This is a genomic window from Cohnella caldifontis (assembly GCF_029360585.1).
Taxonomy (GTDB): Bacteria; Bacillota; Bacilli; order Paenibacillales; family Paenibacillaceae; genus Cohnella; species Cohnella caldifontis.
The window spans coordinates 1-56,040 of the sequence record NZ_JAQZSJ010000001.1; the positions used below are offsets into that span (position 1 = coordinate 1).

Genomic DNA, 56,040 nt, shown 5'->3' on the forward strand with positions numbered 1-56,040 from the left:
ATAGAAGAGAAATTTTTCGTGTTAGCTTATATGCAACGCCAGTGATTTTACTTACACAACTCCCTCATATCCGCATCGATTGGGTGGAGTTATGTTAATTTCTTACACAACTCCCTCGTGCCCACATCGATCGGACGGAGTGAAGTAACTTCCTCCCCCTTCCTCAGGGAGGTTGCGCCGAATCGACGCGCAAATAGTGAATTTCTCCTTCTGCAGAGCGAACCGAGCTTAATCCGGCACGTAGATCATTTTCTTCGTCATGCCGCCGTCGACGACCAAATCGATGCCGGTCACGAAATCGTTGGCCGGATCGGTCAGGTAGAAGCATGCCCGCGCGATGTCCTCCGGCGTCCCCACCCGGCCCGCCGGATGCTGGGCGTGATCCTCTGCGCGCAGGCGGCCGTAGTCCCCCGTCTCGATCCAACCGGGACTGATCGAATTGACGCGGATGCCGAATTCGCCAAGGGAAAGGGCAAGGGCGTGCGTCAACGAAGCGATGCCTCCCTTGGAAGCGGCGTACGCTTCCGAATTCGGCTCCGACATGAGATGGCGGGTCGAGGCGATGTTCACGATCGCGCCCTTCGCGCCGTTGCGTTTCATCCGCAGAGCGGCTTCCTTCGAGCAGAGGAACGTCCCGCGCAAATTCGTTTCCAGCACGCCGTCCCATTCTTCCACGGTCAGTTCGAACGGCGATTTCCATACGCCGTAGCCCGCGTTGTTCACCAATCGATCGATTCGGCCGAACGCAGCCTCCGCCTCTTCGAACAAAGCAACGATGTCATCCGGCTTCCTCAAATCCGCCGCACGGAATCGAACGCTGCCGCCGCTCCCGGCGATTTCTTCGGCCAAGGCCGCGCCTTCCGCCGCCCGGACGTCGGTCGCGAAGACGTTCGCTCCCTTCTCCGCATAGGCGCGGCAGAGTTGCCGGCCGATGCCGCCCGCGGCGCCGGTGATGACCACGGTCAACCCCTGGAACATCCCGTCCTCATCCTTCCGTTTCGAGCTTGGCCAGCCTTCTTTCCAGCATGCCGATCCAGCTGCCGGCCAGCACTTCCCGCAACTCCAGCAATCTCCTGATCCCTTCGACGTCTTGTTTGTCCCGGTGCATGACCCGGTTCGCCTCGTCTATGGATATCCGATCCTCGTGCGCCCGAATCAGCTTCAGCCTGTCGCCGGTCCGCACGGTCCCTTCTTCCAGCACGCGCAGGTAGAAGCCGGTTTTCCCGCTTTTCGCGGCCAGCTCGGGCAAGGTGTCGAGCCCCCATTTCATGGCCAGCTTCCAGCACGGGATACGCGGCTGGCTGATTTGCACGGCGGCCGTTCCGACCCGGAATACGTCCCCGATATGGACTTCCTCTTCCATCAAGCCGTCCACCGAGAAGTTTTCCCCGAACGCCCCGTATCCCAATGGACGGCCCAATACCCGCTCCCAATGCGGATAATGAACGAGACTGTATACGCACACCGCCTTATCCGGACCGCCGTGGTTGACAAGGTCGGCCACTTCATCGCCGGATACGCCGGACGGACGAACGACAACGGCATCCGCCACGGGATTTTTGAAGATTCCGGAGACGGCTTCCCTTCCCCGGTAATCGGAGTTCCGGACGCGGCCCGCGTTAACCGAAACCAGGGAAAATTCCTTCACGATCTCTCCGTCCATTTGCTAATCTCTCCCTTTCTCCCGCTCGAATAACCGCAAGCCGCTAACGCAAGCCTAATGATACACTCAGTCGAAAGGAGAGCTCCGACCTGACATGACTTCATCCAAACGACGCCGCGAAAACGCATGGAAAAGCCGCAAGGAGGCCCAAAATCCCCACGGCAAAATCCCGTCCCTGCACGGGCTGGCGAACGACGCCGATCCCGAGGGCAAACCCGATCCGACCAAACTGTGACAAAGGCCTCCACGCCATCCGCTCGAATCCGGACGTGCCTAGTCCCGTTGCCGCCTGCCTGATCCCCGTCAACAAGGCCGTTTATGCCAGGCGGTTTTTCTCAGCCGCGGTCAACCTGCGGCCCTGCACTTGCACGATCAGACGTCCGTCTTTCAGGCCCCAGATTTCGTCGGCGAACTTCTCGGCGAGCTCGATCCGGTGCAGCGCGGCGACGACGATCGTACCTCTCTCTTCGCACAGCTTTTTAAGCGTCGCCATCAGCGCTTCCGACGAGTGGGGATCGAGGCCGGAAACGGGCTCGTCCGCCAGCAGAATGCGGGCCCCATGTACCAGCGCTCGGGCGATGGCCACTCTCTGGCGCTCTCCGCCGCTCATCTTCTCGACTTGCCGATGGGCATGGTCCATCAGTCCGACTTTTTCCAGCATGTCCATGCCGCCCATGTAATCGTCGCTTCTCACCATGCCGGTGATCCGGCGCCATAGCGGAGTCTGCTCGGCATTGCCGATCAGCACGTTTTTGAGAGCCGATTTCTTTTCCAATAGGGCAGGCTTTTGCTCCAAAAAGGCGATTTGGCGGCGGAACTTCAGCTTGGCCGCCCATCCGGCCTTGAGAATATCGTTGCCGTCCGCGACGTATTGTCCGGACGTCCAACGGTCGCGCAGCGCGAGACAGCGCAGCAAGGCTGACTTCCCGCTCCCGCTCGCCCCCGCCACGGCGATGAACGTGCCGGGATCCAGCCTCAGGTCGATTCCGTCCAGAATCGTTTTTCCTTCGGGAAGCTTGCGGGTCAAACCGCGAATGATGATCATCGAGTCGACAAACCCCTTCGAAAAACAGGATAAATCTAGTTTATTTCATTCGGAAACGGCTTTCCATACGAACAAATGTTTGCTATAATGGAAACGGGAACATTCGTTCCCCACAATCGAATAAGGTGGGATGATGGATGGCGAACTGCGAGAATTTCCGATACGTGGAGCCTTCAAGGGGAACCAGGCCGTCGAAAGATCTGACCTTCAAATTTTACACCGACGGCAAACTCGAGATTATCGACAACGATACGGGCAACCGAATGAACCCCCGCGAACTGAGCGGGGGCTGCTACGACTTCTATGTGCGCCAGCGGATGGCTTTGATCAAGCGGGATCTGCATGCGAAAATCGCCAAATACGCGTAACGTCCGCCGCCCCGGCATTACGGCAGGTTTTTGTTGATCCGATTCAAGCTGGCCGGCCGGCGGGCCATTTTTTCCAGGCCGGGCGTGCGAACGTTCTCTTTGAAACGGGATTCGTTCTGCTGGTCGTCCGCCTTGGTGCTTTTGTTGTGCGGCATTGCGTATCACCTCCGTCCCTTCCGACCCGGGAGGGCTTTATTTGTATAGTTTTCCTTTCCGCCGACATTTACAAACCCGTCCGTCAAAGGGATAATAGAAGAATCATTCCAGAAACCGGGAGCACCTTCGCTTATGAAGCAAACTTTACTGTTCGATTTGGACGACACGCTGATCCACTGCAACAAATATTTCAACTTGATCCTGGAGCAATTCGCCGATTTGATGGAGGAATGGTTCGGTCCCCTCGGCGTCTCGCGGAAAGAAATCCTAAGCAAGCACACCGAAATCGATATCGCCGGCGTGAAGGTGCTGGGCTTCAAAAGCGAGCATTTTCCCCAGTCGTTCGTGGACACGTACCGGCACTTCCGCCACCTCACCGGACGAAAGAGGTTCCATTCGGAAGAAGATCGGCTTTGGAAGCTGGGCATGAGCGTTTACGACTTCGAAGTAGAGCCTTATCCCCATATGGAGGAAACGCTGGAGTCCCTCTCCCGCGAAGGCCACGAGCTTCATCTCTACACCGGAGGGGAACCGAGAATCCAGCAAAATAAAATCGATCGAATGAGGCTGCAGCGTTTTTTCGGGGAACGCATCTACATCCGTCAGCATAAAAACGCGCAAGCGCTGGAGCAAATCGTGTTGTCCCGCGCATTTGACCGCAGCCGGACGTGGATGATCGGCAACTCCTTGCGGACGGACGTCATGCCGGCGCTGCAATGCGGTCTGCATTCCGTTTACCTGGAGCAGGAGAACGAATGGAAGTTCAATATGGTGGAGATCGAACATCCGCCGCAAGGCGCCTTCCTGAAGTTAAAATCGCTGACCGAGGTCCCGGGCGCCATTCGCCGCTTTTTGCATCTCATGCCTTCAGCGGCCGAAGGTCACATGAAACCGTCCTAACGCGTTTGCGGGGACGGTTTTTTCGATGGAACGAACCATTGCCGCTAGCTTCCCTCGCCTTCCTTCCGCTTAGATTCGCGAATGAGCGTTTCCGAAACCGGGCACCGTAGGGATGATCGTATCCGACATTTTGCCTGCGGGAGGGCTCTTCATGAAGAAACTCAAATCCCTGTGGATTCCGCTTCTCATCGCGATCTTGCCGATGCTCGCCTTAACCGCTTGCGGCGGCGGCAACAATGCCGGCAGTCCCGCACCCGGGACAGGGGGTTCACCGGCAGCCGGAGGCTCCCCTGCCGCCAGCGGATCGCCGGCTGCCGGAGGCGGAGCGCCTCGCAATATCGTCGTCACGGCGACGAACTTCGCCTTCGATCCGGCGGATATTCAGCTTCACGTCGGAGACACCGTACAAATCACCTTTCAGAACAAAGACGGCGTCCACGGCCTCGCGATCCCCGATTTCGGCGTCGACCTGCGGGGCGGACAGACGGCCAAATTCACCGCCGACAAATCCGGCCGTTTCGATTTCTACTGCGCCGTGCAATGCGGGACGGGCCACGACAACATGACCGGAACCATTAACGTCGCTCCCTGAACGAATCGTGCCTAACGGACAAAACCTCCCGCATAGGATGGAAACTGAAGGCTCGCTGACGGGAGGTGAAGCCGATGTGGATGAAGCCCGATTTCGAAGTCATCGAGGTTTGCGCCGAAGTCACCGCCTATGCCTACCAGAAGTAACCGCAACGTGCCGGAGCCATCCGGCATTTGCTTTTTGGGAGGGATGACATGCGGATCCGATTGCTGGGTTCGGCAGCGGGCGGCGGCCTGCCTCAATGGAACTGCGCTTGTCCGAACTGCGCCGGCGCAAGAGCCGGCCAGCCCGTCATTGCCCGCAGGATGAACGATTCTTTGGCCGTCAGCGCGGACGGTTCCTCCTGGTATCTCATCAACGCCTCCCCCGACGTCTGCGCTCAGCTGGAGGCCTATCCCGCGTTCCATCCCTCCGCCCTCGAAGGAAAACGCGGCTCTCCGATCCGGGGGGTGCTGCTGACCGACGCGGAGCTGGACCATACGATCGGTCTCCTGCAGCTTCGTCAAGGTGCGGAGCTGGAGGTTTACGCCGCTTCTCCCGTTATGGAAGCCCTATCGGGCCTCTTCCCGATCCAACGCATCGTGGAACCGTATGCCTGCTTCGAGTGGCTGGAGATACGGCCCGGGGACTGGTTTCCACTATTTGGGGGCAGAATAAAGGTATGCCCGTTCCGCCTGGGCGGCAAACCGCCCCGATATGCCGCCTCGATCTCCGGCAGCGCCGAAGCGTCCGCTTGGGTGGTCGGCTACCGCCTGGAAGACACGACAACCGGCGGCGCGGCCGTTTATGCGCCCGGCCTGGAGCGATGGACACCGGAGCTGGAAGAGATGCTGCGCGGAGCGGATTGCCTGCTGCTCGACGGGACGTTCTGGCGTTCGGACGAACTGCGGTGCCTGGGGATCGGCGGTTTGACCGCCGCCGAGATGGGACACGTTCCACTCACTGGACCGGACGGCGGCACGCTTTCCCGCCTTGCCGGCATTTCCGCCGCACGTAAAGCGCTCGTCCATCTCAACAACACCAACCCGATTTTGCGGGAAGATGCGGAAGAACGGCTTCAGGCGTTGCGGCTGGGCATCGAAATCGGGTATGACGGATGGGAAGCGGAGGTTTGATTTTGAGCGGTCATTTGTGGTCAAACGACGAATTCATCGCCAATCTGCGGGAGGTCGGGAAGCGGCGGTATCACGACAAGCATCCCTACCATATCCGCATGCACGAAGGCAAGCTGAGCCCCGTACAGCTGCGGGCTTGGGTAGCCAACCGGTTTTATTATCAGAAAAACATTCCCGTCAAAGACGCCTTGATCTTGGCGAAGCTCCCTTCGCGGGAAGATCGGCGGGAATGGATCCAGCGGATCATCGACCATGACGGCAGGGAAGGCGCCGAAGGCGGAATCGAAGCCTGGATTCGCTTGGGAGAGGCGGCCGGCATTCCGCGCGAAGAAATGTTGGATGAGCGCCGCGTCCTCCCCGCGGTGCGGTTCGCCGTGGATGCCTACGTCAATTTCTGCCGCCTCAAGCCGTGGCCGGAAGCGGTGGCTTCTTCGCTGACCGAGTTGTTCGCTCCGGATCTCGTGTCCAGACGGATCGCCGTTTTCGAGCAGCTGTATCCCTGGATTCGGCCCGAAGGGCTGGAATACTTCCGCAACCGGCTGCACCAGGCGCCGCGGGACGCCGATCACGGGCTGTTGCTTGTACTGCGGGAATGCCGCCACCGGGAAGACCAGGAAGCGGCGGTCGCCGCGCTGGCTTTCAAATGCGAAGTGCTATGGGCGCTGCTGGACGCGCTTCAATTGGCTTATCCGGACGAGGAGGCGATGCGATGAAGCAGCCGGCCTTGTCGGACCGGCCGAAGCTGCGCCGCCCGGCCCGCCTGAAATACGACCCGGCGCGGGAGACGGAGCTGCTCCTGCTTCCGGAACGCGTCGTTCGCCTCAACCCCTCGGCCGGAGCGATCCTCCGGCTTTGCGACGGGGAACGCTCCGTCGCCGCCATCATCGAACGATTGGAACGGAATTATCCCGGAAGCGATTTGAAGGGAGACGTGCTCGAGTTTCTCGCGACGGCGGCCGACAAAGGATGGTTGGAGCCATGGACATCGGTTACCCTTACGCCCTGACGGCTGAGCTCACGCATCGGTGCCCCCTCCGATGCGTTTATTGTTCGAACCCGCTGGAACTGGAACGCCGGGAAGCCGAACTGACGACCGACGAATGGTTGGACGTCTTGGACCAGGCCGGCCGGCTCGGCGTCGCGCAAGTCCACTTCACCGGAGGCGAACCGCTCGCGAGAGCCGATCTGGAACCGCTTATCCGCAAAGCCCGGGAGGCGGGGCTGTTCGTCAACCTGATCACGAGCGGCGTCGGGCTGACGGCCAAACGCGCACAGCAGCTGGCCGATGCCGGCGTGGACAGCGTCCAACTCAGCGTGCAAGCCTCCGTGCCCGAGCTTTCCGACTTCATTGCCGGCACCCGCGCCTTCGAGCGCAAACGGCAGGCTGCGGTCTGGATTCGGGAAGCGGGCATTCCCCTGCACATGAACGCCGTGCTGCACCGGCTCAACCTGCAGTTGGTCGAGGAACTCGCCGAAATGTGCGCTTCCTGGGGAGCGGAGCGCCTGGAACTCGCCAACGCCCAGTATTACGGCTGGGCGCTGCGGAACCGTTCCCTCCTGCTCCCGTCCCGGGAAGAACTCCGCGAGGCGGAGGAAGCGTTACGCCGGGCCAAGGAACGGTTCGGCCATCGGATGGAACTGATCTGGGTCATCCCGGACTATCACGAGGAATATCCGAAGCCCTGCATGGGCGGCTGGGGACGATGGTCGATGACCGTGTCTCCCGACGGGCGCGTGTTGCCTTGCACCGCGGCATCCGAGATCCGCACGCTGCAATTCGAAAACGTCAAGCGGCGGGATTTGGCTTGGATTTGGCGGGAGTCCCCTTCCTTTAACGCGTTTCGGGGCTCGGACTGGATGCCGGAGCCGTGCCGAAGCTGCGAGCGCAAAGAGCTGGATTTCGGCGGCTGCCGTTGCCAGGCCTACCTGCTCGCCGGAGACGCCGGACAGACCGATCCCGTCTGCCATCGTTCCCCCCATCACCGTCTCGTCGCCGAAACGGTCTCCGGCGCGCCTAAACAGGCAGCGGGCGGCTTTACCTGGAGGACAACGGGTGAAAATCTTTGACGCGCATTGCGACGTCCTGAGCAAGCTGCTGGAGAATCCCGGCCTCGACTTCATCCGGCAGACGGAAGGACTGGACGTTACGCTGGAAAGAATGCGGGAAGCCGAGATTGGCGTCCAAACGTTCGCGATTTATTTGCCCGAGCGATACCCCGAGGAATTCCGTTATGTATTGGAAAGCGTGGATGTATTCCGCAGACGGGTTCTGACTCATCCAGCGCTGCTGGAAATCCGCTCGAATCAGGACTTGCGGACCGCCGAAGCGGAAGGCCGAATCGGCGCCATTTTGTCCCTGGAAGGCGTAGGCGCCCTTCAAGGCAACCCGGCGTATATGCGGATTTTGTTCGACTTGGGCGTAAGGTGCGTCGGCTTCACCTGGAATTACGCGAATTGGGCAGCCGACGGCGTCCTGGAGCCCCGGAAAAGCGGATTTACCGTCAAAGGGCTCGACCTGATCCGGGAGTGCAATGAGCTGGGCCTGTTGCTGGACGTCTCCCATCTCTCGGAGAAGGGCTTCTGGGAGCTTGCCGAGCGGGCCGCCAAGCCGGTTCATGCCTCCCACGCGAATGCCGCGGCCGTAAGTCCGCGGCAACGTAACCTGAACGATGAGCAGATGAAAGCCATCATCCAGACGGGCGGCGTGATCGGCCTCGCTTTCGTGCCGCCTTTCCTCCATCCGGATGGGACGGCTTCCATCGAAGACCTCCTGCCCCACCTCGACCATATCTGTTCGCTCGGCGGGAGCCGGCACGTCGGGTTCGGGTCGGACTTCGACGGCATTAAGGAGAAAGTGAGCGGCCTGGAGCACGCCGGACATTATCCAAGAGTCATCGAAACGCTGCTCAAGTTCTATTCCGAGGAAGACGTCCGGCACTTCGCCTACGGCAATTGGTCCCGGTATTTTCATTCCCATCTTCCCGAAGCTTAAAACGAAAACCGCCTTCCAATGCGGAGGCGGTTTTTTCGCGTAAAGCCGACCCGTGCGTTCCTACTGCTGGCCGGTCATCGCACCCGGCATGATGCCGGCCGGATCGCGGGGACCTGCCTTCAGGATGGCCGAAGGCAGCGGATCGCCCGCCTTGAGCGGCTCTTTCCGATCGAAAAAGCGGGTCAGGACGGTTTCGAAAAATCCCGGTTGCTTTTCCCACGCTTGCTTGGCCACCGTTACGACGAAACGGCCTTGATCGTCCGGAACCGTGACCGTGTATGCCGTACCGGGCGGCACTTGCAGCCCTGCGATCACGCCCGTGTACATCGCCCCTTGGGAGGTCTTGCTGACCAGGTCGGGCGGCTGGTCGCGGATGACCGTCCCGCTGCGTGGCAGCCGGATGCGGATATCGACGCTCGTGTCCTCCGGGATGACGTACACGCGGTTTTCCGGCAGGGTGTATCGGGTTTTGCCGATCGTTACGCTAAGGTTGGTCTCCTCGTTCTCCGGCCAATAATACAGTTCGTAATCGCCGTTCTCGTCGGTCGGCGTGGATTTGGCGAAGCCTTCGCCCCGGTCCCGGTCCAGCCAGACGACAGCGCCGCGTACAGGATGACCGTCGGCGTCGGTCACCCGGCCCCCGACCCGGTATTTGTCGAGTTTGAAAAAGGATACGGTTTCCCCGGGCCGGCTCAGCATTCGCGCATGCACTTTGACTTGTCCGGCTTTCGCGGGATCCGCCTCCACGTTCTCGATTTCGATCGGAAAATAGACGCGGATCGACGCCGACGCCGCCATGATCTTCCGGGACGTCTCGGAACCGACCGGGCGGCCTTCGATTTTCGCCTCGTCGGTCGACACGACCCGAACCGGCGTGTCGGTCAAGAGGCTCCGATCGACCGACAACCGGAACGTCCCGTCCGGTTCGGTCCGGATCGTCTTCCTCCCCTTCCCGGCCGACACGACCGCGTTCTCCACCGGCCGGTCGCCCAGCAGCACCCGGCCTTGCACGTCTTGGACGTTGGACCCGTCGGCTTTCCACGTGCGGAGCGGGAACTCCGATTGGGAAAGCTCGATCTTCGCGGCAACATCCGCCTTGCGATCCTTCTCGACGGAAGCAAGCGCAGAACGGAACCCGGGGTTCCGTTCTGCGCAGCCGACGATCGCCAGCGACAATACGAGACTTAAAGCGGCGATTCCTGCCTTATTCATCCCGACTCACTCCGGTTCGTTTATTGCGCCGTGTGCGCGCTGCCCGTATCGGCTTGGCCTCCCGCCCCTTGCGTTTTGTCGCCTCCGAGGCCGAACACGTGCACCATCGGTTTCGGACCGCCGGACGTGAAGGCGACATAAGGCTTGTCGTCCACGGTAAACACCGCCGGCGCGGCTTGGATATTGTTCCCGGACGTCTGGAACGTCCAGAGCACTTTGCCCGTCTTGACGTCGAGCGCATTGATCTTTCCGTCAAGCTCGCCGTAGAACGCCAGTCCCGAGTCCGTCGTCGTGATGCCGCCGCGCATCGGGTCTTTCGTTTTCACTTGGTACGCCTGTTTGCCCGTGTTCACGTCGATCGCCGTGATCGTACCGTACACGGGGAGGTTGCCCGGAGCTTGACCCGACGAGGTGCCGAAAGCCGCGGCGCCCGGCGCGTCCGGCGTCGCCGCCTCCGCTTCCGACTTCGCCGCCGTCGTCAAGTTGGGCTCCTCGATGCCGGGGATGAGCACGTAGTTCGTGTTCGGGTCATACGATTCCGGCGCGTAGTTCTCGCCGCCGAGTACGCCCGGATAGGAGACCACGCCCTTGGTCGTCGGCTTCGGGTGGTCCACTTTGGAGAAAGCGACGCCGTCCCATACCACGTCGCCCGTCTTGGCGTCCCAAGCCCACCATTGGCCGGACTTGCCGCCTTGCACGACCAGCTTTTGCGGCTTGCCTTTCACTGTCGCCTTGATGATCATCGGAGACGCCGCGGCGTCGTAGTCCCACAGGTCGTGGCTGATTTCCTGTTTCGCCCAGACCAGCTTCCCGGTCATGGCGTTGAGGGCGACGACGGAGTCGGTATGCGGGTTGTCGCCCGGCCGGTTCGCGCCATAGAAGTCCGGCGCGGGATTGCCGACGCTGCAATACATAATGTCCGTTTCTTCGTCGATCGCGACCGGGTTCCAGACCGTGCCGCCGCCTCCGAAGCTGCTCTTCGCGAGCCAATCCTGTCCTTTCGGGGGCACGGTCCAGAACGGGGATTCCCAGGCCGGGGTCAAATCGCTGGCCTTGAATGCCGCCACGAAACCGCGGACGCCGTTGTCGCCGCCGCTGCTGCCGATGTAGACATTGCCCTTGTAATACTGGGGCGCCGTCGTCTCGTAGTAGCCGTTCTCCAGCGTGACGCCGTCGATGGAGTCGGAAAGCTTGACCATTTTCACCAATTGTCCGGTCTTCTGATCGAGCGCGACGAGCTGGTTATCCACGGTCAGCATGAACACTTTGCCTTCTCCCACCGCTACGCCGCGGTTGGCGATTACGCCGGCTTTGGAGAACGTGGCCGCTTGGTCCGCCGACGGCTTCCAGTGCCACAATTGCTTCCCGGTGATGGAATCGAAAGCGAACACCTGGTTGCCTGCGGTCGTGATGTACAGCACGCCGTCGATCATGACCGGATAACACTGGTTGCCGTTTTTGACGTCCGGGTCCAGCGTCTTCAGTTCGGCCGACCAAATCGTGCCAAGATCTTTGACGTTGTCGGCGGTAATCTGTTTGAACGGGACATGGCGGTTGTTCCCCAAATCGTAGCCGTACGAGCCCCAGTTCTGGAACGAGGCGCCCGTCACCGTTCCTCCGGGAGAAGCGGTCGGCGACGCGGTCGGCGACGCGGTCGGGGAGGCGGTGGGCGAAGCCGTTGGGGAGGCCGTGCCGTTGTTGTTGTTCCTGGCGCAGCCGCTCAAGGCCAAGCTTGCGGCCAGCACCGCGCCTAATGTGACGGTTGTTTTATTCACGTTGGATACCCCCTGGGCAGTTTTGCAGCGGATTCAAAGAATTGTCGCTGTATAGGGTAACCAATCTTTCCGCAATTCAGTCGAAATGGCTGAGGGGGATCGCCGGAAATGAAAAAAACCGCGAATCCCGGAGGATTCACGGTTCGGAGGCAGCAGGCGCGGGGGACGATCGGGACAGGCTGCTCAGTTTTTCGAATATTTTCCGTACGCCGTCCGCCCAATTCGGATCTTCGGCGTACGTTCCGTTCAGCCAAGCGAACGGCTCCTCCCCTTCCGGCCGGGCGCTGCCTCTGTTCGATACCGTCCGGGCGGCGATCTCCGCGGAATGGCGGATGTCCGTGTTGAACTCTTCCCAGCTGTGGAACACGTTAAACGGATTGTTCGCGATCTTCTTGGCGTTCTTGTTCGACTTCGGAACGAAGCCTTGCTCCTGTCCCGTGATGGCGAACAATAACAGCGGATGAACGTCGAAAACCCGCGCGTTCTCCACGATCGCCCCGAAATAAGGTTCTTCCGCAAGCAAAGAATCCCGGGTGTCGAGATACGCTTTGACCGCCTCCGCGTCGATGTCCCGGTAACGAAGGAAAAGCGGCATCCCGACGTCCGGGATTGGCGACTCTATCCGCGCGTCCGCCGAAGGCGCGGGAAGCGCCGCCTCTTCGCGGGCGGGCTGACCGAGCCATACGCCGGCGAGAATGCCTCCCGCCAGCATCGCCGAAGCGAGCAGCCAGGCGAGTTTCGGAATGCGGACCCGGATCGGCAGCCGCTCTGCAGAGCCTCCAGGCAGCGCTTCCAAATTCGCGTTTACGGAGGACGCTGCCGTCCCGTACGCATCCGGAGCGTTCCGCCGGGGGAACAGTCGAGCCGCGACGCCTTCGGGGTTCCACGCCCCCGGCGCCTTCTCGTTCATCCACCGCAGGACGGGATCCAGGATCATCGCTTCCGAAGCCGGATCGGGAAGCTCGATTTCCGCGCAGACGTCCAGCACGTCCTCCGGCTTGATTTCCCGCCGCTGGAGCACTAGGCATTTCCGGATCAGCTCGTCCGTGATCCGGTCTTTGAACTCGGCCGGCAGCTCGGGCATCCTGCGCTGCACGGTGCGGCGGATGGCATCCGCCACGATGTCGGCGCGTTTGGCCTCCGGCAGCGGAGCGTATTTCGTATGTACGTAGCGGCGGATGACATGGACATCCGCCGGAGACAACAGCGCGGCGTTCTCCATCAGCTGCTCCCCCGTTTTCGCCGATCGGCGAACCGAATCAACCGCTTATTCGTTTGCCGCTTGCCGAATCAGGGCTTGTACCGGCTCGGTCGCGATATAAGCCTCGATTTGCCTTTTTTCTTCCGCCGTTAACTGATACTCGCAATCGCACCCTTCGTCTTGCGGCGCGATCTGCATCGGAAATCCCGCGTGCGTGCAGACGACCAGGATCGAGAAATCGATCAGGTCGGTCGGAAGCGGCGTCTCCTCCGCGGTCTTCACCCGAAGCTCCACGTCCACCCATTGGCGGTCGCGTTTCTCCGCGCTTGGGCGAAACCCCGTAAACGAAAGCTCATTCCAAGTCTCGTCTCCATAGCGTATCATCCATCGGTCTCCTTACGAACGGGAGGCGTTACGGAAAACGGGCGGTTCCGCCGATCGCGCGAAACCGCCCAGGTGCGGCCTTAAGGCAGCATCGTGCTTCCCATCAAATATTTGTCTACCTCGCGGGCGGCTTCGCGTCCTTCGTTGATGGCCCAGACGACCAAGCTCTGTCCGCGTCTCATGTCGCCTGCGGCGAACACTTTGTCCACGTTCGTCTTGTATTGGCCATAGCGGGCTTTTACGTTCGAACGGCGGTCCGTCTCCAGGGACAATTGGTCGATCAGCGTCCGCTCCGGACCTTCGAAGCCGACGGCGATCAAGACGATATCGGCCGGCCATACTTTCTCCGTGCCGGGAATCTCTTCGTAGATCTTGCGGCCTTGTTCGTCCACGTAACGGCGGATTTGCACCGTGTGCAGCTCCTTCACGTTGCCGTTCTCGTCGCCGACGAATTTCTTCGTGAGGACGGAGAACGCGCGCGGGTCTTCGCCGTACAGGGCTTTGGCTTCTTCATGCGCATAATCCAGCGTATAAACGTTCGGAAATTCCGGCCACGGGTTGTTCACCGGATCGCGCCGATCCGGCGCCTTGGCGTGCGTACCGAATTGCGTGACCGACTCGCAGCCGTGGCGCAGCGCGGTCGCGACGCAGTCCGTGCCGGTATCTCCGCCGCCGATGACGATGACGTTCTTGCCCTTAGCGGACAAGTAAGTGCCCTCTTGGAGCCCATTGTCCAGATAGCTCTTGATCGTGCTGTTCAGGAAGTCCATCGCCGGGTAAATGCCGTTCAAGTCCGCGCCTTCCACGTTTCCGACGGTACGGGCTTTCGTGGCGCCGCCGCACAAAACGACCGCGTCGAACTCTTCCATCAGCTTCCGGGCCGGGACGTCTTTGCCGATTTCGGTATTCGTGACGAACTTCACGCCTTCGGCTTCCAGCAGATCGACGCGCCGCTGCACGACGTGCTTTTCCAGCTTCATCGTCGGAATGCCGTAGGTAAGCAAGCCGCCGATTCGGTCGGCCCTTTCATAAACCGTAACGGTGTGTCCGGCTTTGTTCAACTGGGCAGCGGCGGCGAGTCCGGCCGGACCGGAACCGACGACGGCCACTTTTTTGCCCGTGCGGGATTTCGGAGGCTGGGGAACGACCCAGCCTTCCTCGAAAGCGCGGTCGATGATCGCCTGCTCGATCGTCTTGATCGTGACCGGATCGCCGATGAGGCCGACCGTGCAAGAGCCTTCGCACGGGGCGGGACATACGCGTCCCGTGAACTCCGGGAAATTGTTCGTCTTCGAAAGCCGCTCGTACGCTTCCTTCCAAAGGCCGCGGTACACGAGGTTGTTCCATTCCGGGATCAGGTTGTTGATCGGGCAGCCCGAGGCGTTGCCCGCCAGCTCCATGCCCGTATGGCAATAAGGCGTGCCGCAGTCCATGCAGCGCGCGCCTTGCGTGCGGAGCTGCTCTTCCGAGAACATCTTGTGGAATTCGTTCCAGTCCTTGATCCGCTCGAGCGGATCGCGGTCGCTGGGCAGTTCCCGCTTATATTCCATGAATCCGGTAGGTGTGGACATGTCGGTTTCCCCCATCATTCGGTGTTTCGTCTGCGGTGTGATCTCTCTTAATCTTTAATTTAAATATGCTATCAAATGCAGGCGGGAAGCCAGAATGGATTTTCCGGTTAATTGTTTGCATTTTCCTGCTAACGTCTTTCATAGACGCAAAACGCGTACGGCAAATCGTTCTTCTCGTCCCGAACGCCCGGCTTGCGGGAGACCAGCGCCCATTCGGCGGAGTCCAGCTCCGGGAAATAGGCGTCGCCTTCATAAGGCCGCCCGATTTCCGTCAGCAGCACTTTGTCGGCAAAGGGCAGCAGCAACCGGTAAATTTCCTCGCCGCCGATCACCATCAATTCCCGGCCGGCGCCGAGCTCAAGCGCATCTTCGGGGGAACGGACGATCATGCACCCCTCCGGCGCTTCCGTCCATGTGCGGGACAAAATGACGTTCAGACGATCCTTTAAGGGTTTGCGCAGCGACTCGAACGTTTTGCGCCCCATGAGCACCGGTTTTCCTCTCGTTTGTTCTACGAAATACGCCATGTCCGCGGGCAATTTCCACGGCAATCGGTTCTCGTTGCCGATGACGCGGTTCGATGCGGCGGCAGCGATTAAGGTAACGGTCATATCCGGAAAACCTTCTTCCGATGCAAGCTTAACGACGATATTTATTATCTTACCACATGGGAGAGATGCTGCCTACCCGAACGATATCCCGGTAACGATTCCCAATCGTTAAGATTTGGCGGAAAATAAAAGCCGGCCCGGGAATGCCGGGACGGCACGGTTCGATTCGCGATCTGTAGCGATCGGGCAAGATTGTACGGGGAGTTCCGAACGTTTCAGCCTTCGGCGGCATCCGCGCTTCCGAATATTTTCGGACCTTGCGGAGAAGTCGTATTTCCGTTCTGCTCGAGCGTGATGCCGACTTGGTCGAACCCCTGCCGGCGATCCGTCCAAGGTACGGTCAGCAGCCCGACGCCCGAGGAACCGACTTTGAACGTACCCGCGCTGTCGCGTTTTCCGTCCCGAAGAAGCCAGACGTGATACACCTGATCGCCCTCCGTCTTTGCCGTTCCGAATACGTATACGGCCAGACTCCGCTCTCCCCCGTTGTTCATGAGGCAAGCGACGCCGTACGCTCCGCTTCTCGACAAGTATGGGGACGCTTCAGAGGCGGGCGTCAGACGGTAGATTCGTTCGATTTCCGAAACCGATGCGGAAGCCGCCGGAGCGGGAGCGGTCATGAGCGAAGACGATAACGGGCCCCGTAAAACGAACCCGGCCGCGAACGCGGCGACGACGGCCATGATCACCGCCAGACGGCGCCAAGCGGTTCCGCGCGACGGCACCGTACTGAATGCGCGCGCAGGTGACGCGGAATCGCCCGAGCGGGATTGGCCGCTTCCGAAAACGGCACCCAACACCTCTTCCTTCAGATCGGCGGGAAGCTCCAGCTGCGGCGCTTCTTCGGCGAGTCGGTCCCATACGAGGCGCCATTCCGCGGCGTCTTCCCGGCATGCGGCGCAAGTGTCCAGGTGGCGCTCGAACCGTTTGCGTTCCACGTCCGACATTTCGCCGGTCATATAATCCGCAAGACCTTGGCAAAGCGCCGTGTCCCTGTTCTCCATGATCAACGTTCCTCCCTGAAGCCCTGAAGATTCCGCCGCAGCGCTTTAAGCGCTTGGTGCAGCCGGTTCTTGACGGTGCCGACCGGCTCTCCGCCCATCTCCGCGATTTCCTGCAGCGTGTACCCTTTCCAATATAAAAGCTCGATCACTCGACGTTGCGGCAGCGTTAGGCGGGAAGCCGCCGCGGCGACCTCCGAGTACTCCGAGCGGCGGACGATTTCCGCCTCCGGCCAATCCGACGGCTCGGTGCCCGGCATCCCGCCGATCCGATCCAAAGGAACGGATCCCGCATGCCTGCGCTCCCGCCTCAGCACGTCGATCGCGATATTCCGCGTAACGGTCAACAGCCAATTCGCGTAAGCGCCCTTGGACGAGTCGTATTCCGCTTTCGTCGTCCAAAGCCGCGTAAACACCAGCTGGACGATTTCCCGGGCCAGGGACTCGTTGCCGGAAGCACGTTTGGCGAATGAATAGACCAGCCTCGCATAACGGTCGTACAAGAGCTCCAGCGCTTCTCTCCGCTTCAAGCGGATGAGTTGCATCAATTCCGCGTCGGTGTGGGACGGCATCCGTTCGATACCCCTTTTTCGCCCGAATCCTTGCTTCCTCATTTTAACAGAAAAACCGGCGGACGGGGCTTTCCCGTCCGCCGCGTTCTCACGGGGCTTCAACGATGATTTTTCCTTTCATGCCGGTGTGGGGATTGCAGTAGTAACCGAAAGTTCCTGCTTGATCGAATGAAAGGGTCTTTTCTTCATCCTGGCCCAGCATGCCCGTGTCGAATTCCCCGCCGTCTCCGACGGCCGAATGCTTGACGGCATCCCGGTTGACGAATTTCACTTTGCTTCCCGTGGCGATATGGATTTCGGCCGGAGCGAAAGCGAAGTCTTTGATTTCCACGACGGCCGTTTCCGCATTTCCATCGTCTTCCCCGCCTGGGGAAGCTGAAGGTTTCTCCGACGCGGCAGGCGCGGACGAACTTGCGGACGGCTTCGCGCTATCTTGGCCGGAGGAGCGGTTGCCAGCCGGTTTTTCCGCCGCTTCGTGCTCGTGTTCGTGTTCGGCGGACGGCGTAGGCGCGGGTTTCGCAGCGGCCGGTTTCTCGGACGCGGAAGTTGCCGGGGATGGCGAGGGTGCTTCCGCGGAAACCGACGGCGTCTCGGCTGGCGTGTCGGTTGGCGCGTCGGATGCCTCGGACGTCGCGGCCGACGCGCCGGCTGACGCGGCTGCGGATCCGGAAGCCGAAGCGGAGGCCGTTGCCGACGCCGCTTGGGACGATTCCGCGGCCCCCGGATCGGACCGATTGCAAGCCGACGCCGCCAACGTCAAAGACAAGACGGCATACAGCGCGAGTCGTTTTCCCAGGGTCGTCATTGAACGATGATCTTCCCTTTCATGTGGGTCTTATGCGGTTCGCAGTAAAACTCGTACGTGCCCGGCTGATCCAGTTGGATCGTTACGGATTCCCCTTGCGAGATCAGGGGAGTCCGAAACTCGCCGTTCACCGCGACGGCGTTGTGGAAATCGTCGTCCCGGTTGACGAACGTAACGGTCGAGCCTGCTTTGACGGTGATTTCGGACGCCGAGAACGCGTAGTTTTTCATTTCGATCGTCGCGTGATCCGGCACCGCTTTCTCGGCAGCCGTCTCCGCGAACGCCGCCGGATCGACCAAGAACCAAACGTCGCCGACGCCCTGCCCTTTCGTATCTCCCCGGGCGGCGTCCTGGTACCAATAGTATAACGGATACCCTTTGTAGGTCGTCTGCTTGGCCCCGTCCGGGCGAATGATTTCCCCGAAATCCGCTGCGCTCAGACCGCTGGGAACGATGACTTGGTCGGCGTGGAACGCCGGCCATTTGACCAGGCAGTCCCCGGAGCAGACGCTGGCTCCCTTCGGGTCTTTGTCGAAGTAATATAGCGACATGCCTTTCCCGTCGACCAAATAGTTGATGTTCAGCGTCGGATCGGTTCCGATAGCGACCGAAAAGAACGGAATTTTCACCGTGTACCATACTTTGCCGACGCCGTCGCCGGTCGTGTCGCCGGGTTTCGCGTCTTTCGCCCAGTAGTACAGGGGCCATCCTTGATACGTGATCTGTTTCGTGCCGTCCGAGCGGACGAACGCTCCGAAATCCTTGCCGTCAAGCCCGTCGGCGAGCAGAAGCCGGTCGGCGCCGAAAACCGGCCAGTTCTGAAGGCAAGCGCCGGTGCAGGAGTTCAGGTCGGCCATGTCCTTCGTGAACAGGTAGAGGGTCATGCCTTTGCCGTCCGTCAGATAGAATGAGCCGTCCGCGGCTTTACGGAGGTCGATTCGGCTGCCGGCCAGCAACGACGCTTTGTCCGCGGCTATGGCGCCGCGGTCTGCGAGCGCGCCGGAGAGCGGCTTCGTGCCGTCTTTCGGCACGGCTTGCAGCGTCTCGATCAGCGCCGCCGCGAGATCCCGGTTCGTGAACGGCTGGGCGGCAGCCGCCCGGGAAAGCCCCTTGGAGGCCGCGAAAGACAGCGTATCGTGATAGGCGAAATCCGTGCCGGTCCGGTACGACAGCGATTCCAGCATCACCTTGTAAACTTGCTGGGCCGTGATCGGAGCGTTCGGGCTGAAGTTGCCGCCGCCGGTGCCGCTCCATCCCATCTCGGGATGCTGCTTCAAGTAGGCGAGCACCGGCCGGACCGCCGTACCCGCGGACGATGCGTCGGCGAACGTGTCTTGGCCCTCGAAGGCCAGCGCTTCCTTCTCTTTGCCGAGCAGCCGAAGCGTGAGAATCGCGCCTTGCAGCCGGGTTGTACGCTTCGCGAGATAAGCTTCCGTTACGCCTTGCCCGTCGCCGAGCAACACGCCGATTCGCGCCGCCAGATCGGAAGCGCGGTAGATTTGCAGCTCCGCTGACGCCGCCTTCGCCGGTGCCGTTGCCGTCGGTTCCGTTGTCGCCGCCGGGGTTGCCGAGCCTGCTCCCCCTCCGCCTTCTGCCGCATACGCGCCGAGCGGCGCCGCGATCGCGCCGGCGAGCAATAACGCCGCCGCAAGTTCCTTCAACCTTTTTCCCATGAACGTTTCCCCTTTCGTACCCAAATTCATCCAAGGAAACGCAAGGTTCGCGGAAACGGTTTGAGGGAACGAAAAAAAATCGCCCGCGCATCCGTCGCCGGATGACGCAAGCGATCCCTATTCCTTGATGATGTCCCGGTTGATCGACTCCCAGAGGTAAAACGATGCGGCGGAACGATAAGGCGTCCATTTGTGCGCGTGCTGCTCGAGGTATTTTTTGTCCGGCCTTTCCTCCATGGCGTACAGCCATTTGGCCGCGCGCTGCAAGCCGAAATCCCCGACAGACAGCACGTCCGGGCGGCCCAGTGAAAATAGGAGGAACATTTCCGCGGTCCAGCGCCCGATGCCCCGGACGGCGGATACCATCCGGATGATCTCCTCGTTCTCCATTCCGTCCAGCCGTTCCAGGTCGAGCTCCCGGCTGAGCGCCTTGGCGGACAAGTCGCGAATCGACGCGACCTTAGCCCGGGACAGGCCCGCGCCCCGCAGCGTCTCTTCGTCCAAAGCGAGCAGCGCTTCCGGGGCGATCGCCGGAACGAGCGCCCGGACGCGGCCGCGGATGACCGCCGCCGCTTTGACGGACAGCTGCTGCCCGACGATCGACATCGCCAGCGATTCGAACGGGTCCGCCGTGAGGCGGATCGTCAGCTCCCCGACGCGGTCGATCAGCCAACCCATTCGCTCGTCTGCTTGCTTCAAGGCCGCAGCTTCCGGACCGTCAAGCCGGAAGACCAGCTCGGCCGGCTTTGCGGATCCGCCCGTCATACGGCTACCGGCGCTTTGATCGCCGGATGGTGTTCGTACCCGGCGAACTCGAAATCTTCGAATTCGTAATCGAAAATGGAGTCCGGTTTGCGCTTGATGATCAGTTTCGGAAGCGGGAACGGCTCCCGGGACAGCTGCAGCTTCACTTGCTCGAGATGGTTCAGGTAGATATGCACGTCGCCGCCGGAGAAGACGAACTCCCCGGCTTCCAGTCCGCACTGCTGGGCGACCATATGGGTCAGCAGCGAGTAAGAGGCGATGTTGAACGGCAAACCGAGGAACGTGTCCACGGACCGCATCGTCAGCATGCAGCTCAGCTTGCCGCCCGCGACGTAGAATTGGAACAGCAGATGGCACGGGGGCAGCTTCATCTGGTCGATGACGGCGACGTTCCAAGCGCTGACCAGATGCCGGCGGGAATCGGGATTGTTCTTGATCGCTTCGACCACTTGCGCGATCTGGTCGATTTTACGGCCTTCCGGCCCTTCCCAAGAACGCCACTGCGAGCCGTAGACCGGACCCAAATCCCCGTTTTCGTCCGCCCACTCGTCCCAGATCGTCACGCCGTTCTCCTTCAAGTACCGGATATTCGTGTCTCCGCGCAGAAACCAGAGCAGCTCGTGGACGACGGATTTCAGGTGGATGCGTTTGGTCGTGACCAGCGGGAACCCTTCGTTCAGATCGAACCGGAGCTGGCGGCCGAATACGGAAATTGTGCCGGTCCCCGTCCGGTCCTGCTTGACCGTCCCGTGATCGAGCACGTCCTGAAGCAAATCCAAATAATTGCGCACGAAGCGACACCTCTGTTTCTCGAATTGGCCTCTTCGTATTCTATCATTCCGGCTTGTTTTCTGTCGATGCGGAGTAGCGCTGTTTCCGTCTCTGCATGCGCTGTTCGTACCGCGAGGGAGCGCTCTCGTGCAGCTTCTTCTCTTCCTCGTTCTCCGGATAGACGCCGGGCACCGGAATGGGACGGTTGTTCTCGTCGACCGCTACGAACGTGGAGAACGCCGTTACCGTCATCCTTCTTTCTCCCGTGAACAGGTTTTCGGCTTGCACGGAGCAGAACACCTCCATCGAGCTTCGATGTGTCCAAGTGACGACCGCTTCGAGCACGACCGCCTCGCCGATCCGGATCGGCGACAGGAAATCCAGGCTGTCCGTGCTGGCCGTGACGACGGGCCGGTTGCAGTGCCGGGTGGCGGCGATGGCCGCGATTTTGTCGATGTACATCATCAAGGTTCCGCCGAACATCGTGCCGTGATGGTTCGTCTCCGACGGAAAGACGAGCTCGGTCATGACCGTTCGGGACGCGCTCATCGGTTTTCCGGCGTTCGGGCTGTCGGACATGGGACGACCTCCTTGAAGGGCTGAATGAATATGGAAACATATGGGCGATATCGGGAAGGAGCTACCGGTATGACCGACTCCAAGAAGATGTCGTTCATCTTGCGCCGCTCGATGTTATTTTATCCCAGACGGAAGTCCGGCAACCCGATCTTGCGTCTTCTCGATGAAACGATATTTTGCGGGACATTCCGTCTATGCCCTAAGGTGATCTCGCAAATGAATGCGAAAGCCCTCCGGCGTTCCGTAACGGAAACGCGGAGGGCTATTCCTGTAAATGCAATCCTGGCTTACTTCGGCGCGACCGTGTGGATCGGGTGGCCCATCGCGAGTTCGGCCGTATCCATCGTGATTTCGCCGAGCGTCGGATGCGGGTGGATCGTCAGCGCGATATCCTCGACCGTCGTCCCCATCTCGATCGCGAGCGCCAGCTCCGAAATCATGGTCGACGCCTCGACGCCCGCGATTTGCGCGCCGAGCACGAGGCCGGTATCGGCGTCGTGGACGATTTTCATGAAGCCGTCGGAGCCGCCCAGCGTTACCGCGCGGCCGTTGCCTCCGAACGGGAACTTGCTGGACTTGACGTTCAGGCCCTTCTCCTTGGCTTCCTTCTCCGTGTAGCCGACGCTGGCGCATTCCGGATCGGAGAACGCCACGGCGGGAATGCACTTGTAGTCGACCTTCGAAGGCAGTCCGGCGATCGCTTCCGCGGCCACCTTCGCTTCGTAGGACGCCTTGTGCGCGAGCGCGGGGCCCGGCACGATATCCCCGATGGCATAAATATGCGGGATGCTCGTCCGGCATTGGTCGTCGACTTCGATCAATCCGCGGTCGGTCATCTTGACGCCGATCATGTCGAGACCGAGATCCCCGTCCGTGTTCGGGCGGCGGCCGACCGTCACGAGCAGGTAATCGGCGGTGACGGTTTTCGTTTCCCCGCCGACTTCATACGTGACCGTGACGTCTTTGTCGGACTGCTCGGCGCTTTGGGCTTTCGCGCCGGTGATGATGTCGACGTTCGCCTTTTTCAGCTTCTTCGCCACCAGCTGGCTCATGTCCTTGTCGAAGCCGGCCAGAATCGTGTCCAAGCCTTCCAGGATCGTTACCTGGGTGCCGAACTTGCTGTACATTTGGCCGAGCTCGATGCCGATGTAGCCGCCGCCGATGACGACGAGGCTCTTCGGCACTTCCTGCAGCGAAAGCGCCTCGGTGGAGGACAGGATCCGCCCGCCGAACGGGAACGGCTTCAGCTCGATCGGGCGCGAGCCTGTCGCGACGATGCAGTTCTTGAAGCGGTAACGCGGCGATTCCTGTTCGTTGAACAACCGGACTTCGTTTTCGTTGATGAACATGGCCTCGCCCGCGAACATCTGGACCTTGTTCGCTTTCAGCAGCATTTCCACGCCGCCGGTCATCCGGTTCACGACGGACATTTTGTATTCCTGGACTTTGCCGAAATCGACGCCGACGTTGTCCGCCTTCAGGCCGTAAGTATCGGCATGCTGCATCGCTTCATAATGGTGCGCGGCGTTGATGAGCGCCTTGGACGGGATGCAGCCGATGTTGAGGCAGACGCCTCCCCACTTGGCTTTATCCGCGATGATGACCTTCTGCCCCAGCTGCGCGGCGCGGATGGCGGCGACATAACCGCCAGGTCCGGCTCCGATGACGAGCAAGTCGATATCGAGCGAAGCGTCTCCGACGACCATATGTTACACCTCCATGACGAGAAGTTCCGGATCGCTGAGCAAGTTCTTGATGTAATTCAGGAAATTTTGGCCCGTCGCTCCGTCGATGATCCGGTGGTCGAAGCTCAGCGACAGCGCCATGACGGGTGCGGCGACGATCTCGCCGTTCTTGACGACGGGTTTCTCGGTGATCCGGCCGGTGCCGAGGATGGCGACCTCCGGGAAATTGATGACCGGCGTAAAGAACATGCCGCCGGCGGAGCCGATGTTCGTGATCGAAATCGTGCTTCCCTTCATCTCGTTCGGCGAGAGCTTGCCTTCACGGCCGCGGGACGCCAGGTCGCGGATTTCGTTCGCGATCGTCCATACGTTCTTGCGGTCGGCGTCGAAAATGACCGGGACAAGCAGTCCGTTGTCCGTATCGGTCGCGATGCCGATATTGTAGTATTTCTTATAAACGATCTCGTTCGCCGCTTCGTCGATCATGGAGTTCAGCGCCGGGAATTCGCGGCATGCGGCGACGAGCGCCTTGACGATGAAAGGCAGGTACGTCAGCTTGACGCCTTTCTTCTCGGCGATCGGCTTCGCGCGGCTGCGAAGCGCCACCAGCGCCGATACGTCGACTTCGTCCATCAGCGTGACGTGCGGAGCCGTGTACACCGACTTGACCATCGCGTTCGCGATCGCCTTGCGGATGCCTTTGAACGGCACGCGTTCCTCGGCGCCGGGACCGGCCGGGACGGCTGCCGCCGCAGGACGAGCCGCCGCGGGAGCCTCGGCTTGCGCGGCCGGAGCCGTTGCTGCGGGCGCGGCTGCTGCGCCGCCGGCTTTATATGCGTTCACGTCTTCGCGGGTAATGCGTCCGTTTTTGCCCGTGCCCTTCACTTCGGCGAGATTGACGCCTAGCTCGCGGGCGTACTTGCGCACGCTCGGGGTCGCCAGCACCGGGCCGTCAACCGCGGTCGCGGAAGCCGCCGCCGGCGCTGCGGCCGGAGCCGGAGCCGCGGGTTCCTGCGCGGGCTGGCCTTTCGTGTCGGCGCCGCCGACCGCGCTATTGCCGCTCGCGCCGCCTGCGGCCTGGGCATGGCCTTCCGCCGCCGGCGCTTGCTCCGGCAAATCCCCTTCGGCCTCGATGACGGCGACGACTTCGCCGACATGCATGACCTGCCCGTCCTTCGCGAACACTTCGAGCACTTTGCCGTTCACCGGACAAGGCACTTCCACGATCGCCTTGTCGTTCTGAACTTCCATGATGATATCTTCGTCCGTCACCGTCTGGCCCGGCGCGATGAGCATTTTGACGATTTCGCCTTCATGCAGCCCTTCGCCGAGCTCCGGAAACCGATATTCGAATCTGGCCACGTGACACCCTCCTCTAGATCCCCTGCAGAACGAATCCGCTTAGAACTGCAGCACTTGATTGACGTATTTGACGATGCGCGCCGGATTCGGCAGCCAGACGTCTTCGATCTGCGCGAACGGGTATACCGTATCCGGAGGGGCGCAGCGCAGCACGGGCGCCTCCAGGTGCAAGATCGCCTTCTCGTTGATCTGGGCGATGATTTCGGCGGCGGCGCCGGCCGTTTTCTGGGCTTCTTGCACGACGATCGCGCGGTTCGTCTTCTGGATCGAAGCGACGATCGTGTCGATATCGAGCGGCACCAGCGTGCGAACGTCGATGACCTCGGCTTGCACGCCGGCTTTTTCCAGCTCCTCCGCCGCTTTCAGCGCGGTATGAACCATGAGTCCGTATGCGATAATCGTGACGTCCTTGCCTTCCCGAACGACCTTCGCCTTGCCGATCGGCACCGTGTAGTCGCCTTCCGGCACTTCGTCCCGGAATGCATGGTACAAGTTCAAATGCTCCATGAAAAAGACCGGATCGTTGTCCCGGATCGCCGAGATCAGAAGACCTTTGGCATCGTACGGATTGGAAGGAATGACGACCTTGATGCCCGGCGTTTGGATGGCCAGGCCTTCAAGCGCGTCCGTGTGCAGCTCGGCTGCCTTGACTCCGCCGCCGAACGGCGTGCGGAACACGATCGGCGCGTTGTAACGGCCGCCCGAACGGTAACGCAAACGCGCGGCTTGAACGAACATTTGGTCGAGCGCTTCGAAAATAAACCCGACGAACTGGATTTCGGCGACCGGGCGGAACCCTTGCGTGCCGAGGCCGACGGCCAAGCCGCCGATGGCGGATTCCGCGAGCGGCGTGTCGAATACCCGCGTTTCGCCGAATTCGCCCTGCAATCCTTCGGTCGCGCGGAACACGCCGCCGACCTTGCCGACGTCCTCGCCGAATACGAGAACGTTCGGGTCGCGCTTCAGTTCGACCCGCATCGCGTCGCGGATCGCTTCTTTCATATTCATTTGCGCCATGGTGATTAACTCCCCCGTCTATGGATCCGAATGCGAACCAAGATTATTCGTCACGTTGCGTCAACCTGATCTTCGCCTTTGAAGCGATCGACGGTTAACCCAGGAAATCGGCTTTTTGCTCTTCCAGGTGCGGCGGCGTTTGCTCGAACATCGAGTCGATCAGGCCGGGCACGGTCATTTTCTCCGTCTGTTCCGCTTTCTTGATATGCTCGTTCACGGCGGCTTTCGCTTCTTCCTTCACGCGCGCCGTGTCTTCCTCGGACCACAGGCCCTTTTTCTCCAAATATTTGCCGAAACGCACGAGCGGGTCTTTCTCGCTCCACGCCGCTTCTTCCTCTTTCGTGCGGTACTTCGTCGTGTCGTCCGCCATGGAGTGCGGGCGATAGCGGTACGTCAAGCCCTCGATCAAGGTCGCGCCGCCGCCGTTCCGGGCGATTTCGGCCGCTTCGCGGACCGCGGCGATGACGGCGAGCACGTCCATGCCGTCCACTTGAATGCCGCGGACGCCCGCCGCCAGCGCCTTATGCGCGATCGATTGTGCGCCCGTCTGCTTGGCGAAAGGCGTGGTGATGGCGTAGCCGTTGTTTTGCACGAAGTAGATGACCGGAAGTTTGAACGACCCGGCGAAGTTCAAGCCTTCGTAAAAATCGCCTTCGGACGAGCCGCCGTCGCCGGTGTACGTGATCGCGACGCGTTTCTCGTTCTTCAGCTTGAAGCTCATGCCGATGCCCGTCGCATGCAGGATTTGCGCCCCGATGATGATTTGGGGCATGAGCACGTTGACGCCTTCGGGGATTTGCCCGCCGTGCTGGTGGCCGCGGGAGTACAAGAACGCCTGGTACAGCGGCAGGCCGTGCCAGACGATCTGCGGCATGTCGCGGTAACCGGGGCAAATATAGTCATCCTTGGTAAGCGCGTATTCGCTTCCGACCATCGTCGCTTCCTGGCCGGAGACCGGCGCGTAGAAGCCGAGGCGCCCTTGCCGCCCCAGGTTGATCGCCCGCTCGTCCCACGTGCGGGTAAACACCATGCGGTACATGATTTCTTTCAGTTGGTCGTCCGACAAATCCGGCAAAAATTCGGAATTGACGACTTCCCCCTCGGGGGACAATACGCGCAGCGGCTCGACATCGGCGGAACGCACTTCGTGGGCGCGCGCGCCGGCGGCCGGAGCCGTAACTTCCATCGATACTTTGCTCATCGGGTTCACCTCGTCTTGATTTGTGGAAGAGGAGTTTCTGTTATAGAATTATTATACTTCTGTTTAAGTCATTTGGTCAAAGAAAAACGCTGATTTCCCTTGTATTTGTTAGGTTCGTCGCGCATTTTGTTTATATAACAGTAATTTAATTATTGTATAACAAGTTAGTACACTTTCCTTCAAATTCCCCCATTGGTTTTCCCTTGGGCGCGAAATCCCATACCTTGCCGCTGGAGGAGATTCCATGACCGCAGAACCGTACACCAAGCGCACCGTCGTTCGACACGAAACGACGAGCCGATACTTGCCGGAGGGCGGGCGTTCGCTCCGCGTATACTTGCCGCCCGGCTACCAGGAAACGATCGGCTACCCGGTCGTTTACTGTCAGGACGGCGAGGACTTTTTCAATTTCGGCCGTATCGCCACGATTTCCCAGAAGCTGATCCTGGAGGAAGACTGGGAACCGTTCGTCGTCGTCGGCGTCGACGTCGACAAAAAGCTCCGGACTTCCGAATACATGCCGGGCGGGGAGCGCCACGACTCGTATACCCGTTTCTTCGCCGAAGAGCTGCTGCCGGACGTCGAGTCCCGCTTCTCCGTCCGCCGTTCGCCCGCCGAACGGGTGCTGGCCGGCGATTCGCTCGGCGCTTCGGTCTCGCTCAGCCTGGCGCTCCGGTACCCTTCCCTGTTCACGCGCGTGTTGTCTTTGTCCGGCGCTTACTACGAGGGTTCCATCGAACAAGTCCGTGTGCAAAGAGAATTGTCGTACTTGCGGATTTGGATGCTGGCGGGTTTGCAGGAGACCGCGTACGAAACCGATCGGGGAACGTTCGATTTCCTCGCGCTCAACCGGGACATGAAACGGCTGCTGGAGGCTAAAGGGGCCGTTATCCGCTATGGCGAAAAAGACGGCGAGCACAAATGGGGCTTCTGGCAGCGGGAACTGCCGGAGGCGCTCTCGGCTTTCCTCGGACCTTCGCCGGTGCTGTAACGGCATGGTCTCTACCTGTTCGGTCACCGATCGCGAATGAAGCTGTTTCGCCGCTAGTCACCGATAGAACGTCCGCTCTAAAACCGTGTCCTCTCTATCGCCGAACCCCTGACTAAGCCCCGCTCAGGGGCTTATCCCGGCGGAATCACTTTTCAGTCCTCCACATAAGCCCTCCTCGGGGGCTTATCCGGCGGATTCAATCCCCCGTCACCCATGTTAACCCTCCTCGCGAGCTTAACCCGACGGACACAACCTCCGTCAACCATGATAGCCCTAGAAAAGAAGTAAATCCGAGGCCTCGCTCCCCAAACGCTAGGTCCCCCCCCGTTAGGGGTCAATCGATCTAATAATGGTGCCGCAATCTGGCCGATCCGAAGAAGGGTCGAATTCAAACTACCGTTTTCCCATCTCCGTCGCTCCGCTTAACGGACACAGTTGCCGTTATTGGATTTATACTTCGACCGCTCGAATTCTAACGGACATCGCCGCACTTATTGGGTCCGATTCACGGCTTGCAACCGCGATTCGTGGCCGATAAGGGCTGTCCTGTCCGTTACGTTTCGAGAATGAGCGTTTTGGGTCAAATAGCGGCGCTGGTGTCCGTTAAAATCAACAACAGCACAATCCTTATCGAATGCGAAGACGGGCTTCCATCCAATTCCCAATTGAACGGCGTATCGAATTGAACCCGAATTCCGGAAAGATCTCCTCGGCTGAAATGGATACCCGCCGACTGTACGCAAATCGAGAACGGGAAACAAAAAAAGAACCGCAGGGGATCCGGCTGATCCAGCCTCCACCCAACGGTTCTTCTCTTTCCTGATCCCTCATTTCCCGTCGAACAACCGTCCCATCTCGTCCATGAGGCGCTTGATTTCGTCTTCCCCGCCGCGCCCCTCCCGGTGGAACGCTTCGAGCCGGGCGCGGATTTCCGCGGCGATGCCGTCGTAAGCTTCCGCGTTGTCCGCGGCACCCGACGGGTCGTACCACGCGTATCCGCCGGACGGACCGTTGCGCAAATAGGGGCGGTTCCAAAACTCGGGATAGGCGAACTCCGGAGCGCCCAGCGCAAGGGCGATCACGTCGTCGTGTTCCAGCGGCATCAGATGGTGGTAAATCTCTTCGGCTCCGCCGGCGGCCACGTTCAGGTGCCGAACGGCGTAATGCAAATAATGCTCGCCGGTTTCTTTGTCTTTCTCGACGAGGTAGGCTTCGTTCTCCTCATCGGCCAGCGTCTTGACCGTCTCGAGACGCTCCGCGAGCATGTCGTCCGACACGACTCGCAAATTCGCGAAGGATACCGGGGGAAACGCCGTCATCGCAGTCCCTCCTCTAATCGGGCGTTTGACGGAGAGTCAAACTTCCGCCTTTTTCCGGATCCGCTCCAGGAGCCGCCTGCAGCCGGCCTCCACGAGCTCGTACACTTCCTCGAAATTGCCGGTGTAATACGGATCCGGCACGTCCTCGAATCCTTTCTCCGGCAACAGCGACATGAAACGGATGATTTCCGCCCGCGATCCGGGCCGCAGCCGTGCGCGGATGTCCCTCTCGTTGCTCGCGTCCATGGCGACGATCAGGTCATGCCGCTCCCCGTCTTCCGGGGTCAGCTTGCTGGCCCGCATTCCCTCGAAGGAAATGCCGTGGGCCGACAGCAGCCGACGCGTGCCTTCGTGCGGCGGCTTGCCGAGATGCCAGTCCCCGGTGCCCGCCGAATGGACGGAAATCGCATTCTCCAACCCTTCCTTGCGGACCAGATCCCGGAACACCGCTTCCGCCATCGGAGAACGGCAAATATTGCCCAAACAGACGAACAAAACGGAAATGCCCACGTTCCGTCACCCTCCAATTCCCGTATGCCGGCCGGCCGGCAATTTGCGCCGGGGCAGCTTCCAATGGTAATACACGGACAACATCCGGAACACGACGACCAATAGGAACAATCCGATCAGATGCCAGGATGCCGTCAGATGCAGAGCGCCAACCGCGAGTCCGGCCAAAATCGCCCATACGGCATAGATCTCGTCGCGCAGCACCAGCGGTTTGCGGCCGGCCATCATGTCGCGGATCATCCCGCCGCCGATGCCGGTCAGCATCGCCGCCGTCATCACCGCGCTGATCGGCAATCCCGCGTGGACCGCGTACAGCGCTCCTTGAATGGCGAAGGCCGACAGCCCGATCGCGTCGAAGAAGGCTTCCCCTTTCTTCCAATGGTGGATCAAGGAAATCGGCATCACGAACACGACGAGAATGGAGACGATCGCGGTTTTCAGAAATACGCCTTGGTTCCACAGCGTCGTGACCGGCACGCCGATGAGCAAGTTCCGGATGACGCCGCCCCCGAAAGCCGTGACCAGCCCGAGCACGAACACGCCCAATATATCATACTCTTCTTCCATCGCCACAAGCGCGCCGCTGGCGGCGAAAGCGACGATGCCGATGAAGCTGAACAATTGAAAAATGTCGAAATCCACCGCATTCGATCCTCCGTCCGTGTCGGTCTTGCGAACCCTCCTCATTGTATGGCGGCGGCCGAAGTTTCCGCAATGGTAATTTTCCGCGGTTTTCGGACCTGCGAACCATGGCGCGTTCCGCTTCCGCATCGGTTATACTGGTGACAGGAATAGCCAAACATCGGGAGGAGACGTCATCATGGAACGGGCATCGGACAACGGCCGGCGGGCCGTCATTTTCGCGGGGGGCCGCCTCGGCCCCTGGGCGCTGGAGGAACTCCGTCCGGACGACTATTTAATCGGCGCGGACAGCGGCGCGGATTTCCTGCTCGTCCATGGCCGGGTCCTGGACCTGGCGGTCGGCGATTTCGATTCGGTCCCGCCGGACAGGCTGTCCCGGATCCGGGACGCCGCCCGGGAGACGATCGCGGTCGACGCCGTGGATAAGGACTGGACCGATACCGAGCTGGCGCTGCGGGAAGCCTTGGACCGCGGATTCGCCGACATTCGGATCGCGGGAGGGCTCGGCAGCCGGTTCGACCACAGCCTGGCCAACGTCCACCTGCTGCGGCAGGCGAAAGAACGCGGAGCCCAGGCGGTGTTGGCGGACGAGTATAACGAAATCCGCCTCTGCGACGGCAAGTGCCGGCTGGAGGCGGATCCGCGTTACCCTTACGTATCCCTGCTTCCCCTTACGGTGATCGTTACCGGCGTCACCTTGGACGGTTTTCGCTACCCGCTTCACGAGGCCACGCTGCAGTTGGGCTGGTCGATCGGCATCAGCAACGTGCTGGAAGCCGGGACGGGAAGCATCTCCTTGTCCGACGGGCTGCTTCTCGTCATCCGCAGCCGCGATTAGACGGGGATTCGCATCCCCAGCTCGGCCAGCCGGACGTGGGCCGGCAATGCGTAATCGAGGCGCGCGTCCACGTCGTGGGACAGATGCGTAAACAGCACCCGTTTCGCCCCGACTTCCTGCACCAGCCGCAGACCTTCTTCCATGTCGTACAGGGAGCGCGTCTCCATCGGAAACGGCTCCCGTACGTATCCGGTGCCCAGAATGAGAAGGTCCAGCCCGTGCAGCGGCTCTTTCTCTAATGCGGACAAGTTGATCGCGTCGGAGCAATACGCCCAAGCTTTTCCGTCCTTCGGATCATCGAAGCGGTACGCGTAGGAAAAGCCGTTTTTGCCGTGATTGACTTTCCAAGGACGGATGCGCCATTTTCCGTAGGCCATCCCATCGTCGTTCGCGTTCAACCGAAGCCGGGATCCGATCCAAGGGAACCGTACCCGCAATTCCTCCAACACTTCCCGCGGGGCGTACACCTCGGCGGGCCGTTCGAGCCACCGGCAGGCGTCATACCAATCCACGACGCCGCCGATATGGTCGAAATGCGCATGCGTCAACAGCCCCTGCGTCACTTCCCGCACCCCGAGACGCTCCATTTGCTCCCGCCAGTCCGGGCCGCAATCCAGCAGAAGCGGCGCCTCCCCGTCTTCCAGCAGCCAGAGGGAAGATCGCAGCCGCCGGTTGATCCCGGAAGTCCTCGCCTCCGCGCAAACGCCGCAATCGCAGTAGACGCGCGGCGTGCCCATCGAGTCCCCTTGCCCTAGCACCGTGATATCCATCCGAGCTCAATCCCCCCCATTGCCAACATCCAGCTTGACCCCTGCCTATTACAAAGGAAGCAGCCGGATCTCCTGCCGGTTTTCCAAGTCCGCGACCATGTCCCGCCATTCCTGCGGTTTGTTCGGCAGCGCCTCGTAATACCAGCGCAGGAAATCCGCCGCGAGCTTCGCCGGCACGGACCCCGTTCCTTCGTCCGCCGGGCGGAAGCCCAAGTCCAGCCCTTTGACGGCTTTGCCTTCGTGGTCCCAGGAAGGATGGACATAGTCGATGTCCAATTTGCCGTATCCGAGATGCGACAGCACTTCCCGCCGCACGGCGGGGTGCATCGGCAGCACTTGCCCGAATTCCAGCGAACCGGCCGCGACGGGGTCGTAAATCTCCGCGAACATGCCGAACGATTCCGTGCCGGATTCCCGCTCCAGCCGCCGCAGGTCTTTCTCCCGGTTCAAATACAGGAACCGGCCGATGCCGAGCCCGGGCCGGCCGATAATCGTGAAGTCGGTCATGGCGACGCGCAGCCGGGCTTGGTACCGGTATTCCGTCGCGCCGACGACTTCCCCTTCGCGGACGGCCGCGTACACCTGGATATCCGGATCTTGCAGCGGGCCTTCCCACAATTCGAATGCCAGCACTTCCTCCGGCGGAAAAATCCGGCTCATCAGCCGGTGCATCGAAACGAAATTCGGGTCCTGGATCGATTGAATGCGAACGTATTCCAAAATTACCGCACACCCTTTGCGTTGTCGTTAGTCGAGAAACGGATTCCGCCACTCCATCAAGGCGGCGTATCCGCAGGACTCTTCGTCTTCCAGGTAACGCTCGGCGATGCCGACGGGCAGCCGCCCGCATTTCAGCAGGAAGGTGAGCACCGGATCTTTCCGCCGGCCGCTTGCGACCTGCTCCACGTATTGCCTCGGCGTAACCTCAGCGGACACGGAGCGGTAACCCGGCATCCTCCCGCCGCCAAGCAGCCTTTTGCAGCCCAAATGGACGACCGTCTCGTACATGGAGAACATCAGCCATTTGCCCAGTCCGAATTTGCGATACTCGGGAGCAACGCAGATGTCCACCACGTACAACGTGTCTCCGGCGGGATCGTGATTGCGGATATACCCGTTGTCCGTCACGGTTGCCCAATCGTGATCCTCGTCATGCTCCAGCGTGACCCTCAGCGCCGTCATCGATCCGACGACCTTGCCTTCCGCCTCCGCGCATAACGCGCCTTCGGGAAACCGGGAGACGTGCTCCGTAAGCTGCTCCCGGTTCCACCAGAGCTCGGAAGGAAAAGGCGGAGGGAAGCTCAGCGCCTGCACGCCGATCAAGGCATCGAAATCTTCGCGCGTATAATTCCGGATGACCGCGGGCAGCACCCGGCTCCCGTCCGTCACCCGCAGCTGTTTGCGCATCGGCCTCCCCCTATTTCCAATCGGGATACAAATCGGTACGGCGATCCCGCCAGGTGAACACGGAGCCGCTCCGCCGCACCTCTTCGAGCAGCGTGAGATCCAGATCCGCCGTAATGAGCATTTCTTCGTTGATCTCGCCCTCGCTCAGAATGCCGCGGGGCGGAAACGGAATGTCGTTCGGCGTAATGACGACGGCCTGACCGTAATTCGCCCGCATGAAATCGACGCGCCGCAGGGAACCGACCGTGCCGGTGGTCACGACGTAGATCTGGTTTTCCACCGCCCGCGCATGGCAGCAATACCGCACCCGGTGAAAGCCGTGCCGATCGTCGGTGCAGGAAGGGCAGAAAATGACGTCGGCGCCTTTCGCCCTGACCATCCGGACGATTTCGGGAAACTCGATATCGTAGCAGGTCAGCACCCCGATCGTGCCATACGGGGTATCGAACACCTGCACGCCTTCCCCTTCCTTCATGTTCCAATCGGAACGCTCGGTCGGGGTGACGTGCAGCTTGTCCTGCGTCCGCACGGATCCGTCCGGTGCGAACAGGAACGCGGTATTGCGCAATTGGCCGCCCGAACGCGTGACATGGGTTCCCCCGACGATCCACGTCCCGTAATCACGGGCCAATCGGCCGAACAGCCCCGTATACGCGTCCGTATAATCCGGGAGCTTGCCGATCGGATCGCCGGACAGCCCCCCTCCGATGGAGAGGAGCGGAGTCGTGAGGAATTCCGGAAACAGCAGGAACTGCGTTCCGTATTCGGAGGCGTTGCGGACATGGTGCTCCACCTGGCGGCCGAATTCCTCGAAGCTGTCGACATCCCGAAGTCCGAATTGCACGGCGGACACTCTCATCTTGTTCATCCGGAAATCCCTTCTTTCGCCAAACTCCTTCTAAGATACCACCCGCCGGGCGATTCGCGAAAGGGCTCAGGCGTCGGAACCGGGTTTTCGGAGACGCTGAAAACGGGATTTCGCCCTCCCCGAACCGTGATCCTAACGGCCTAGAACGAGCCCCTGCGACTCCGGAACCAGTTACCACTGTGCCCCCTGAACCAGGCCCCTGGAACCGGACCGGGGAAATCTTCATCGTTCGCCGTCGGAAATGAGAATATTCTAATGGAATTCTAAGAAACGTTTGGAAGCGCTATAAAATCGAACCTTCGTCTTCTCCTTGGTAAATATTAGCATTTTTCAAGACGATATACTTCGATTTGAAAAGGAAGCCGAATCCGCTGCAAGATGGAGGGACACCATGCATCTGCGACACTCGCTCGTACGGAAAACGATGGTTTTCGTCCTCGGCCTGGCGTTCGGCCTGGCGGGCATCGCGTTCGCGCAAGCTCCGGCCGTTTCCGCCTCGCAAGCCAAAGTCAACACAGCCGATCAAGTCATCTCGTTAGGCAAGAAATATTTGGGCGTCAAATACCGCCTCGGCGCGCCCAGCGGCAGCACGAAAGCGTTCGATTGCTCCAGCTTCACCCAATATATATTCGGCGAGAACGGCGTCGAGCTTCCCCGCTCCTCCGCCGATCAAGCCAAAGAAGGCGTCAAAGTCGCCAAAGACAGCCTGAAGAAAGGCGACCTCGTGTTCTTCAAAACTCCCAAACGCACGGGGAGCAAAATCGGTCACGTCGCCGTGTACATCGGCAATAATAAAATCCTGCACACCTACAAATCCACGGGCGTCACCGTATCCACCCTGGACGGATACTGGGAAGACAATTACGTTACCGCGCGGCGCGTGCTTTAACGTTCACGGCGCGGACACGGAAAACCGGCGATTCGGTCCCGAAAACGGACGAGTCGCCGGTTTTTTATAGGCCGATCGCTGGTTCCTTTGTTTTGGGGGAAGCGATTACCGATTCCAATCGAAACCGACGGCGTTCAGGAAAGCGCGGGCGAGCACCATGTGACCGGCTTGCGTCGGATGAACCCGATCCCAGGCAAGCGTACCGGGGTACAGCGTCTTCAGCACCTTGTCGAACGCCGCCTGCGTGTCCACGAACAGCGTCCCATGCTCTTCCGCGATTTTGCGGACGATCGCCCCGTATTGATCCATCCGCGCGCGCATGGCGTCGGACCGGTTCGGCTCGAGGTAGAACGGCGTCATCAAAACGAGACCGCTCACCGACGGCTGGGTACGGCGGACGAGCTCGCGGAGCGTCGTTTCGTACTCCTCCGGCAGCACGTGCCAATCCGTAATGAATGGGGTATCGAACTGACGCCAAACGTCGTTGATGCCGATCATGACCGAAAGCCAATCCGGCTTTCGGTCGGTCACGTCCGTCTCCCAGCGGGAGGCCAAATCGCGGACGGTGTTGCCGCTGACGCCCATATTGACGACCCGGATGCCGAGCTCCGGATAAGACGACTGCAGAAAGGCGTCCACGAGGGTAACGTATCCTTTGCCCGTCGCTCCGAACAACCCTTCCCCATCCGGTCTTTGCCGGTCGCAGTCGGTGATCGAGTCGCCGATGAACAGCAGTTTTTTTCCATGTTCCAGTTTCATGCTCCCCATCTCTCCTCCCCATTTCTCTCCGCATTTCCGTATCGCGCCGATTCCGGTTTACGCGTCATCGCGGCAGCTGGATCGATATCGTCGTCCCGCTGCCCGGCTTGCTGAACACCTCCACGCTGCCTTTATGTAAATCGATGATGCGCTTGGCGATCGACAGCCCGAGACCGCTGCCGCCCGTCCGCCGATGCCGGGCGGTGTCCACCCGGTAGAACCGTTCGAACAGATACGGGATTTCGCTTTCCGGAATGCCGATCCCGTAATCGGACACCTCCAGCTTGACGCTCGTTTTGTCCTGCCGGATGCGAACGTCGATCGGCTCCTTGCTGTACTTGATCGCATTGTCCAGCAAAATGAGCAGCAGTTGGCGGATTTTGTCCTTGTCGCCTTTCATCGGGATGGAAGATCCGGGCGCGTGCACCCGGATGTCGCGGGAGAACGTTTTGCCGAGCATCTGGGCAAGTTCGCGCACGACGCCCGCCACGTCGAACCGGGACACGATGACCCGGTCGTCTTGCTCCGCTTCCGCCAGCGCGAGCATCGATCGGATCAGTTTCTGCAGCCGTTCGGTTTCCGCGGAGATCGCCTCGATCGCCTCGTCGCGGATCGCCTCGTTGTCTCTTCCCCAGCGTTTGAGCATGTCGGCATAACTTCCGATTACGGTCAGCGGGGTTTTCAGCTCATGCGAAGCATCCGCGACGAACTGCTTCTGGTGCTCGATCGTCCGGTCCAGCCGGTCGATCATTTCGTTGAACGCCCGGACAAGCTGCTGCAGCTCGACGGATTCCTCCCGTCCGCCCAGCTTGACCCGGTGCAGCTTGCCGCTTCGGTCGATTTCCCGCATCGTCTGCACCATCTGCGAGATCGGGCCGGTCATGCGGGACGTGAACCAGTAGGTTCCGAAAATCGCCACCACGATCGCGCCGGCGCTGGTGGCGACCAGCACGCTGAGCAGGATTTTCACGTAGCTGTCCAACACCGTGAGGCGTCTGGCGCCCTCCACCGAGCCGAAGTAATTCCCTTTCGCGTCGTACAAGGGAACGGTCAGAAATATGATCCGATTTCCGTCGGCCTGCAAGGATTCGGAAATCAGCGAGGACGTTCCGTCGATCGGCAAATTCATCAGTTTCTCGTCGGTCCCGATCTTGTTGACGATATGGCCTCCCGTCAGTACGACACGCAGCATTTCGTTGGCGTTGTACAGGTCCGTGAGCAGCTTCGGATCGTCGTAACCCTGCATGTTTTGCTTGCGCAGCGTATCGGCCACCAACTCGGCTTTGTTGGCCAGCAGCTGCATTTCCCCGCGCGTCGCGACCCGGATGACGAAGAAATAAACGAAAATATTGTACAAGATCAAGATGAAAATCAACCAAAAAACGGTGAATAACGTAAACCGCGACCTTAGCGTCATGCGTCGGGCTCCCTCAGCATGTAACCTACGCCGCGTACGGTGTGCAGCAGCTTATGGCGGTAGCCCTTGTCCATCTTTTGGCGGAGGTAACGGATGTAGACGTCGACGACGTTCGTGTCTCCGATGTATTCGTACCCCCATACGTCGGACAAGATTTCTTCCCGCGTTTTTTCCTCGTTTTTATGGCGGGCCAAGTATAACAGCAATTCGAACTCCCGCGGCGTGAGGTCGATGGAGTGATCCTTGCGGAACACTTTCCGCGTGATGAGCTCGATCGTCAAATCGCCGATTTTCAGCACGTCCTCGCTTTCCCCTTCGCGGGAAGCCTTGAACATGCGCAGGACGTTCCGCACCCTCGCCAGCAGCTCTTCCATGGCGAAAGGTTTGGTGACGTAATCGTTCGCGCCGTGCTCGAAGCCGCTCACTTTGTCCGGAACGGTATCCCTGGCGGTCAACAGGATGATCGGAATGGTCGAACCGCCTTGGCGCAGCCGGCGCAGCACTTCCACGCCGTTCAGCTCGGGAAGCATCACGTCGAGGAGCACCAGGTGCCAGTCGCCCGATTGGGCCATCTCCAGCCCTGTGCGGCCGTCCGCCGCCCTCCCTACGCCATAGCCTTCGTGTTCCAGCTCCAACTGCAGGATGCGCGCGATTCCGTCTTCGTCTTCGATGATCAGGATATTGTCCTTGGCGTCTTTGGTGTCTTTCATCGCGAGAGTCCCCTTCCTTATCCATGGGTGAGCCATCCGGCCGCGGCGCAAGCGGCCGCGATCCAGAGCGGCGGAATTTTCCGGAACAGCAACGCCGCGAACGCGGCGGCGCAAACCGCGGCATCGGCGGGATCGTAAACGGCGGTCTTCCAAACGGGGTCGTACAACGCCGCCAGCAACAGGCCGACGACCGAGGCGTTCACGCCGGCGAGTGCCGCCCGGGCCGAGACGTTCGCCCGCAGCCGCTCCCAGAACGGCATCGCTCCCGCCACCAGCAGAAAGGACGGGAGAAATATGGAGACGAGCATCGCCGCCGCCCTCAAGACGCCGTCCCAACCGTTCGAAGACGCCGCGCCGATATACGCGGAGAACGTGAACAACGGGCCGGGAACGGCTTGCGCGGCACCGTAGCCGGCCATGAACTGCTCTTCGCCGAGCAGACCGGAACGAACCGATTCCTGCTCGAGCATCGGCAGCACGACGTGGCCTCCCCCGAACACGAGAGCGCCCGCGCGGTAGCCGATGTCGGCGATCCGGGCGAATGCCGACCCCGTCTCCCGGGCGAGCCAGGGAAACAGGACGAGCAGCAAGGCGAATAGGATCAAGCATCCCCATGCGAAACGGCGGCTGAGGCCTGTTGGCGCGTGAGTCCCTTCCGCAGTCGGCGCGGATGGCATCCGTTTGCGCATGAAGATCCAGCCGGCGGCGCCGCAAGCCGCCAGCGGAACAAGCTGGCCGGCGATACCCGGAAACAGCAAGACGGACACGGCGGTGATCAGCGCCATGCCGATGCGCATGAGATCCGGCGTCAGCGTCCGGCCCATGCTCCAGACCGCGTGGGCCACGACGGCGACGGCGGCCAGCTTCAAGCCGTGCAGGATGCCGGATGCCGAAGCGTCCAGCGCGTGGTAGCCGTATGCGAAAGCGGTCATGAGCAGCGCGGACGGAAGCGTAAACCCCGCCCAGGCCGCGATGGCGCCGGGAATCCCCGCTCTGCGCATGGCGATGGCCATGCCGAGCTGGCTGCTCGCCGGCCCGGGAAGAAACTGGCACATGGCGTTCAAGTCGGCGAAAGCCGCCTCGTCGAGCCATTGCTTGCGCCTGACGTACTCCTCCCGGAAATAGCCGATATGCGCGGCCGGTCCTCCGAAGGAGGCGAGGCCCAGCTTGAGGGCCGTTAAGCCCGTCTCCACCCAGCCCGGAACGGCGGCGATCGGCTTCGCTTGCGTCGGTTTCGAAGTTTCTGCGCTCATGGCTTCATTGTAACATGAGCGGGGCGAGTCTGAAAAATGCCTCAAATCAACCGTCCTGCCGCCGAAACCGGTCCCAGCGCGCCGGCCCACGACCGGAACGCCCGCCGGATCGTTTCGTCCCGCAGCCGATCGGCCGGAAACCCTTCGCCGCGCCATACCGCCCGGATGACGTCTTCCGCCGGCAGCAGCGGCAATTTCACGGCCGGAGCCGCCGGCAGGCAAGCCAGCCATTCTCCCCGGCCGGAGAACCGATGATCGCGGTTCGCGATCCAATGATGGCGCGTGCCGCAGGCTTCGGTCTGCCGGCGGAAATCCGCCGCGGCCGCTTGGCGGCGATCGGACCATTTGGCGGGTTGGCAGTCCGCCACCCACCATACGCTCCGAATGCCGCAAACGGCCAACCGCTCCGTCATCCCGGGGAGCTCCCATCGGCTGGACGCGTCGATCACGACGATCGGCGCGCCGAGGCGGCGAAGCCATGCCGCGAATCCGGGCATCGCGGGCATCGTTTCCGCCTCCGCTTCCAGCTTGGCCGGATAATAGCGGGCGCAACCTTCCTGCCAAGCCGGCACGGCGCCGCCTTGCCCGGAAGGATCGGCCCAGACCGCGAACTTGGGCATGCTGCCCGAACCGTTCATCAGGCCGTGCAATTCCGGTTCGCCCGCCGGCCACTCCACGAGCGCGTGCGGGATGCGGCATGCGTTCAGATATCGGGACAGCCCCATCGCCGCCAAGGTGGCTCCCGCTCCCGGATAAGCGGACATGACGGCCACGACCGTCACTCCCTCTTCCTGCAAGCCGGGCAACGGCGTTCCTTCCGCAATGCCGATACGCGGCGGGGCTGCCAACGTTCGTTCCGCCGTTTGCAGCCGCTCCAGAAGCGCAGCCGCGCTTTGCGGCCGATCCGCCGGATGTTCCGCCAGCCCCCATTCGAGCAGCTCCCGAAAGTACGGCGGCACGTCGGGAGGCAACCGGTTCCCCCCGCCGGACGTCCGGCGGATGGCCGCTTGTCCCCCCGAGAGCAAGTAATACGCAAGCGCGCACAAGCTATAGAGGTCGGAACGGGCGTCCGTCTGCTCTCCTCCGAGCTGCTCCGGCGCGGCGAATGCGGGCGTTCCCAGCCGCTCGGTGTCCGCGGCGGCTTCCGGCCGGTAGGGCCGGGCGATGCCGAAGTCGACCAGCACCGCGCGGTCTTGCGGATCGACCAGCACGTTGGACGGTTTCAAATCCCGGAACACGATCGGAGGCTGCCTGCCGTGCAAATACACGAGCAGCTCGCACAGCTGGCCGAAATACCTGCTGACCTTGGCGAACGGCATCCGATTCCCGTTCCGGGCGAACCGGTCGCCGAGCGACTCCCCGGCGATGTACTCCATGACGATAACGGCCCAGCCGTCCGGATCCGGAGGCACGTAATCGACGATATCCGGAAGCTGGGGATGGTGCAGCTCCGAGAGCAGCCGGGCTTCCCGGAAAAACGCTTCCTCCTGGTCCCGCGGGGAAGCGGTCACTTTCAGCGCCCGGCGCCTCCCTCCCAGCCGAACGTCTTCGGCCAGGTAGACGCGTCCCATCCCTCCTCTGCCGATCGGGGCGAGAACTCGGTATCGGCCGCCGTACAACGATCCGATTTCCAGCTCCGGCACTTCTCTGCTGCTGTCTCCCATCGAGGGAACCTCCTTTGCTCTCCTTAATCGTTTCGAGCGGATCATTGCTTCGAATTACCTGAGAGTTGCTTGCCGTTGTGTAACTCTCTTCTCCAACGCCCCCGTATAACCCGCACACACCCGGGCGTTAAGAAACTTTCTTTCTTATCGCCCCGGCATAACCCGCGAACAGCCAGCCGTTAAGAAACTTTCTTTCTTAACACCCCGAATAACCCGCGAACAGCAAGCTGTTAAGAAACTTTCTTTCTCAACTCCCCCGCGTAACCCGCCTACAGCCAGCCGTTAAGAAACTTTCTTTCTCAACTCCCCCGCATAACCCGCCCACAGCCAGCCGTAAAGAAACTTTCTTTCTCAACTCCCCCGCATAACCCGCCCACTGCCAGCCGTTAAGAAACTTTCTTTCTTATCGCCCCGGCATAACCCGCGAACAGCCAGCCGTTAAGAAACTTTCTTTCTTAACACCCCGAATAACCCGCGAACAGCAAGCTGTTAAGAAACTTTCTTTCTCAACTCCCCCGCGTAACCCGCCTACAGCCAGCCGTTAAGAAACTTTCTTTCTCAACTCCCCCGCATAACCCGCCCACAGCCAGCCGTAAAGAAACTTTCTTTCTCAACTCCCCCGCATAACCCGCCCACTGCCAGCCGTTAAGAAACTTTCTTTCTTATCGCCCCGGCATAACCCGCGAACAGCCAGCCGTTAAGAAACTTTCTTTCTTAACACCCCGAATAACCCGCGAACAGCAAGCTGTTAAGAAACTTTCTTTCTCAACTCCCCCGCGTAACCCGCCTACAGCCAGCCGTTAAGAAACTTTCTTTCTCAACTCCCCCGCATAACCCGCCCACAGCCAGCCGTAAAGAAACTTTCTTTCTCAACTCCCCCGCATAACCCGCCCACTGCCAGCCGTTAAGAAACTTTCTTTCTTATCGCCCCGGCATAACCCGCGAACAGCCAGCCGTTAAGAAACTTTCTTTCTTAACACCCCCGCATATTAACCAGTCACGGCTCCGTCATCCGATTTTTCCGGGTAGCAAGGTAAAACCGTAGGCATTCGGTTTGAGAACCCGATTTCATCGGTTTACAGCTAGCGATTGGTGCGTTGGAGGGACTGTATTCGGGTTTGATCGGGTTACAGCGTAATGCTCGCGGATGTCCAGCCCTCTAGCCGGGTCTGATCCGGTTACGGCTCAGCGCTCGCGTACGTACGACCCTGCAACCGGATCTGATCAGGTTACAGCGTATTGCTCGCGGATGTCCGGCCCTCTACCCGGGTCTGATCCGGTTACGGCTCAGCGCTCGCGTACGTACGACCCTGCAACCGGATCTGATCAGGTTACAGCGTATTGCTCGCGGATGTCCGGCCCTCTACCCGGGTCTGATCCGGTTACGGCTCAGCGCTCGCGTACGTACGACCCTGCAACCGGATCTGATCAGGTTACAGCGTATTGCTCGCGGATGTCCGGCCCTCTACCCGGGTCTGATCCGGTTACGGCTCAGCGCTCGCGTACGTACGACCCTGCAACCGGATCTGATCAGGTTACAGCGTAATGCTCGTGCGCGTCCGGCCCTCTACCCGGGTCTGTTCCGGTTACGGCTCAGCGCTCGCGCGCGTCCGACCCTGCAACCGGGTCTGATCCAGTTACGGCTCTGCACTCGCACGCTTCCCGCCCTCTAACCGGGTCTGTTCGGATAACGCATGCCCGGAACCCCGATAACCAAACCTTCAAAACGCAAAAAATCCCGCAACCGGCGAAGCCCCCTATTCCTGGGAGCCGGCCGGCGCGGGATGCTTTCCCGGGCCATGATGCGATCTATGGTTTGCGTCTTACCCACATTGTAACTTCTTCGCGGTTATGAAACAACTGCTTGACCTTGCGGATATCGAACGCCTCCGCGTATTCCTCCGTCAGCTCGCGGAGCGTCTGCAGCGGCTTGCGGTACATCAGCTTCAGCGTGATGATGCCGGATCCGCCGGCCGACAGCGCGGAGGACAACCCGGACACGATGCGGCAAGTGCGGTGCGGATCCCAGCTCATGTCGCAGACGAGCAGATCGAACGAGCCCGGCGCGAACGAGACCTCCGCCGCGTTGCTGCGCAGATGATGCAGACGCGGATGTCCTGACAGCGACGGATCGAGCTCGGCCGGATCGACCGCCGTCACTTTGAGCCCCCGGTCGAGCAGGACCGACGTCCATCCGCCCGGCGCGGCGCCCAAATCCAGCGCGTTCGTGAACCGGTCCAGCGGCAGCTTGAACGCCCGCTCCGCCTCCAGCAGCTTGAACGCCGCCCGCGACAGCAGCCCTTCCTCCCGGCGGAACCGAACGGCTCCCCCCGGCCAGTCCGACAGATTGTCGCGGGGATCGGAACAGCCGAGCAGCAGCGACCCGGCCGCGGCATACACGGACACGATCAAGTCGGCCTCCTTCACGACCGGCTCCGCGCCCAGCTCCCGCAACACCGCCGCCGCGATGTCCCGCGCTTCCGCCGACGAGAACGGAAACGGGCTGTTCATCGCTTTGCGCACCTGAACGGCGACTTTGCGTCCGTGCACGCGGCCGTCCAGCGAACGAGCGTAGGCAGACAACGCGGCTTCGGCATCCTCCCGGCTGTCCGTCAGCGGCGTTTCGGTTTCGAGCGGGAACAAGTGGCGAAGAAACACGGGCTCGTCCCGCCGAAGCTCCTTCACCAATTCAACCGGCTCGCGGCTGCCGGATGTGAACCGGAACGTCTCCCCGGACGCGAGCCCGGAAATCTCGGTTCCCGGAATCCGCCGCCGAAGCTCTTCCATCGCATAGGGCGCGAATCCGGGATTCGCCGTGCCCACGTATGTAGCCATCGTTTTTACTTCGCACCTCCGACCCGCAGCCAAGGGCGGTCGTCCACCCACTCCACCTGCAAAGGCAAATCGTAAGCTTCCTGCATGAACTCGGCCGTCAGCACGTCCCTTTTCGGTCCCTGCGCGGATATCCGGCCGTCCGTCATCAAGGCGGCGTGCGTGAATAACGGAACGATCTCTTCAATATGATGCGTCACATAAAGAATGGATAATTCCTTCGAAGCGAAAGCGCCCAGCGTATCCAGGAATTTCTCCCGTTCGTAGTAATCGAGGCCGGCGCAAGGCTCGTCCAGGATGAGCAGCTCGGGGGAGGCCATCATCGTGCGGGCCAGCAGCGCTTTTTTGCGTTCGCCTTGGGACAACGTCCCGAAGGGTTGGTCGGCCATCTTCCGCATGCCCGCCCGTTCCAGCTCGCTCAGCGCCCGTTCCTTCACTTCCTCCGGCACCTCCTGATACAACCGAAGGTAAGCATAATAGCCGCCGGCGACGACCTCCCATACCGGATCGCGCAGCGTCAACTTCTCCACCAGATTCGAGCTGATATAGCCGATCTGTTTGCGGACCTCCCGCAAATCGACTTGTCCGTACCGATGCCCAAGGACATCGACGGTCCCCGTCGTGGGAAATTGATACCCCGTGACGATTTCCAACACCGACGTTTTCCCGCTGCCGTTGCGGCCTAGCAGCGCCCAATGCTCTCCGGATTTCACCTCCAGGTTCACTCCGCGTAGAATAGCGCGTTCACCGCGCTGCAAAGTCAATTGTCGCAAATGAATCATATCGGCTTGATCCTCCCTGTTCGATTCGCCGCTTCCAGCCGGTCCAGCACATCCTGCACGGAGCCGAAACGGTAAAACTTCGCGACCGATCCGTCCGCCCGCTTGATCAGCAGGCACGGTACGCTTTCGATGCGGAACGCTTGCGCCAAATCCGGCATGACGTTCAAATTCGCTTCCGCCATCGGCAGGTCCGGCAGCATGGCCGCCGCAACCTCCAGCATCCGGCGCGCCGCCTTGCAGGTCCCGCACAGGGGCGTATGCACGAACAGCGCCATCGGCCCTCTGGCCGCGGTCCATTCCCTTCTCCATTCCGACGGCGACCACTCACGCATCCGGTTCCGCCCCCGCCGCGGCGCGCTCAAGCACGTCCTCCGGCATCGGACCGTCGTGCACGACGACGCCGGCCGGCGCGGCTTCGCGCAGCGCGCGCGCCATGGCCGCCCTCCCGGACATGCTGGAGGAATGGACGTAGATTTCCTCGGGATAATCGCCGCTCGCGATGATCCCCCGTACGACGGCCATGCCGTTCGGTTGGCCGTACCCGAGCTCGTAGTCGAGCGACAGCAGGCGGACGTCGCATTCCGCCAGCAGAAGCAGGCACTCCTCGGCCGTCCGGGCCGGCACGAAGCCGCGCGGACATGGCCGCAAGTCGTCCAAAAACACGTTGATCAAGGCGTCGCCGCCTCCTCTTCCCACCAGCGTTTGATCAACTCCACCTGGATTTTATGCGTCCCGCTTATGTCCGTTGGCGTTTCGAGCAGCAGCGGAACCCGGCGGATTTCCGGCGTACGCAGCAAGGCGCGGAATTCCGCCTCGCCGATCCATCCTTCTCCGATGACGGCGTGCCGGTCCCGGCGGGAACCGGAAGGATACCGGGAATCGTTCAGGTGCACCGCCTCGAGCGCGTCCCAATAACCCAGCTTCCGGGCCCGTTCCTCGAACCGCCGCCAGGCTCCCGGGGCCCATTCCCCGCTCGCGAACAGGTGGCACGTATCGAGGCAAAAGCCGACGGATTCGGGGAAATCGCACAGGCCGCGGATTTGGACCAGCTCCTCCGGCGTAACGCCGAAAAGGCCGTGATCTCCCGCCAGGTTTTCCAGCAGGATTTTGGCTTTCCCCTTCCAGGCGGAAGCCACCGTATTGATCCATTGTATAACATTCCGATAGCCTTGCAACAGATCCGGGCCTTTATAGACGCCGAAATGCACGACGACGCCAACCGAGCCGCAAGCCTCCGCGATGTCCAGATCGTTCCGCGTGGATTGGGCCATCCGGGCTGCGTCTTCGCCTTCGGCGGCCGGATTCACCGGATAAGGACCGTGGGCGACCGATACCATGCCGCGTTCCCGGCACCATTCGGCGCAGCTTTCCGCTTCGCGGCGGTCGAACGCCTTGATTTGGAGGCTGCGGGGGTTTTTCGGAAAATACTGAAAGGCGGTCCCTCCGATGGAGGCCGCCCGGACCGCCGCGCCCCGGTACCCTTCTCTCGTGCTGACGTGGGCTCCGATGCGCATCGGTTATTCCGCCTTTTGGCAATGGGGACAGTAAAACATTTTGCGGCCGGCCAACTCTTCCTTGACGATCGGCGTGCCGCAGCGGACGCAAGGCTCCCCTTCCCGGTCGTATACCCGGCAGCGGCTGTCGTAACCCCCGGTCAAGCGATCGTTCGGCGTCAGCGGCTTGTCCATGTACCCTCCGTAGGAGGCGGCCTCCGCCAGTACTTTCTTCATCGAGCCGTAGAGCCGCTCAACCGTCTCCCCGTCCAGCGAAGGCACGGCCGTTCCCGGGTACACGAACGCGTCGAAGCAGATTTCGTCGCTGTAGCAATTCCCGATGCCCGACACCAGCTTCTGGTCCGTCAGGACCGATTTCAGCTTGCCGCGCCTTGCCGCCAGCCGGCTGCGGAACGCGTCCGGCGTCAGCCGCGGATCGAACGGATCGGGTCCTAACGGCTTTAGCTCTTCGTTCGCCTGCTTGGCGCTCATCCGGTGCAGATGCCCGAGCCGCAGCCCGCCGAAATACAGATGGTCCCCGTCGTCGAATTCCAGAATGATCTGGAACGCGTCGTCTTCCTTGGGACCTTCCGGCCCGCAGGCCAGCCAGCCCCCCAGCATCAAATGAAGCAGCAGGCGGTTCCCGTCGTCCAGGTGGAATACGAGTTGTTTGCCCCTGCGTTCCACGAACAGGATGCGTGTCCCCGTTACGCCAGCAACGAACGCGTCCTCCGGCTCATTGATCGATTTGGCCCGGTTCACGGTGGCGCGAACGATTTTGCGGCCGCACAGGCGGTCGTTCAGCAATCTGCGGTACGTTTCCATTTCCGGCCATTCCGGCATGGTGATCTTCCCTTCCTATGTACGATAAAGGCAGTCGTCCGGCCAGACGCCGGGGCGTTACATCATGCCGTGATGCAGCAGCAATCGCCTCAGCTCGTCCAGTCCGGCGCACACCGCGTTCGGAAACGCCTCGGCACGGCGGCAAGACGATTCCCAGTCCGACGCCGAGCAGACGCCGGTCAACGTGAGCACGGACGGACAGCCCGCCCGAACGGCCGCGGCGATGTCGGTCAGCGGATTGTCTCCGACGACCCAAACCTGTTCGGCCGCGAGTCCTGCCCGCTTCAGGGCGTAATCCATCAAGATGGACGAAGGCTTGCCGATGACCGTCGGCTCATGCCCGGAGGCGGCGCGCAGCGCGGCCCCGATGCTTCCCGCGCCGGGGATTAAGCCGCCGTCCGAAGGCAGCGCGAGATCCGGATTGGTCAAGACGAATGCCGCTCCGGACCGGATCCGCGCGGACGCGGCGGCCAATTTGGCGTACGTGAGCAACCGGTCGATCCCTTGCACGACCAGATCCGCCCGTTCGCCGATATCCGCCGCCTCGTCCAGCACGCGGATGCCGGCTTCGGCCAACGCTTGCTTGAGACCCGGTTCACCGATCACGTATGCGGCCGCCCCGGGAAACTCGGCCGCGGCATAGTCCGCTGCGGCCAGAGACGAAGTCACGACCTGCTCGCGGACTGCCGGGATCCCCATCTCCCGAAGATGTTCCGCCACATCTTCCGGCGTGCGGGAAGAATTGTTGGTCACGAACCAATGCGGAACGCCCCGCTCGGCAAGTTGCGCGATCAAGCGGTCCGCGTCAGGCACCCGCTCCTTCCCCCGGTACAACGTGCCGTCCAAATCGAAAAGCAGGCCCCGGGGCTTCGGCAAGGGGGAAAGCAAGTTCCATGGCTCCCCCGGTAAACCTTCCGCGTTCATCCGTTCTGCCTCCATCCCCATATGGCTTCAACTTCGCTGCCGGCGGTGTCAGGAACGACCGGCCGGCGGTCCAACTTGCGCTTCAAGCGATCGATCCGCCGTACGAGCCGCGCTTTCTCTTCTTGGGCCGCCGAAGACGCCCGAAACGCGGACAATCGCCGGACGGTCAATTCCAGCGCAGTATTCGCGTACCGCAGCGCGAGCCCGTAATCTTTGGTTTTGTGTTCGTAGTACATCGCTAACTCCAAATGCGCTTCGATCCTCGGCAGCCGCGAGCTTTCCGCGAACGCGGCCGCTTGCTGCCAGAGCGCCAGCGCGCTCTCCAGGTTGCCGAGCCGCTTGTACCTGGCCGCGAGCGCCAGCCGCCAGCCGATCTCGCTGCCGTCTTCCGCGGGTTCCGGTTCCGCAGCCAGCAGATCGTACATCCTCATCGCATCCTCGCTTCGGCCGTGCTGCTCCAGCCAAGCGCCGGTCCGGAACCGTTCCTCCGCGTCGTCCGGCACGGGAACGGCATCCCCCAACCGGCCCGCGAGCAGGTGTCCGAAATGGACGGCCAGCGCGGCCAGCGTCAGCACGTCCTTCTCATTATGGACATAGACGCCCGAAAGATGCTCCGCGTTCCCGTCCGACAAGAAGCGCATGTACAGCTCGGGAGCCAGGGAGCCCGGCACGTCCTCTCCCCGGACGATGCCGAGCCTTTCCTCCTCTACCGTGCCGAGGCGGCAAGTCGGCAGCGTGTTTTTCCACAACGCGCGCGCCGGATGGAGAAAATCCAAATGCCCCGGTTCGGGCCCGCTGCGACGCCATCCGTTCAAGATGAACCGATTTGCCAGCACCGGCCAATCGAATGACCTTCCGTTGTAGGTGACCAGATGCGTCACGCCCTGAAACCGCGTCAGCAGCCAGGTCAGCATCGCCCTCTCTTCGCCGGGGTGACGGATCAGGGTCTGCTCGACCACGAACGCCCGGTCCGTATAGCGGCCGATCCCGATCATGAAAGGCACGTTGCCCGCGCCCACGCCAAGGCCGGTCGTCTCCGTATCCAAGAACAGCAAGCCGGCGGCTTGCGGCACGGGCGTCTCCCCGGGATCGGCCGGCACGCGGCGCGAACCTCTGCGGATGCCGTTCTGGCGGCACGCCACCGGATGCAGCAACGGGGCGACGCCGAACAGTTCCTCCAGTCCGCAGCGCCCATGCTTGTAAGGCAGCGGATAAACGATCCGCCGCAGCAGGAACGATCCGGCCTCGTTCGTCTCTTCCGTCACGCCCAACCGGCGAAAGCCCGGATGCAGACGATCTTCACCCGGCTGCGTGCCTGCAACTGCCGCCCCTGAATCCCCATCGCGTTCCGCCTGCGCTTCCGCTTCCCGGCTCGCCTCCGCCGCCCGGGCGGTTTGGCGCAGCCGTTCAAGCCGCTCCTTGAGCCCGCTCATGCCGGCGCTCCCGCGCTTTCCAGCAGCGACAGCGCCAAATCCTTGCCCAGCAGCCCGACTTCCTCGATCGGTCCGACGCAGGCCGGGCAGCCGCTTTGGCAGCCGCAGCCGCGGATCAGATGCCCGGCTTCCCGCAGGATATCGTCGTGCAGGTCGTACAGCCGCCGGCTGAGGCCGATGCCGCCCGGATAGCGGTCATAGAAATAGATCGTCGGCCGCTTATTATGGACGTCCTTCACTTGCGGCACGACGCGAATGTCGAGCGGATCGCACATGAGATGCAGCGGCGCCAAATGCACCAGAACGTTGGCCAGGCCGAGCAGCGCCATCTGCATGTCGTTGGCGGAGCGTTTCGCCGTCTCTTCCTCGGAGAAGGAGAACCAGTACCCGCTCGTATGCAGCTCTTCTTCCGGCAGGTGGATCGGACCGGAGCCGATGTTCTCGTGCGTGCGCAGGCGGATTTTTTTGAAAATGGTCGGTTTGGCCGTCACCATCACTTCGCCGTATTGCCGGAGCAGCGGACCGGATTCCCGCTCCTGGTCGACGTGCAGCACCTTCAGCTCCGTGGCCAGGTTGGCGTCGGTGAAATAGTCGACGTTGACCTCGCGCACGTAAGCTTTCTTCTCGGGGTAGTCCAGCTTCTCCACCTGGTATTGTACCCCTTCGTGCAAGTAAATCGCTTCCTCGTGGATGAGCGTCGGGGCGCTGAACCGGTCTACCTCGCCCAGCACGCGGTGCCCTTCCGTCATGTCGATGATGACGAAGTTCTCCTGCGCGGCGGAACGCAAGGAAATATTGTGGGCGGGGAATCCCTGCTCCATCCAGTACCATCTGCTGCCGACCCGATGCAGCACCTTCTCCTCCGCCAGAAACTCGAGCAGGTCGGACAGCTTCTCCTCGCCGAACGCGTCGCCTTCTTCGAAAGGCAGCTCGTAAGCGGCGCATTTGACATGGTCGAGCAGGATCAGCAGATTGTCCGGGTGAATGCGCGCTTCCTCCGGCGGCCGGCCCAGAAAATAATCCGGGTTCTGGATCAAATACTGGTCGAGCGGATTCGAGCTGGCGACGAGGAACGTGATCGAGCTCCCATGCCGCCGCCCCGCCCGGCCCGACTGCTGCCACGTGCTCGCGATCGAGCCCGGATAGCCGTTCAGCACGCACGCCTGCAGTTGGCCGATGTCGATGCCGAGCTCCAGCGCGTTCGTGCTGACGACGCCGCGGATTTCCCCGCTGCGCAGCCCGCGTTCGATTTCCCGCCGCAGCTTGGGCAAATATCCGCCCCGGTAGCCGCGGATCGATTTCGGACCGAGCTCCCGCTTCACGAGTTCCTGCAGGTAGGTGAGCAGGATTTCCACCCGAACGCGGCTGCGGGCGAACACGATCGTCTGGATTCCGTCCTTGAGCAGCAAGCCTGCGAGCCTCTGCGATTCCAGCACGCTGCTGCGGCGGATGCCCAACTGTTTGTTCACGACGGGAGGATTGTAGAACACGAGGTGTTTCTCGCCCGCCGGAGCGCCGTTATCGTCGTTGAGAAGGGTCGGTTCGCCGATCAGCCGTTCGGCGTGCTCCTTCGGGTTGCGGATCGTCGCGGACGCGCACAGGAACTGCGGGTTGCTGCCGTAAAACCGGCAAATCCGCTTCAGGCGCCGGATCACGTTCGCCACGTGGCTTCCGAATACCCCGCGGTACGCATGCAGCTCGTCGATGACGATGTACTTGACGTTTTCGAACAGCTTGACCCATTTCGTATGGTGCGGCAGGATCGCCGAATGCAGCATGTCCGGGTTCGTCACGACGATGTGGCCGGCGTTGCGGATGACCTGCCGGACCGTCGGCGGCGTATCTCCGTCGTAGGTATGGGTCTTGATATCGACGTCCATCAGGTTCGCCATTTCCTGCAGCTCGGCCACCTGGTCCTGCGCGAGCGCTTTCGTCGGAAACAAATACAGCGCCCGGGCGCTGTCGTCGCTTAAGATCGCTTGGAGCACCGGCAAGTTGTAGCAGAGCGTTTTGCCCGAGGCGGTCGGGGTCACGGTGACGACGTTGCGACCCGCCGCCGTGCCGCGGAACGCCGCCGCCTGGTGCGTATACAGCTCGCGGATGCCCTTGGCGGCGAGCGCGCCCGCGAGCTTAGGATGGATCTCGCCCGGCATCGGCACGGTGCGCGGCGGCTTCGCCGGCTGCGTATGCCAGAACGTCACGTTTTCCATGATTTCCGGCCGGGCGCGAAGCTCGGAGATCCACTCCTCCATCGATTCGGTTTTGCCCGTCAATCGGTTCACGTTTCTTCCGCCTCCCATGGTCGTTTTCCGTTTCGCGTTCCTATGTAAACGACGCTTCGATCGGATCAAAGTGCTATGCCGCGTTTCTTGTATTGTACAGAATATATGTTCGCACGGCAATCGATCCTCGAGGGGATTCGATATTTCCCGCCAAACGGTCCGGACGTGCGCCAGCCGCAGCTTTTTGGATGCCATTCTTCCGAATTGCCGCACAATTTCGACAAGTTAGCCTCTTCCATGCCGTCAATTCCGCCTCCGAATCGCGCCGATTCCCCCGGACATGACACGGCGTGTCGGGTTCTGCGCTTTCCCGGGAAAAGTTTTTCGTTTCCGCATAAAGCCGAACGCGGGATGCCATCCTATCCCACGGGTTCAAGCATCCTTATCACCCCATTAAAGGAGCGGAATATGATGGCCAAGCCGGACGACCGTTCGGACAACGTGGAAAAGCTGCAGGACATGGTCCAGGACACGATCCAGAACCTCGAGGAATCCGAAGAATACCTGGATGAGCACGGCGAAGAGATCGCTCCCCAAGAGCGGGAAGCCATCCGGCAAAACAACGAGAATCGCCGCCAAAGCATCGAGGGCTTCCGCGAAGAAATCAAAGACGAAGCCCGCGAATAAAAACCAGAGGCAAGCAAACGGGAGATCTCAGCGCGGAGACCTCCCGTTTTTTCTGCCCGATTTCCTTACGTTTTTTCCACGTTGAAGTACTGCGCCTCCGGATGGGCGAATACCATCGCGGAGACCGACGCTTCCGGGTCCATCATGAAGCCTTCGGTCAGCTCGACGCCGATATCCTCCGGATGCATGAGCTCGAACAGCGGCTGCTGCATTTCCAGATCCGGGCAGGCCGGATACCCGAAAGAGACGCGGATGCCCTGGTAGCGGGCCCCGAACCGCTGCTTCATCGTCATTTCGAGGGGATCGGGGAAACCCCAACGGTCCCGCATGAGCTGGTGCACCCGCTCCGCCAGCCCTTCCGCCGTCTCAAGCGCGGAAGCCAGCAGCGCGTGGGAACGCAGGTAATCCCCGCTTTCCTTCCAGATCTCCGCCTGCGCGCGGGCTCCCGGCCCCGCCGTGACGACCAGGAAGCCGACCGTATCCATGACGCCGCTGTCCACCGATTTGAGGAAATCGGCCAGACAGAGGAACGGCTCCACCTGCTGCCGGGGGAACGAGAACCGTTTCAGAACGGTTCCCGGATGTTCCGGATCGTAAACGAGAATGTCGTTGCCGTCCGATTGCGCCGGGAAGAAGCGGTACATCGCCTGCGGCTTCAGCCAGCCCTTGCTCTCGGCTTCGCGGAGCAGTCCGTCGATCGTTTCCTTCAGCTGGACCGTCCGTTCGTCTCCGGCCGCCAGCAATTCCTCGACGTTGCCCTTCAGCCCCAAGTGGTGACCCATCAGCATCTGCATATTCACGTACGGATACACTTGGGACAACGGAACGTCCCTTAGCACGTGCCGCTCGAAATCCGGCGCGCGGAACACCGGGGCGTCCTGCGAAACGTTCGAGCGGCGGGCGCGGGTCAGCTCCGGCAAATCTTTCGGCTTCTCCGACTCATCCGCCAGCTTGGCCAATGCGGCACGCTGCTCTTCGGCGATGCGGGCCTTCTGCTCGGGATCGCTGAGCTGATTGGCCAAATCGAGCCCTTCCATCGCGTCTTTCGCGTACAGCACGATGCCTTCGTACTCGGGCGCGATCCGCGTTTTCGTGAACTTGCGGGTGAGCGCCGCCCCCCCCACGAGAATCGGCACGTCGATGCCCGAGGCGCGCAAATCCTGGGCGGTGAGCACCATCTGCTGGGCCGACTTGACGAGCAGCCCCGACAAGCCGATCGCGTCGGGTTTCTCGGCCCGGTACGCTTCGATCAATTGCTCCGGCGGCACCTTGATGCCGAGGTTGATGATCCGGTAGCCGTTATTGGAAAGGATGATCTCCACCAGGTTTTTGCCGATGTCGTGCACGTCGCCCTTTACGGTGGCGAGCATGATGGAGCCTTTGGTCGCCGACTCGTTCTTCTCCATGTGCGGTTCAAGATGGGCCACGGCGGCTTTCATGACCTCGGCGCTTTGCAGCACTTCCGCGACGATCAGCTCGTTGTTGTTGAACAGGCGGCCCACTTCCGACATCCCGTCCATGAGCGGACCGTTGATGATGTCCAGCGGCGCGTATTTTTGCAGCGCTTCGTCGAGGTCGGGAATGAGGCCTTCCTTGCTGCCTTCCACGACGTAACCCGCCAGCCGTTCTTCGAGCGGCAGGTCGGTTTTCTTTTCCTTCTTCTCGACCTTCTTCTCCCGGAACGCGGCGACGAACGCGGCAAGCGTCTCGTCGTTCGTGTCGTACAGCAGCTCCTCCGCCAGACGCCGCTCCTCCTCCGGAATCGAAGCATAGCGCTCCAGCTTTTCGGTATTGACGATGGCGTAGTCCAGTCCGGCTTTCGTGCATTCGTACAGGAAGACGGAGTTCAGCACCTCGCGGCCCGCTTCCGGCAAGCCGAACGAAATGTTGCTGATGCCCAGGATCGTCTGGCACTTCGGCAGCGCCTGCTTGATCAGGCGGATGCCCTCGACCGTCTCCTTGGCGGAGCCGATGTACTGTTCGTCTCCCGTACCCACGGGAAACACGAGCGGGTCGAAAATGAGGTCTTCCGATTTCAGGCCGTACTTGTTCACGAGCAGGTCATGGGACCGGATCGCGACCTGCAGCTTGTCTTCGCGGGAGATCGCCTGCCCCCGTTCGTCGATCGTGCCGACGACGACCGCGGCGCCGTACCGGTGAATGATCGGAACGACCTTTTCGAACTTCTCCTCGCCGTCCTCCAGATTGATCGAGTTGATGATCGATTTCCCTTGGATATACTGCAAGGACATATCGACCACGGCCGGATCCGTCGAGTCGATCATGAACGGGACTTTGACTTTCTTGGTCACGAAGGACAGAAACTCCTTCATGTCGGACGTCTCGTCCCGGTCCGGGTCCTGCAGGCACACGTCGATGACGTGCGCGCCGTTCTTCACTTGGGCGCGGGCGATTTCGGACGCTTCCTCGTACTTCTTCTCGGCGATCAGCCGCTTGAACTTGCGCGAGCCGAGCACGTTGGTCCGTTCGCCGACCATATAGGGCCGGTTGGCGTCCTCGATATACACCGTCTCGATGCCGGAAACCGCGGGCGGGTGTTCCCCTTCCACGCCGCGGGGCGACATATCCTTCATGGCTTCCGCCATCGCGGCGATATGGGCCGGCGTCGTGCCGCAGCAGCCGCCGACCACGTTGAGCCAGCCTTGTTCGGCGAATCCACGCAGCTTCGCGGCAAGCGATTCCGGCGTCTCGTGGTAATGGCCGTTCTCGTCGGGCATGCCCGCGTTCGGATAACAGCTGACCGCGGACCGCGCGATGCCGGACAACGTCCGGATATGGTCCCGCATGAACTCCGGCCCCGTCGAACAGTTCAGTCCGACCGAAATCGGCTTCAGGTGCTCCAGCGAAACATAGAACGATTCGATGTTCTGGCCGGCCAGCGTCGTCCCCATCGGCTCGATCGTGCCGCTGATCATGATCGGAAGTTCGATGCCGGTATCGCGGAACGCGTCGCGGACGCCGATGCTGGCCGCTTTGACGTTGAGCGTGTCCTGGCTCGTCTCGATGAGGATGCAGTCGACGCCGCCTTCGATCAGCGCGGCCGCCTGCTCCCGATAGCTGTCGACAAGCTCCCCGAACGTGATGCCGCCGGTGACCGAGAGCGTTTTGGTCGTCGGTCCGATCGCGCCCGCCGCGTAACGCGGCCATTGTTCCGTCGAATATTTGTCGCAGGCTTCCCGTGCCAGGCGGGCCGCCGCGAGATTGATTTCCTTTGCCTTCTCCGGGATGTCGTACTCCGCCAGCACGACGCTGGTGGCCCCGAACGTATTCGTCTCGACGATATCCGCCCCGGCGGCCAAATACGCCTCATGAATGCCGGAAATGACGTCCGGACGGGTCAGGACGAGCATCTCGTTGCAGCCTTCCAGCGCTTCTCCCCCGAAATCGTCGGCCGTCAAGCCGGCTTGTTGGATCATGGTGCCCATCGCGCCGTCGAGGATCATGATTTTACGTGTTAGTCGTTCCTGCAGTGCGGGTTTCCGCATGCGGCATCTTCCTTTCCCAATCCGGTCAAGCCTTTGCGCCGATAACTATGCCTTAGTGTAGCAGAATCGAAAATGGATGAAAAGAATGAAAACCGCACAATTCCTAGCGAACGCGTAGGAATTCACGTCGACAATCTCGATCAATTCCACTATAATCAAATTACAGTCGAAGTTGACCGGCGTATATGCCGCATTTCTATGGAGAAGGAAGGGATTCGCGATGGCGGAGATTCGCATTCGCAACACGAACGAACGCATCGCAGGA

The 56,040-nt window shown here is 61.1% G+C and carries 58 protein-coding genes (1 of these 58 only partly in view); 15 read left to right on the forward strand and 43 right to left on the reverse strand.

Translation table 11 applies throughout. From position 1 onward, the window contains the following. Nucleotides 1–228: 228 nt before the first annotated feature. Together PTZ19_RS00005 and PTZ19_RS00010 are read right to left on the reverse strand one after the other, a co-directional pair. Nucleotides 229–978 (reverse strand): SDR family NAD(P)-dependent oxidoreductase, encoded by a 750-nt coding sequence (locus PTZ19_RS00005; RefSeq protein ID WP_276351350.1) that lies wholly within the window; start codon nt 976–978, stop codon nt 229–231. Nucleotides 979–985: 7 nt separating this feature from the next. Then, a complete protein-coding gene (locus PTZ19_RS00010; protein WP_276351352.1) occupies nt 986–1,663 on the reverse strand; it encodes an MOSC domain-containing protein in 678 nt (225 codons plus the stop codon). 94 nt (nt 1,664–1,757) lie between these two features. Here PTZ19_RS00010 and PTZ19_RS00015 point away from each other — a divergent pair, with 94 nt between their 5' ends. Beyond that, nucleotides 1,758–1,898, forward strand: coding sequence for a DUF6254 family protein (locus PTZ19_RS00015; protein WP_276351353.1), 141 nt, complete (start codon nt 1,758–1,760; stop codon nt 1,896–1,898). Between the two features lie 81 nt (nt 1,899–1,979). Here the strand turns inward: PTZ19_RS00015 and PTZ19_RS00020 are convergent, their stop codons facing one another. After that, a complete protein-coding gene (locus PTZ19_RS00020; protein WP_276351355.1) occupies nt 1,980–2,708 on the reverse strand; it encodes a phosphonate ABC transporter ATP-binding protein in 729 nt (242 codons plus the stop codon). A 137-nt stretch (nt 2,709–2,845) separates the two neighbouring features. On the opposite strand from PTZ19_RS00020, the gene PTZ19_RS00025 reads away from it, so the two are divergent. Beyond that, entirely contained in the window at nt 2,846–3,076 is a 231-nt protein-coding gene (locus tag PTZ19_RS00025) for a hypothetical protein (protein ID WP_276351356.1), read from the forward strand. A 17-nt stretch (nt 3,077–3,093) separates the two neighbouring features. Here PTZ19_RS00025 and PTZ19_RS00030 read toward each other — a convergent pair whose 3' ends face one another. Then, entirely contained in the window at nt 3,094–3,231 is a 138-nt protein-coding gene (locus PTZ19_RS00030; protein ID WP_276351357.1) for a hypothetical protein, read from the reverse strand. A 133-nt stretch (nt 3,232–3,364) separates the two neighbouring features. On the opposite strand from PTZ19_RS00030, the gene PTZ19_RS00035 reads away from it, so the two are divergent. The 8 genes from PTZ19_RS00035 (at nt 3,365) to PTZ19_RS00065 (ending at nt 8,831) form a co-directional block, all read left to right on the forward strand. Further along, the gene (locus tag PTZ19_RS00035) at nt 3,365–4,132 is read left to right on the forward strand and encodes an HAD family hydrolase (RefSeq protein ID WP_276351358.1); all 768 of its coding nucleotides are present in this window, start codon (nt 3,365–3,367) and stop codon (nt 4,130–4,132) included. A 151-nt stretch (nt 4,133–4,283) separates the two neighbouring features. Then, nucleotides 4,284–4,724 carry a cupredoxin domain-containing protein gene (locus PTZ19_RS00040; RefSeq protein ID WP_276351360.1) on the forward strand — a complete coding sequence of 147 codons (441 nt, stop codon included), beginning with the start codon at nt 4,284–4,286 and terminating at the stop codon, nt 4,722–4,724. A 74-nt stretch (nt 4,725–4,798) separates the two neighbouring features. Next, nucleotides 4,799–4,870 (forward strand): pyrroloquinoline quinone precursor peptide PqqA, encoded by a 72-nt coding sequence (gene pqqA, locus PTZ19_RS25350; RefSeq protein ID WP_422614958.1) that lies wholly within the window; start codon nt 4,799–4,801, stop codon nt 4,868–4,870. 48 nt (nt 4,871–4,918) lie between these two features. Continuing rightward, nucleotides 4,919–5,839, forward strand: coding sequence for a pyrroloquinoline quinone biosynthesis protein PqqB (pqqB, locus tag PTZ19_RS00045; protein ID WP_276351361.1), 921 nt, complete (start codon nt 4,919–4,921; stop codon nt 5,837–5,839). Nucleotides 5,840–5,841: 2 nt separating this feature from the next. Continuing rightward, nucleotides 5,842–6,552, forward strand: a complete 711-nt coding sequence (gene pqqC / locus PTZ19_RS00050) for a pyrroloquinoline-quinone synthase PqqC (RefSeq protein ID WP_276351362.1) — start codon at nt 5,842–5,844, stop codon at nt 6,550–6,552. Further along, the gene (gene pqqD / locus PTZ19_RS00055; RefSeq protein WP_276351363.1) at nt 6,549–6,845 is read left to right on the forward strand and encodes a pyrroloquinoline quinone biosynthesis peptide chaperone PqqD; all 297 of its coding nucleotides are present in this window, start codon (nt 6,549–6,551) and stop codon (nt 6,843–6,845) included. The genes pqqC and pqqD overlap by 4 nt, the downstream gene beginning before the upstream one ends. Beyond that, complete coding sequence (gene pqqE, locus PTZ19_RS00060; RefSeq protein WP_276351364.1) at nt 6,818–7,906, forward strand: pyrroloquinoline quinone biosynthesis protein PqqE; 1,089 nt, start codon at nt 6,818–6,820, stop codon at nt 7,904–7,906. Before pqqD ends, pqqE begins: the two co-directional genes overlap by 28 nt. Next, nucleotides 7,893–8,831 carry a dipeptidase gene (locus PTZ19_RS00065; RefSeq protein WP_276351366.1) on the forward strand — a complete coding sequence of 313 codons (939 nt, stop codon included), beginning with the start codon at nt 7,893–7,895 and terminating at the stop codon, nt 8,829–8,831. The genes pqqE and PTZ19_RS00065 overlap by 14 nt, the downstream gene beginning before the upstream one ends. A 60-nt stretch (nt 8,832–8,891) precedes the next feature. Here PTZ19_RS00065 and PTZ19_RS00070 read toward each other — a convergent pair whose 3' ends face one another. From PTZ19_RS00070 to pdhA, 17 genes are all read right to left on the reverse strand, one after another. Next, a complete protein-coding gene (locus tag PTZ19_RS00070; protein WP_276351367.1) occupies nt 8,892–10,043 on the reverse strand; it encodes a carboxypeptidase-like regulatory domain-containing protein in 1,152 nt (383 codons plus the stop codon). Nucleotides 10,044–10,063: 20 nt separating this feature from the next. Next, entirely contained in the window at nt 10,064–11,818 is a 1,755-nt protein-coding gene (locus PTZ19_RS00075) for an outer membrane protein assembly factor BamB family protein (protein ID WP_276351369.1), read from the reverse strand. A 136-nt stretch (nt 11,819–11,954) separates the two neighbouring features. Further along, nucleotides 11,955–13,040, reverse strand: coding sequence for a hypothetical protein (locus tag PTZ19_RS00080; RefSeq protein ID WP_276351370.1), 1,086 nt, complete (start codon nt 13,038–13,040; stop codon nt 11,955–11,957). Between the two features lie 45 nt (nt 13,041–13,085). Beyond that, the gene (locus PTZ19_RS00085) at nt 13,086–13,403 is read right to left on the reverse strand and encodes a hypothetical protein (RefSeq protein ID WP_276351371.1); all 318 of its coding nucleotides are present in this window, start codon (nt 13,401–13,403) and stop codon (nt 13,086–13,088) included. Nucleotides 13,404–13,483: 80 nt separating this feature from the next. Then, nucleotides 13,484–14,974: a glutamate synthase subunit beta gene (locus tag PTZ19_RS00090; RefSeq protein WP_276351372.1), complete on the reverse strand. Its 1,491-nt coding sequence runs from the start codon at nt 14,972–14,974 to the stop codon at nt 13,484–13,486. 128 nt (nt 14,975–15,102) lie between these two features. Further along, nucleotides 15,103–15,585, reverse strand: coding sequence for a dihydrofolate reductase (locus PTZ19_RS00095; protein ID WP_276351374.1), 483 nt, complete (start codon nt 15,583–15,585; stop codon nt 15,103–15,105). A 215-nt stretch (nt 15,586–15,800) separates the two neighbouring features. Then, nucleotides 15,801–16,589 carry an anti-sigma factor gene (locus PTZ19_RS00100; protein WP_276351376.1) on the reverse strand — a complete coding sequence of 263 codons (789 nt, stop codon included), beginning with the start codon at nt 16,587–16,589 and terminating at the stop codon, nt 15,801–15,803. Nucleotides 16,590–16,591: 2 nt separating this feature from the next. Continuing rightward, nucleotides 16,592–17,158 carry an RNA polymerase sigma factor gene (locus PTZ19_RS00105; protein WP_276351377.1) on the reverse strand — a complete coding sequence of 189 codons (567 nt, stop codon included), beginning with the start codon at nt 17,156–17,158 and terminating at the stop codon, nt 16,592–16,594. 88 nt (nt 17,159–17,246) lie between these two features. Next, the gene (locus PTZ19_RS00110; protein ID WP_276351378.1) at nt 17,247–17,963 is read right to left on the reverse strand and encodes a cupredoxin domain-containing protein; all 717 of its coding nucleotides are present in this window, start codon (nt 17,961–17,963) and stop codon (nt 17,247–17,249) included. Beyond that, nucleotides 17,960–19,636 (reverse strand): plastocyanin/azurin family copper-binding protein, encoded by a 1,677-nt coding sequence (locus PTZ19_RS00115; RefSeq protein WP_276351379.1) that lies wholly within the window; start codon nt 19,634–19,636, stop codon nt 17,960–17,962. Before PTZ19_RS00115 ends, PTZ19_RS00110 begins: the two co-directional genes overlap by 4 nt. Before the next feature lie 117 nt (nt 19,637–19,753). Further along, entirely contained in the window at nt 19,754–20,335 is a 582-nt protein-coding gene (locus tag PTZ19_RS00120; protein WP_276351380.1) for a DNA-3-methyladenine glycosylase family protein, read from the reverse strand. A gap of 62 nt (nt 20,336–20,397) precedes the next feature. Then, complete coding sequence (thyA, locus tag PTZ19_RS00125) at nt 20,398–21,192, reverse strand: thymidylate synthase (protein ID WP_276351381.1); 795 nt, start codon at nt 21,190–21,192, stop codon at nt 20,398–20,400. Between the two features lie 43 nt (nt 21,193–21,235). Then, nucleotides 21,236–21,751: an acyl-CoA thioesterase gene (locus PTZ19_RS00130; RefSeq protein WP_276351382.1), complete on the reverse strand. Its 516-nt coding sequence runs from the start codon at nt 21,749–21,751 to the stop codon at nt 21,236–21,238. Between the two features lie 287 nt (nt 21,752–22,038). After that, nucleotides 22,039–23,457 (reverse strand): dihydrolipoyl dehydrogenase, encoded by a 1,419-nt coding sequence (lpdA, locus tag PTZ19_RS00135; protein ID WP_276351383.1) that lies wholly within the window; start codon nt 23,455–23,457, stop codon nt 22,039–22,041. A gap of 3 nt (nt 23,458–23,460) precedes the next feature. Continuing rightward, nucleotides 23,461–24,798, reverse strand: a complete 1,338-nt coding sequence (locus tag PTZ19_RS00140; RefSeq protein WP_276351384.1) for a dihydrolipoamide acetyltransferase family protein — start codon at nt 24,796–24,798, stop codon at nt 23,461–23,463. 39 nt (nt 24,799–24,837) lie between these two features. Continuing rightward, nucleotides 24,838–25,815 (reverse strand): alpha-ketoacid dehydrogenase subunit beta, encoded by a 978-nt coding sequence (locus PTZ19_RS00145; RefSeq protein WP_276351385.1) that lies wholly within the window; start codon nt 25,813–25,815, stop codon nt 24,838–24,840. A gap of 94 nt (nt 25,816–25,909) precedes the next feature. Next, on the reverse strand, nt 25,910–27,001 hold the full coding sequence (gene pdhA, locus PTZ19_RS00150; RefSeq protein ID WP_422614959.1) for a pyruvate dehydrogenase (acetyl-transferring) E1 component subunit alpha: 1,092 nt from the start codon (nt 26,999–27,001) through the stop codon (nt 25,910–25,912). Between the two features lie 259 nt (nt 27,002–27,260). On the opposite strand from pdhA, the gene PTZ19_RS00155 reads away from it, so the two are divergent. Beyond that, nucleotides 27,261–28,007 carry an alpha/beta hydrolase gene (locus PTZ19_RS00155; protein ID WP_276351388.1) on the forward strand — a complete coding sequence of 249 codons (747 nt, stop codon included), beginning with the start codon at nt 27,261–27,263 and terminating at the stop codon, nt 28,005–28,007. A gap of 827 nt (nt 28,008–28,834) precedes the next feature. Here PTZ19_RS00155 and PTZ19_RS00160 read toward each other — a convergent pair. From PTZ19_RS00160 to PTZ19_RS00170, 3 genes are read right to left on the reverse strand one after another with little or no spacing between them, the layout of a single operon-like run. Then, on the reverse strand, nt 28,835–29,326 hold the full coding sequence (locus PTZ19_RS00160; protein ID WP_276351389.1) for a hypothetical protein: 492 nt from the start codon (nt 29,324–29,326) through the stop codon (nt 28,835–28,837). Between the two features lie 36 nt (nt 29,327–29,362). Further along, entirely contained in the window at nt 29,363–29,836 is a 474-nt protein-coding gene (locus PTZ19_RS00165) for a low molecular weight protein-tyrosine-phosphatase (protein ID WP_276351390.1), read from the reverse strand. A gap of 6 nt (nt 29,837–29,842) precedes the next feature. Beyond that, nucleotides 29,843–30,478: a trimeric intracellular cation channel family protein gene (locus tag PTZ19_RS00170; RefSeq protein WP_276351392.1), complete on the reverse strand. Its 636-nt coding sequence runs from the start codon at nt 30,476–30,478 to the stop codon at nt 29,843–29,845. A 178-nt stretch (nt 30,479–30,656) separates the two neighbouring features. Here PTZ19_RS00170 and PTZ19_RS00175 point away from each other — a divergent pair, with 178 nt between their 5' ends. Continuing rightward, nucleotides 30,657–31,316 carry a thiamine diphosphokinase gene (locus PTZ19_RS00175; protein ID WP_276351393.1) on the forward strand — a complete coding sequence of 220 codons (660 nt, stop codon included), beginning with the start codon at nt 30,657–30,659 and terminating at the stop codon, nt 31,314–31,316. On the opposite strand, the gene PTZ19_RS00180 is transcribed toward PTZ19_RS00175, so the two are convergent. The 4 genes from PTZ19_RS00180 to PTZ19_RS00195 are packed head-to-tail and all read right to left on the reverse strand — an operon-like array spanning nt 31,313 to nt 34,361. Then, nucleotides 31,313–32,086 (reverse strand): MBL fold metallo-hydrolase, encoded by a 774-nt coding sequence (locus PTZ19_RS00180; protein ID WP_276351394.1) that lies wholly within the window; start codon nt 32,084–32,086, stop codon nt 31,313–31,315. The genes PTZ19_RS00175 and PTZ19_RS00180 overlap by 4 nt on opposite strands. Before the next feature lie 48 nt (nt 32,087–32,134). Further along, nucleotides 32,135–32,806: a GNAT family N-acetyltransferase gene (locus PTZ19_RS00185; RefSeq protein WP_276351395.1), complete on the reverse strand. Its 672-nt coding sequence runs from the start codon at nt 32,804–32,806 to the stop codon at nt 32,135–32,137. Between the two features lie 27 nt (nt 32,807–32,833). Continuing rightward, complete coding sequence (locus PTZ19_RS00190) at nt 32,834–33,493, reverse strand: GNAT family N-acetyltransferase (RefSeq protein ID WP_276351396.1); 660 nt, start codon at nt 33,491–33,493, stop codon at nt 32,834–32,836. Between the two features lie 10 nt (nt 33,494–33,503). Continuing rightward, nucleotides 33,504–34,361, reverse strand: a complete 858-nt coding sequence (locus tag PTZ19_RS00195) for a carbon-nitrogen hydrolase family protein (protein ID WP_276351397.1) — start codon at nt 34,359–34,361, stop codon at nt 33,504–33,506. A gap of 391 nt (nt 34,362–34,752) precedes the next feature. On the opposite strand from PTZ19_RS00195, the gene PTZ19_RS00200 reads away from it, so the two are divergent. Then, nucleotides 34,753–35,250: a C40 family peptidase gene (locus PTZ19_RS00200; RefSeq protein ID WP_276351398.1), complete on the forward strand. Its 498-nt coding sequence runs from the start codon at nt 34,753–34,755 to the stop codon at nt 35,248–35,250. Nucleotides 35,251–35,355: 105 nt separating this feature from the next. Here PTZ19_RS00200 and PTZ19_RS00205 read toward each other — a convergent pair whose 3' ends face one another. The 14 genes from PTZ19_RS00205 to PTZ19_RS00270 form a co-directional block, all read right to left on the reverse strand. Continuing rightward, entirely contained in the window at nt 35,356–36,009 is a 654-nt protein-coding gene (locus PTZ19_RS00205) for an SGNH/GDSL hydrolase family protein (protein WP_276351399.1), read from the reverse strand. A 64-nt stretch (nt 36,010–36,073) separates the two neighbouring features. After that, a complete protein-coding gene (locus PTZ19_RS00210) occupies nt 36,074–37,426 on the reverse strand; it encodes a sensor histidine kinase (protein ID WP_276351401.1) in 1,353 nt (450 codons plus the stop codon). Next, the gene (locus PTZ19_RS00215; RefSeq protein ID WP_276351402.1) at nt 37,423–38,136 is read right to left on the reverse strand and encodes a response regulator transcription factor; all 714 of its coding nucleotides are present in this window, start codon (nt 38,134–38,136) and stop codon (nt 37,423–37,425) included. The genes PTZ19_RS00210 and PTZ19_RS00215 overlap by 4 nt, the downstream gene beginning before the upstream one ends. Nucleotides 38,137–38,153: 17 nt before the next feature. Then, nucleotides 38,154–39,389, reverse strand: coding sequence for a chromate efflux transporter (gene chrA, locus PTZ19_RS00220; protein ID WP_276351403.1), 1,236 nt, complete (start codon nt 39,387–39,389; stop codon nt 38,154–38,156). Between the two features lie 41 nt (nt 39,390–39,430). Further along, nucleotides 39,431–41,053, reverse strand: a complete 1,623-nt coding sequence (locus PTZ19_RS00225; RefSeq protein WP_276351404.1) for a serine/threonine protein kinase — start codon at nt 41,051–41,053, stop codon at nt 39,431–39,433. A 1,809-nt stretch (nt 41,054–42,862) separates the two neighbouring features. After that, nucleotides 42,863–43,888 (reverse strand): 23S rRNA (cytidine(2498)-2'-O)-methyltransferase RlmM, encoded by a 1,026-nt coding sequence (locus PTZ19_RS00230; protein WP_276351405.1) that lies wholly within the window; start codon nt 43,886–43,888, stop codon nt 42,863–42,865. A 5-nt stretch (nt 43,889–43,893) separates the two neighbouring features. Beyond that, nucleotides 43,894–44,667, reverse strand: a complete 774-nt coding sequence (locus tag PTZ19_RS00235) for an ABC transporter ATP-binding protein (RefSeq protein ID WP_276351406.1) — start codon at nt 44,665–44,667, stop codon at nt 43,894–43,896. Further along, nucleotides 44,664–44,999 carry a thioredoxin family protein gene (locus tag PTZ19_RS00240; protein WP_276351407.1) on the reverse strand — a complete coding sequence of 112 codons (336 nt, stop codon included), beginning with the start codon at nt 44,997–44,999 and terminating at the stop codon, nt 44,664–44,666. The genes PTZ19_RS00235 and PTZ19_RS00240 overlap by 4 nt, the downstream gene beginning before the upstream one ends. Beyond that, complete coding sequence (locus tag PTZ19_RS00245; protein ID WP_339329285.1) at nt 44,992–45,330, reverse strand: cyclic-phosphate processing receiver domain-containing protein; 339 nt, start codon at nt 45,328–45,330, stop codon at nt 44,992–44,994. Before PTZ19_RS00245 ends, PTZ19_RS00240 begins: the two co-directional genes overlap by 8 nt. Before the next feature lie 5 nt (nt 45,331–45,335). Then, a complete protein-coding gene (locus PTZ19_RS00250) occupies nt 45,336–46,181 on the reverse strand; it encodes a deoxyribonuclease IV (protein ID WP_276351409.1) in 846 nt (281 codons plus the stop codon). Nucleotides 46,182–46,184: 3 nt separating this feature from the next. Further along, nucleotides 46,185–47,003 (reverse strand): Fpg/Nei family DNA glycosylase, encoded by an 819-nt coding sequence (locus tag PTZ19_RS00255; RefSeq protein WP_276351410.1) that lies wholly within the window; start codon nt 47,001–47,003, stop codon nt 46,185–46,187. 57 nt (nt 47,004–47,060) lie between these two features. Further along, the gene (locus tag PTZ19_RS00260) at nt 47,061–47,927 is read right to left on the reverse strand and encodes a TIGR01457 family HAD-type hydrolase (protein WP_276351412.1); all 867 of its coding nucleotides are present in this window, start codon (nt 47,925–47,927) and stop codon (nt 47,061–47,063) included. After that, entirely contained in the window at nt 47,924–49,360 is a 1,437-nt protein-coding gene (locus PTZ19_RS00265) for a ribonuclease H-like domain-containing protein (protein WP_276351413.1), read from the reverse strand. Before PTZ19_RS00265 ends, PTZ19_RS00260 begins: the two co-directional genes overlap by 4 nt. Beyond that, entirely contained in the window at nt 49,357–51,642 is a 2,286-nt protein-coding gene (locus PTZ19_RS00270; RefSeq protein ID WP_276351414.1) for a DEAD/DEAH box helicase, read from the reverse strand. The genes PTZ19_RS00265 and PTZ19_RS00270 overlap by 4 nt, the downstream gene beginning before the upstream one ends. A 411-nt stretch (nt 51,643–52,053) precedes the next feature. On the opposite strand from PTZ19_RS00270, the gene tlp reads away from it, so the two are divergent. Further along, nucleotides 52,054–52,269, forward strand: coding sequence for a small acid-soluble spore protein Tlp (gene tlp / locus PTZ19_RS00275; protein ID WP_276351415.1), 216 nt, complete (start codon nt 52,054–52,056; stop codon nt 52,267–52,269). Between the two features lie 65 nt (nt 52,270–52,334). On the opposite strand, the gene metH is transcribed toward tlp, so the two are convergent. After that, nucleotides 52,335–55,775: a methionine synthase gene (gene metH, locus PTZ19_RS00280; RefSeq protein ID WP_276351416.1), complete on the reverse strand. Its 3,441-nt coding sequence runs from the start codon at nt 55,773–55,775 to the stop codon at nt 52,335–52,337. Between the two features lie 220 nt (nt 55,776–55,995). Here metH and PTZ19_RS00285 point away from each other — a divergent pair, with 220 nt between their 5' ends. Further along, a protein-coding gene (locus tag PTZ19_RS00285; protein WP_276351418.1) for a 1,2-dihydroxy-3-keto-5-methylthiopentene dioxygenase crosses the window boundary here: on the forward strand, nt 55,996–56,040 show its 5' portion. 498 nt of this gene lie beyond the right edge of the window; 45 of the gene's 543 nt are visible here — the first part of the coding sequence; the start codon lies at nt 55,996–55,998; the stop codon falls past the right edge of the window.

Bases quoted from the DNA above. Each gene is read 5' to 3' on its own strand.
- PTZ19_RS00235 (WP_276351406.1), bottom strand. From the start codon at position 44,667: ATGATTCATTTGCGACAATTGACTTTGCAGCGCGGTGAACGCGCTATT.
- PTZ19_RS00100 (WP_276351376.1), bottom strand. From the start codon at position 16,589: ATGGAGAACAGGGACACGGCGCTTTGCCAAGGTCTTGCGGATTATATG.
- PTZ19_RS00025 (WP_276351356.1), top strand. From the start codon at position 2,846: ATGGCGAACTGCGAGAATTTCCGATACGTGGAGCCTTCAAGGGGAACC.
- metH (WP_276351416.1), bottom strand. From the start codon at position 55,775: ATGCGGAAACCCGCACTGCAGGAACGACTAACACGTAAAATCATGATC.
- PTZ19_RS00175 (WP_276351393.1), top strand. From the start codon at position 30,657: ATGGAACGGGCATCGGACAACGGCCGGCGGGCCGTCATTTTCGCGGGG.
- PTZ19_RS00085 (WP_276351371.1), bottom strand. From the start codon at position 13,403: ATGATACGCTATGGAGACGAGACTTGGAATGAGCTTTCGTTTACGGGG.
- PTZ19_RS00180 (WP_276351394.1), bottom strand. From the start codon at position 32,086: ATGGATATCACGGTGCTAGGGCAAGGGGACTCGATGGGCACGCCGCGC.
- chrA (WP_276351403.1), bottom strand. From the start codon at position 39,389: ATGAGCGCAGAAACTTCGAAACCGACGCAAGCGAAGCCGATCGCCGCC.
- PTZ19_RS00255 (WP_276351410.1), bottom strand. From the start codon at position 47,003: ATGCCGGAATGGCCGGAAATGGAAACGTACCGCAGATTGCTGAACGAC.
- PTZ19_RS00160 (WP_276351389.1), bottom strand. From the start codon at position 29,326: ATGACGGCGTTTCCCCCGGTATCCTTCGCGAATTTGCGAGTCGTGTCG.
- PTZ19_RS00005 (WP_276351350.1), bottom strand. From the start codon at position 978: ATGTTCCAGGGGTTGACCGTGGTCATCACCGGCGCCGCGGGCGGCATC.
- PTZ19_RS00200 (WP_276351398.1), top strand. From the start codon at position 34,753: ATGCATCTGCGACACTCGCTCGTACGGAAAACGATGGTTTTCGTCCTC.
- pqqE (WP_276351364.1), top strand. From the start codon at position 6,818: ATGGACATCGGTTACCCTTACGCCCTGACGGCTGAGCTCACGCATCGG.
- PTZ19_RS00215 (WP_276351402.1), bottom strand. From the start codon at position 38,136: ATGAAAGACACCAAAGACGCCAAGGACAATATCCTGATCATCGAAGAC.
- PTZ19_RS00110 (WP_276351378.1), bottom strand. From the start codon at position 17,963: ATGACGACCCTGGGAAAACGACTCGCGCTGTATGCCGTCTTGTCTTTG.
- PTZ19_RS00030 (WP_276351357.1), bottom strand. From the start codon at position 3,231: ATGCCGCACAACAAAAGCACCAAGGCGGACGACCAGCAGAACGAATCC.
- PTZ19_RS00205 (WP_276351399.1), bottom strand. From the start codon at position 36,009: ATGAAACTGGAACATGGAAAAAAACTGCTGTTCATCGGCGACTCGATC.
- PTZ19_RS00105 (WP_276351377.1), bottom strand. From the start codon at position 17,158: ATGCCGTCCCACACCGACGCGGAATTGATGCAACTCATCCGCTTGAAG.
- PTZ19_RS00020 (WP_276351355.1), bottom strand. From the start codon at position 2,708: ATGATCATCATTCGCGGTTTGACCCGCAAGCTTCCCGAAGGAAAAACG.
- PTZ19_RS00095 (WP_276351374.1), bottom strand. From the start codon at position 15,585: ATGACCGTTACCTTAATCGCTGCCGCCGCATCGAACCGCGTCATCGGC.
- PTZ19_RS00070 (WP_276351367.1), bottom strand. From the start codon at position 10,043: ATGAATAAGGCAGGAATCGCCGCTTTAAGTCTCGTATTGTCGCTGGCG.
- PTZ19_RS00260 (WP_276351412.1), bottom strand. From the start codon at position 47,927: ATGAACGCGGAAGGTTTACCGGGGGAGCCATGGAACTTGCTTTCCCCC.
- PTZ19_RS00130 (WP_276351382.1), bottom strand. From the start codon at position 21,751: ATGTCCGACAGCCCGAACGCCGGAAAACCGATGAGCGCGTCCCGAACG.
- PTZ19_RS00040 (WP_276351360.1), top strand. From the start codon at position 4,284: ATGAAGAAACTCAAATCCCTGTGGATTCCGCTTCTCATCGCGATCTTG.
- pdhA (WP_422614959.1), bottom strand. From the start codon at position 27,001: ATGGAAGTTACGGCTCCGGCCGCCGGCGCGCGCGCCCACGAAGTGCGT.
- PTZ19_RS00240 (WP_276351407.1), bottom strand. From the start codon at position 44,999: ATGCGTGAGTGGTCGCCGTCGGAATGGAGAAGGGAATGGACCGCGGCC.
- tlp (WP_276351415.1), top strand. From the start codon at position 52,054: ATGGCCAAGCCGGACGACCGTTCGGACAACGTGGAAAAGCTGCAGGAC.
- PTZ19_RS00155 (WP_276351388.1), top strand. From the start codon at position 27,261: ATGACCGCAGAACCGTACACCAAGCGCACCGTCGTTCGACACGAAACG.
- PTZ19_RS00195 (WP_276351397.1), bottom strand. From the start codon at position 34,361: ATGAACAAGATGAGAGTGTCCGCCGTGCAATTCGGACTTCGGGATGTC.
- lpdA (WP_276351383.1), bottom strand. From the start codon at position 23,457: ATGGTCGTCGGAGACGCTTCGCTCGATATCGACTTGCTCGTCATCGGA.
- pqqB (WP_276351361.1), top strand. From the start codon at position 4,919: ATGCGGATCCGATTGCTGGGTTCGGCAGCGGGCGGCGGCCTGCCTCAA.
- PTZ19_RS00015 (WP_276351353.1), top strand. From the start codon at position 1,758: ATGACTTCATCCAAACGACGCCGCGAAAACGCATGGAAAAGCCGCAAG.
- PTZ19_RS00210 (WP_276351401.1), bottom strand. From the start codon at position 37,426: ATGACGCTAAGGTCGCGGTTTACGTTATTCACCGTTTTTTGGTTGATT.
- PTZ19_RS00230 (WP_276351405.1), bottom strand. From the start codon at position 43,888: ATGGCTACATACGTGGGCACGGCGAATCCCGGATTCGCGCCCTATGCG.
- PTZ19_RS00190 (WP_276351396.1), bottom strand. From the start codon at position 33,493: ATGCGCAAACAGCTGCGGGTGACGGACGGGAGCCGGGTGCTGCCCGCG.
- PTZ19_RS00265 (WP_276351413.1), bottom strand. From the start codon at position 49,360: ATGAGCGGGCTCAAGGAGCGGCTTGAACGGCTGCGCCAAACCGCCCGG.
- PTZ19_RS00225 (WP_276351404.1), bottom strand. From the start codon at position 41,053: ATGGGAGACAGCAGCAGAGAAGTGCCGGAGCTGGAAATCGGATCGTTG.
- PTZ19_RS00035 (WP_276351358.1), top strand. From the start codon at position 3,365: ATGAAGCAAACTTTACTGTTCGATTTGGACGACACGCTGATCCACTGC.
- PTZ19_RS00090 (WP_276351372.1), bottom strand. From the start codon at position 14,974: ATGTCCACACCTACCGGATTCATGGAATATAAGCGGGAACTGCCCAGC.
- PTZ19_RS00010 (WP_276351352.1), bottom strand. From the start codon at position 1,663: ATGGACGGAGAGATCGTGAAGGAATTTTCCCTGGTTTCGGTTAACGCG.
- PTZ19_RS00145 (WP_276351385.1), bottom strand. From the start codon at position 25,815: ATGGCGCAAATGAATATGAAAGAAGCGATCCGCGACGCGATGCGGGTC.
- PTZ19_RS00115 (WP_276351379.1), bottom strand. From the start codon at position 19,636: ATGGGAAAAAGGTTGAAGGAACTTGCGGCGGCGTTATTGCTCGCCGGC.
- PTZ19_RS00250 (WP_276351409.1), bottom strand. From the start codon at position 46,181: ATGCGCATCGGAGCCCACGTCAGCACGAGAGAAGGGTACCGGGGCGCG.
- PTZ19_RS00080 (WP_276351370.1), bottom strand. From the start codon at position 13,040: ATGGAGAACGCCGCGCTGTTGTCTCCGGCGGATGTCCATGTCATCCGC.
- pqqD (WP_276351363.1), top strand. From the start codon at position 6,549: ATGAAGCAGCCGGCCTTGTCGGACCGGCCGAAGCTGCGCCGCCCGGCC.